The organism is Methanomicrobiales archaeon HGW-Methanomicrobiales-1, assembly GCA_002839675.1.
In the GTDB taxonomy this organism is placed as follows: Archaea; Halobacteriota; Methanomicrobia; order Methanomicrobiales; family Methanospirillaceae; genus Methanoregula.
The window spans coordinates 408,696-464,908 of sequence record PGYM01000001.1 but is presented as its reverse complement, the minus strand read 5'-3'; the positions used below and the strand labels follow the sequence as shown (position 1 = coordinate 464,908).

Here is a 56,213-nt window from a genome sequence, read left to right as displayed (position 1 = left end):
CGCCGGCTGCTGGGTAAACCTCTCCTGGAATGCCATTGATGAAAACACCATCAGCTGCACCGCGATAAACATCAACGGCCGCAAAATCGCCGAGAAGATGAATAATGACAATATGCTGAAGTACCGGCAGCTGACCGAGAACTCCCCCAATGGCATCCTGCTCATCCAGGAAGGGACCATCAAATTTTCAAACCCGTCATTTTCCGGCTTTTCCGGCTACGGCAGGAACGAACTTGCGGGAAAAACGCTTGATGAGCTGGTCGATCCCCGCGACCGGGACGAATTCATTGAATATGCAAAACACTGGTCAGAAAGCAAAAACATCCTCAAGGAAAAAGATATCCGGTTTGTTACCAAAACCGGTGAAGTGAAGGTCGGTGCGCTTACGGCAAACCCGATCCTTCATCTTAAAAAACCGGCAATAATGATTAATATTGTCGATATCTCGGAACGGCAGCGCCTGTCGGATAAAATCCGCGAGGATAACGAGCGGCGGCGCGGGATCATCATCACGGTGGCCCACGAGATGCGTACACCCCTCCAACCGATTCTCGGTTATCTCAATCTCCTGCTTTCCGATCCGCAGGGATTCGGGATTGTTGAGGATACCAAAAAAATCCTTGAACGCTGCCTTGTCAGTGTTGACCGGGAACGCCAGATCATCAACCAGATGCTCGAACTTTCAGTGCTGGAAAGCGGCAAGCTCCAGCTGAGCTATTCAACCTTCCCCTTAAAACCCCTCGTGCAAAGCATCCTGGACACCAGCGGATACCTCGCAAAAGCAGAAGTGACCATAGATATTCCCGATTCTGTTGCACTGATTGCTGACAAGGAACGCATCTGCAATGTGATCGACTCCCTGCTCTCCAATGCAGTGAGCTATTCCAAACCCCCGCGAAAGATCCATATTTTTTATAATTCAGAGAACGAAGACTCTCAACATCACATTTCCGTGCAGGATAACGGGATCGGGATCGAGCAAAGTGTGTTTGCATCGATCTTCGAACCCTTCCAGCTTGCTGATGCAGCAAAATTATCCCGCCGGTATGACAGGATCGGCCTGTCGTTATCCATCTCAAAAAAAGTTGTCCAGATGCACAGCGGGGATATTTCAGTAATAAGTGCAGTGAACAACGGCAGTACATTCACCATACACATCCCAAAGGAGATGAAAAATGCCTCATAGAATTATGCTTATTGAAGACGATCAGCCAATTCTGGAGATGATGGAGATCCTCCTGAAGCGAATCGGCTACGAACCCATCCTCGTACCTGAAGTGCTTGATGCGTTCAGGCAGATCAAACAGGAACCGCCTTCACTCATCCTGCTCGATATCATGATGACACCGATCAACGGGTGGGAGTTTTTAGAAAAACTCCGCGGGGAATATAACTTAAAAGAGATCCCGGTGCTGCTCTTCACCGCATCGCCTTCCATTGAAGAAAAAATTGCAGAACTCAAAGATCCCCGGCTGGGTGTGCTCCAGAAACCGGTCTCCATCATTGAACTCAAAGCAGGCATTGAGAAATTTTTAGGAAAATAATTTTTTTATCCCCAGATAACCACGGTTATCAGGAACACATCTCCCGCACGGTACCTGCCTGTTGCCATCATCGAATCCTTTATTCTCCGGTACCCTCCTACAATCAGGTATGACCGCAGGTTCATCGTCAACCCTCGATCCCGGGCAACTCCTGAAAATGCTCCTGGTACGGGAACATGCACGAGCGGACGCATGGCTCCGGAAAGACCGGCGGGCACTCGAAGCCCTCCTTGCCCCGGACTATATCGAGATTAACACCCGGGGAAGATTTGACCGGGCTGGTGTGCTTGAAACGCTTTTTCCATTGCTCACCATCAGGGTATTTGCCATCAGCGAACCCCGGCTCCAGCTAGGGCCGGATGCTGACCGTGCCGTTCTCACTTACCGGTGTTATGAGGAACTGGTTGTCGGGGAACAGGAAGTAAAAGGGATGTTCCGGGTAACGGCACAGTACCGGAAGCATAAAACGCAATGGCAACTGGCCCGGTGGGAGATCGCTGCGGAACAAAACGCGGGCTCATAATTCTTTTTTTAAGGAGGCGGGTTCAATGCCGAGAAGATCGGCAATCTCAAGGTAATAGGCAGCGAGCCCTTTCCACTCTCCCCAGCGGTCTGCAAAGTTCCGGGCATCAGCGGCAGACATCCGTTCACCGCGGTGATAATATTTTGCAATAATCCTTCGCGTCCCCACATCATCGGCCGTGAAGGCATCAAGCCGGTGGATTCCCCGCAGTATTGTCAGCTCCGCAGTCCACCGGCCGATACCCCGCACCGGGATCATTTCAGCAATGATCTGCTCCGTATCCGGATAGTTCCGGAATTTTTCTAAATCCAGCTCACCGTTGCTGATCGAAAGGGACAGGTCATGAAGGTACTCCGCTTTGCGGGTGGTCATGCCGCACGCCCGCAATAATTCAACGGGTACACCGGCAAGAATTTCCGGTGTGGGATAACAAAAGTAAATCCTGCCCGCATGATCCAGACGTGCGCCATACTCCCGGATAATCCGGTTCTGGATCGTGCGGGCAACGGTAAGCGAGATCTGCTGTTCGATGATTGAATCGATGAGCGCTTCAAAAACGGTTGGCGTTGTGGGACTCTTAAGCCCCCGCAATTTCCGGGTGAGGGGGGCCATGACCTCGTCGTGCTCCATTGCACGATAGAACAGCCGGAGGTCATCGGCGGTATTGAAAAGGGAGATGATCCGGTCCCGGGCAATGGTTATGATCTCCTGCGGAATTGCACGGTCAGAAAAAAGGGTACACCGCAGTGCAGGATTATCCGGGGTTCCTGCCGATTCCACTTCGAACAGGACAGGTATTTTTTCTATTTCCATGGCCTGGCGGAACTGGTTGTTCTCAAAAATGCGGATCTGCGGATCACCCTTTGAAAAAATCGCGGAACTGAGGGAGAAATCATAGGGAGGTCTTGGCGACAGGGAAAAACCGGGCATAATTTTTAGTTATCCTGTTGGATTCCGGATCGCCGGACATAATGGCGATTCGGTTAGTCATCGGTCATGCATGCACGGAAGAGTGGCGACATCTCTTCGATCTTTTCGTCGGATGCAAAAATGATCAGGGCGTCTCCTGCCCGGATCTTCTGGTTGTCATCGGGATCAAAGACCGTCACTTCCCCGTGCCGGAACCCGAAATCCGCAATGCCAAAACGTTTTTTGAGCTCCAGACCGGCCACCGTCTTCCCGTCTGAAAATGAACCGGGTTCAACCCGGATCGTATGAATCCGGAGCGAATGCAACATGGTGTCCATGCTGGATTTTGTCATGCCATTCTCCGGGTTCTTGATAAATTTCGCATACCCCCATTTCTGGAGACGGGAGACAATCTTCTGGATCTCCGCTTCGGGCAGGTGGTATTTCCTTAGTGCACGGGTAAAAATTTCCCGTGCTGCCTCAAATTCTTCGGATACGACCTCATCTGCACCGAGATCAAGGATCTCCTGCGTACGCCGAATGTGGCGTATCCGGGCAACGATATGAATGTGGGGGGAGAGTTGTCGTGCCAGGCGGACGATCCGGGGAATTGCATCCTCCTCCGAGACAACGACCACGAGCGCCCGGGCATTGTAGATGCCGGCATGCTCGAGGACTTCGCGCTGGGCGGCATCGCCGAATATGAAATGGGGGTGGCGCGATGTCTTCTCTTTCCGGATAATTTCCGGGTTCAGCTCGATCACCATGTAGGGAATGCCAGTGATCTCGGCTGCCCGTGCCACACTTTTTCCTGTGGCTCCATACCCGGCGATGATCATATGGCCGGAGAGGTTGCTGTCAGAAACATCCTCCGGTTCATGCTGCCCGGGATAGAGTGCACGCCGGGGTGCGATCCGGTAATAGAGGTCGACAACACGCGGGGAGGCATTCATGATAAACGGGGTCAGCGCCATGGTGATGATGGCACCTGCCAGGAAAAGCTGGTAGATTCCATCGGTGATAAGATGGGAATCAAGACCGGTCTTTGCAAGCACAAAGGAAAATTCCCCGATCTGGCAGAGGGCAAGCCCGGTAAAGATGCAGACCCGGGCGGGCATGCCAAGAACTGCGGCTGAAAACATACCCGTCAGGATCTTCACGAAAAATATGATGAGGACAATCAGGATAATCCAGTTGAGATCTGTCAAGACCGTACTGGTATTGAGGAGCATGCCGATAGAGAGGAAAAATATTGCTGCAAAAACATCCCGGAACGGAATGATATGGCTGAGCGCATCGATATTGTAATCAGATTCCCCGATAATAAGGCCCGCCACAAATGCCCCGAGCGTGACCGAGAGGCCGGCCTCGCTTGTCAGCCAGGCAATAACGATACAGGTGCCGGCGATGGAGATGAAAAACAGTTCGCGGTTTCTCTGGCGGGCAACCCGGAACAGGAACGCGGGGATGACCCATTTGGCAAGGATGATAATGATCAGCAGGAGCCCGGCAACTTTTCCGATCTGGAACGGGATGCCGTTCAGGTCGGGTCCGCTGCTTCCCACCAGCATCGGCGTGATGAGGATCATTGGTATGATGGCAAGGTCCTGGAAGATGAGGATGCCAAGCAGTGTCCGGCCCTGGAGCGTATCGACTTCCCTGCGTTCCTGCAGGATTTTCATGACAATGGCGGTACTGGAAAGGGATACAATGAACCCAAAGGCGAGGGCTTCGTTGAACGGGAGCTTGAAATACGAAGTGACAAGGGTGATTGCCACGATCGTTGTCGTTACCTGGAGTAACCCGCCGATGATGACCGTGCGCCACGAGTGGAGGAGTTTTTCAAACGAGAACTCAAGACCGATCGTGAAGAGTAAAAGGATGATCCCGACTTCGCCAAAGGTTTCGATGGCGGACTGGTCGGTGATGAGGCCCAAACCGAACGGACCCAGCAGCATGCCGATGATCAGGAAGGAGACGATACTCGGGAGCCGGAAATGGTTGCCGATATACAGGAGGATGATCGACACTGAGATGATGATAACTGCTGCAAGCATCAGGTACATACAATTCTCCGGAAAATTATTGTCAGTAAAGTAATAGTCTATCCGGATTGAAGATAATTTTGTTTTTTAAAAAAAAACAAAAGAAAGAGTGCCCCAGGCCTGATTTGAACAGGCGACAACTAGATCTTCAGTCTAGCGCTCTCCCAAGCTGAGCTACTAGGGCAGGAGTACAAATGTTGTCACTGGTAACTAATAAATGATCCGTTCACCTGCCCGTAAATGGGGGAGAAACGCTCATTTTTATACGAGGTGGTGACAGTATTAACAGATGTCACTCCCGAATGCAGGTGGAAGCGGAGAGAACAGCGGCCTTGCAAATGCCATAAAAAGCCGCACTGCACACGTCGTCCACCTCACCCATAATGATCTCGATGCCGTGGGAGCGGATGCAATTCACCGGATGAAGTTTGGCACCGATGGCGTGTTTACCATCTGGAGTTCGGTGGGAAAATTTGCCGGGCTCTTTGCACTTGTTGCTTCCTGCGAGGGAAAAGGCGACCTGCTCTCCATCTCGGATCTCGGGTATCACCGGGAAATTGAACTGATTGCCAAAAAAGCTACCGCAAACGGCTGGAACATTGAGTGGAGGGATCACCACCGGTGGCGGGATGACGAGATCAAAAAAACAGAGCGCACGGTTGCGCTGCTCCATATCGATACATCCGTATGCGGAACCGGCATCGTTGCCCGCGACATTGCTCCCGATAATCCGGTTGCCGCCGAGATTGCCCGGGTTGTCTGCGATTATGATCTCTGGAAGCATGAAGATCCCCGGTCTGCGGTGCTCGGGCAGGTGCTCCAGCGCAAGAAGAACCGCGACCATGTCCGCGACTGCCTTGTTGCCGGGATCTTTTCCGATGCCCTGATCGAGCAGGAGTACGCGGAGATCAAGGCCGAGATGGAGGCAATGATGCAGCGCAGCCTGAACCACGCGACATTCCTCGGAAAAAAATACCGGATTGCATTTGCGCCGCTCTATGGCTACCCGAGCGAGACCGCCCATTTCATCCGGGATGAAAGGAAGACCGATATCGAGGTGATCATAGGAAAGGATGGCAAGTTCTCGGTGCGCTCCGTCCCCCCGATCAGCCACATCATTGCCCGCGAATTTGGCGGGGGCGGGCACCCCAACGCTGCGGGAGGCTCGTTTAATTTTTCCGTGGTTGAACGGTTCACGTGGTGGCTGTTCAAGAAGAGCCGGCACTTCGACGAATTCGTGAAGGCGGCAGAAGCAAACTGACCCGTGCCGGATGATCGGGAATTCGGATTATTATCACTCCGGCCATCCAACGATTTTTTAACCTCCGTGATCGTACAACCGGTTACTATGAAAAAGTTCTACCTCATCATCGGCTGCCTCTGCATACTGGCATTTTCGGTAATGCCGGCGCAGGCATTCACGATGAAGTCCCTCACCATCACCCTTGCACCGGATGGCAATGCAGAGATCGATATGCAGTATGATCTCTCCTTAATCGAACAGAGCGCGGTTTTTTTCCGGATCACCGATCCGGCTGCTGAACTCAAGAAAGCATTCGAGACAAAGGCTGATCAACCGGTCACGGTAACAAAAGCAACCAGTTCCTCGGCGGTCGTGATTGTCCCCGCGTTTGCCTCAGTTACTACAAAGAATAACCAGACATGGATGAAAACTCCATCCTTATCATTTGAACGTGCACAAAAGATCCTGAACTCGTACTGGTTCGCGCCCCTCATCTCGCCGGACTTCTCACCCGCAACAACAACCGTAATTTTCCCCGACGGGTCCCGCGAAACCTGGCACAACCTGATCAGCATCCCTTCGGTCTCACACCCGATTGGCCAGAGCTGATCCGGATTTCTTTTTTTTTTAAGTTTTATCAGCGCGTATACACAGCGACATCAACAAGGTTTTTCCAGTACTCCGAGTCTTCATCCCGGCAGTAGCCCCCGACACTCACCTGATCCGGATCGAGATGGGTAAGCGCAAGCCGGATCGCTTCTGCATCCGCGTCCACTAAAAAGATCTTCCGCAGGTCATACTCGTCCGTGAGGGAAAAAACCGTTTCCAGCTGCTTCGGGTACACCGCGATCTGCCGCTGGTACTCCAGCAAAATCTCGAAGGCTTTCCGGTCCGCATACGGCTGGAAGAAAAAAACATTCTTCTGGACAAGCGCCGTGATCTCCATCTCATCTGCCTTATCGCAGATCAATACGTGCCCCGCAATACCGATATCCCGCATTGCCCGCGTGATCGTGCAGTAGGCCCGGGTGAGCGCATCGCTCCACTCCTCGTCATCGCAATAGTAACCATCAGTCAGCCCGAGCACGTGCGGCGCCGGCAGGGCACACCAGCAGTTGCGCTTCTGGACGACAATGCCCGCCGCATCCTCGATGATCGCTTCCGGATTCACGGTAACTTCATCGACTGCACGCCCGTTCGCTACACCCGGCAGCGATGCCCGGATCCGGTCGGCAACGAACTTTCCCCCGGCGCAGGGATGCCCGATCCCGGCCTCAAGTTGCGGGGCGAGCGACTGGTGCAGCTGGTACGTGGTAATGTCGGCCAGGGTGCCGCGGTGCTCCGCGATCCATGCTGAAAGCCGGGCAATATCCGGTATCCCGGGTTCGGCCCCGAATGCCCGCGTGGGGAGTTTGTGCAGTTTGGCCATGGTCATATCAGTTTACAATATTTATTTTGATCCCAATCTTGTGCTTTCTGGTTATTTACCAGGAATTTGTACCACTACTCTCATACAGGAGGTCATACGTATTTGTATTTGGTCCCGGCAGGATAACTGAGAGTTTTGACTTCATAGTTTTTTTAAACAGGGTTCCCGGTATATGCAATTAAAAAATTACTGATAATTACTCTTATCCGGTTCTGGCCGGCGATAGTGTAAACCCTGATTTCAGTATTTTCGTCAGATCCTGAGCATAGGTTGTATTACTGAGCCCGAAGGCATCCAGCACATCGTTAACAAAGGTGGTCATGGCATAAGCACTGGCATTTAACCAGTCAAGATAGTTGGTCATGGACTCTTTTGTTCCCAGCAATGCGGTCCCCTTTTCCGGTACGGTGATATTCAGGTTTTGGGTCTTTTTGAGCAGGTCGTCATAGTTTGGATCTTCCGCTCCGGCCGGCAGAACGATTGCGCTGATAAGGAGGATAAACAGCAGGAGAGGGAAAATTTTCAAAGGGGGATTCTCCGTTTCTTCGAGAGATTTACTCACATTAAGAGATAAACATTGCCAAGTATCCCGGGAATATTCCTCATAAATATCATCAAAAAGAGATCGCCATCACTCTAAAAATATCCGGAGAGATTTTGTTTTTAAGCCGTTTCTTTTGGGCTGATGAGAACATATCTTATTACGGTTCACCATCAAAAAATGTAGTCATGACATCGCCACCGCTGCTGGTCACGTGCGGGCTGCCGTACACAAACGGCCCCTGCCATCTCGGACACCTGCGAACGTACGTTCCCGCTGATGCGTACGTCCGCTATATGCGGCGGATGGGAGAGGAAGTTGTCTTCGTCTGCGGTTCGGACAATCACGGGACGCCGATCGTGGTCTCTGCTGAAGAGACCGGCATCACGCCGCGGGCCATGTCCGAACGCTACCACGCGCACTTCGACGAGACGTTCAAGCGGATGAACGTGATGTTCGATCACTTCGGCATGACCGACAATCCCGCAAACCACCACCGCACGCAGAGCATCGTTGCCGAGCTCGAGAAGAACGGGTACATCTACAAGCAGATCGTGCACCAGGCCTACTGCCCGAAATGCAAACGCTTCCTGCCGGACCGGTACGTGGAGGGCACCTGCCCCCACTGCGGGAAACCCGCCCGCGGGGATGAATGCGACCAGGGGTGCGGTAAGCATCTTGAGCCCGGCGAGATAAAAGACCCGCTCTGCAAAGTCTGCGGGACCAAGGCCGAGTTCCGCGACCAGGAACATTACTTCTTCAAACTCTCGGAGTTCAAGGATTTCTTACTCCCCTATCTCGACACCCTGCGGGGCACGAGCAATGCGAAGAACTACGCGATCGGCTGGATCAAAGACGAACTCCATGACTGGTGCATCACCCGCACGCTCGAATGGGGTGTGAAGTTTCCGGGCCGCGATGATCTCGTGGTCTATGTCTGGGTCGATGCCCCGATCAGCTATATCGCGTTTACCGAAGAGTGGGCCAAAAAGACCGGCAATGACTGGAAACGGTTCTGGTGCGGGGAGAACCGGGTCACGCATTTCATTGGCGGCGATATCATCTACCACCACTGCATCTTCTGGCCAGCGCTGCTGAAAGGCGCAGGCTACGGAGTCCCGCACGCGATTGTCGCGAGCGGCATGGTCAAGGTGGACGACCACAAGTTCTCGAAGTCCCGGGGCTATGTGGTCTGGACCAACGACGATTACCTGGACAAAGGACTGCCGGCCGATTACCTGCGCTACTACCTGCTCGCGTACACGAGCCATACCAAGGAACTGAACTTTTCGTGGAAAGTTTTTGCCGAGCGGATCAACAACGAGGTGGTCAACATTTTCGGCAACTTTGTGTACCGCACACTCTACTTTGCCCAGAAGGAATGGGAGGGCATCCCCGGCGGCACCGTTGACCCGGCGATCACGGCCGAGATCGGGAAGTGCCTTGCGACCGTGAACGGCTACATGCAGGAGTACGAGTTCAAGGGTGCGGTCGATTCGATCATGGCACTCGCAGCGTTTGGCAACTCCTATATCCAGACCAATGCGCCGTGGAAACTGATCAAGACCGACCGGGCAGCAGCCGCACAGGTGATCCGGAACTGCGTCCAGATAACAAAAGCCCTTGCGCTGCTCCTTGAACCCGTGATGCCGGCAACTGCCCAGAACTGCTGGAAACAACTCGGCTATTACGATCAGGTTGCAGACCACCCGATCAGCGACGCCACCCACCCGGTACCGGAAGGCTGCATCAACGCCCCGACCCCGCTCTTTGTGAAGATGGAAGAGGATCAGGTGAAAGAACTCGATGCACTGCTCCAGAAGCGGGTGGCAGAAGCGAACAAGAAGACAGAGAAGATACCCATGGTTACATTCGAGGAATTCCAGAAATTAGACATCAGGACCGGAAAAGTCCTGTCCGCAGAGCCGGTACCGAAATCGAACAAACTCTTCAAGTTGCAGGTCGATATCGGCAGCGAGACCCGGCAGATCGTTGCCGGCGTGCAGCAATTCTACAAGCCCGAGGAACTGGTGGGAAAGGATGTCGTTGTGGTCACCAACCTTGCGCCGGCAAAAATCTTTGGCGTGGAGAGCAATGGCATGGTACTTGCAGCGGGAGATGCCGCGTCACTGCTCGTGCCGTTCCGGCCGGTGGAGCCGGGCAGTAAGATCCGGTAATTTTTTTTTTTTGATTCCGTTCCTGTATTTTGATCCGGTTCCGGTAATTATCCGGCTGCGTCCCATCCGGACAACCATTCCGAAAATAAAATGACCGACAACCGGGCAGGCTGATTTCCTGATACGTTACGGAAGATTGCGGTAATGCGGGCAAAAGAGGAGATGGCACGCCACGGGAATTTCCGGCAGTTGTGGTGACAGTGAACGGTCGGTTCCCATGGCGAATGGAATTTTTTTTGGATTAAAGCGGGGGTGTGGCAGCCCGGTCGCGGTGGCGGTGGATGATGGTGGTTGTGCGCCAGTTTTCGCGGCAGCTGACCTCCCGCACCCAGCCTCCGACCGGTAATTGCTGAGGAGATGCGTGTTCATCGTTGCTGATCATGGCCCGTGCCCGGTTCAGGGCAGCGAGTATACCGTTTTTTGGGGTGTTGTTGTTCATGTTCATCACATCATAGATTTTATTGGATTGGAACGGGAGAAGGACCATGCTTTGGGAAAGGTACGGTGTGCACCGGCAGCCGGGGATTGCATGCCGGAGGAAGCAACGGTCCTGCTCTCATTTCTCTGGTGAGTTTCCCTGAGGGATTCAACCAGCACAACAAGGTTACCTGCACGACATATAAATTCGCAAAACTGCCGGTGGGTAATCCTGTAACCTGCGGGGTAGGCGCTTGAACCGGCGGCATCAGAAACGGTTTATGGGAAATAGAGGGACTGGAGCCCTTTTTCCCGGCCCGGGACTGGGGGAGACCTGTACTCCGCCCACCTTGCGTCTCCGTCGGAGACCTGCTCCACAAGCAAGAGCCCCGGTCTCCAAAATGACAGTAATTCATGAGAAAACGACACTATTGTTTTTGGAAAATCGCGTATTAGCCCCCGTTTGGCTGGATTATGGGGTTATCGGGCTCTAAAAAAACCGCTAATAGCATCAATTGGATGGCCGATCGTTTTTCTGATTAAGTGGAGTTGGGGGGAAATGAAAAGAACCCCTGTTTTGGGGGTGCCGGGATCCAGACCATTGCAACCTCCCCCATCACAAGGGCTGCTCCCCTGCACATCTCATCCGGGTCCAGAATGGCCCCGGATTGCATCATTTCCGGCACCCGGCCGGCCAGTTCTGAAGTTTTTCCGGCCAGTTCTTTTAAGGAAATCTTATTTTAAACCCGAATGCGGAAACGGAGCATTTTGCGAAGAGAGAAAACTGCCAGTCCTGTGCAGTTTGGATTGAGAAACTTCAGCCACCCTTGAGTGCATGAAACAGGAAAGGGAAACGGCCAAAAACCCCTGATCTCAGGAGGTTGATCCGGACCCTATCTTCATGCGAAATATCCCATGAGTTTTCGATCAAACAGGGGGTGATCTGATAGGAAATGGGACTCATTTTGGGCTTTGTTTGCACAATTTTAGGAAACGGGGGGTAATACGTGCCCGGATTAGGGGCGTTGTGAAGTCCTTATAGTGGGGGGTGGGGGGTGTTGATTTCAGGGGGGCAACGGGATTTTGTTGTGGAGGATCGTGTGGAAATTTTCTGGACGTGATTTGCTTGAAATTTTTTTTACCAGCTCGGCTCAAAATATTTCAATCACAGTCCGGTTGGAATTTTTTTCTCTTTTGAAATGCCCAACCAGCCGAATAAAAATCCCTACTCTCTCACCCTCCACTTCCCCTTCGGCACAATAATCCCGAACCGGACGCCATTTCCCGGCTCGCCATTCTCCGTGATCGTGATGGCAGTAAAGCCAAGAATCTCACGGACAAGGAACAGACCCATGCCGGTGCCTGTTCCGTACCTGAACTCAAAGATTTTCTGCTTCTGATCACAAGGTATGCCGACACCATTATCCGCGTATATGAGATGGAGGGACTTCTCAGAAATGTGGGCAGACAGCCGGATTGCTGTCAGCTGGCGACCACTGTGCCGGTGGGAATTTTCCAGGAGCTCATAAAAAACCCGGGGCAGGAGGGGATCGGTATACACTTCAAAATTGCCGGTTTCCGCACGGATATCTGTACGGGATACGGACATAAGCGCGATGGCGCTTTCGAACGCGGTGGCAGCGTTCTGCCATTTCGGTGACACAATTCCCAGATCCTGGAGCGTTCTCATAAACCCGATCTGGTTCCGGATCGATTCAACCGATCCGATGGTATTGTCGAAAAACGCCTGAATGGCATCTTCCGAAGTCTTGAGCTGCGCCCGCTCAAGGGAATTCATAATGACCGCAAGCTGATCGAGAATATCACCCCGGGTTATGCTGGAGATGAGATCCTGTTTCAGGAGAGCAGCTTCGCCGGTCAGGTCCTGTGCCATGCCAAGGATATAGCGGGGCTTCCCTGCAGAATCGGGTATGAGGACGGTCACAATATGGAAGAAACGTCCCCTGTTTTGTGCATCAGGGCCGTTTCTGTTCCGTGCGCACCTCCCGTTAATTATTGTCTCACGATCATGCGCTTCAATCTCCTTTGCCATGAATTCAGGGAACAGTTCACGGGCAGTCTTTCCGATAACATCAGAGATTTTTAGGCAATAGATCTCTTCGCTGGTCTTATTCCAGAAGATATATTTCCCGTCCGTAGCGTTCTTGACAAATACCGCTACCGGAAGCTGATTGATCATCTCCTGCTGGAATGTTTTCTCATCCTGGACCTCCATGATCCCGGTCTTTAATGAGAGGACCATCCGGTTGATACTCTGTTCCAGCACCTGGAATTCTTTGAGATTGGTCGGTGAGATCTTCCAGTCAAGGTCTCCGTCAGAAATCCGGTCCACGTCCCGGACAATGCCGGCGATCGGATCTGACAGGTGGCGCGAGAGAACAAACGCGGAACATATACCGACAATGAGAGCAAGAATTGCGATGAGCAGGTGGAACTGGGCATGTTCACCGGCATTTTTCATGAACAGGGTATCATCGTACGTGATCTCCACGATACGGCTCGGATCGGAACCGTATTGCTCGCTCTTCAGGTCAATGAAGAGATATTTTACCGTCTGCCCGGTCTCGGGTCTTGCGACTGATAGATCTCCCCGCTGCCGCGTGACCTGCTCCAGGGCGATCCGGGTGGAAGAATCCGGCTCAACGGAAGAGTTCCCCGCAAGATCTCCCCAGACATTGAAGATCCTGATTTGATCGATATACGGGTTGGCCGACGCGATCCGGTCAACCGCTTCCCTGTACTGGATTGCGGATCGCTCACCCGAAAATGCCGGCTTTGCAAGTCCCAGTTCAAGCACATACCGGTGATCGGGTGTGGGCATATAGGCAAATTTTCGCAGCTGCCCGCTGCCGCTCATTTCTTCTACAATATGATCGGGGAAAAATCCTTCAGAGTTCCTGATGGTTGTCAGGTAGGTAAAAAAATACGGGGTTTTTTTGAAATCCAGCCCGAGTTCCGGTGCATACGTGGTGAATTCGATCACGCCCGATTCATTGATGATGTAGATATCGAAGGGATCACCGAGGTCGTGCTTGATCTTCATGAGGTCCATACGCGACGGGATGCCATCCGTCCGCTGATATTCCAGGAGAACCGCATCAAATCCCCGGCGCATCTGATCGTTTAAGCTGGTGTCATACAGCGTGTAACTTTCATCGGTCAGCCGGATCGTGGCAATGATATCCTGTTCGGTCTGCCGCTGGAGGTGCTGGGAATTCCGGTCAAACATTTTTTTTGTATTGTTGTAATCATTCACGGAAACAAGCCCGACAACAATGACGATCAAAAAAACCATTGCAATGAGAAGATAAAGAGAGAAGGACCGGTTTCGCACGTTCAGAATACCTTTGCCATCCATTGTTGCCCCTCATCCACTTCTCATGATCCGGAAAAACCGGTTACGATTGTGAGTAAGATTGTTGGCAACGTAGGAAACGATAAATTTATGGATATTTTCGCAAAAAAACGAAGAATTATACATGTTTTTTTATTAAACGAGCCATAGGGTGAAGTGGTTTTTGTCAGCATTTCACGGAATTGCATGAAAAAATTCCCGAAAAGACCGGGAAGTTCATCTATGCGATAAGGACACTGCGTCCACCCTCCCGGGGTTTTCCAGCAGTATATGCATGGCGCTTAAAGCAACATCCATGCATCAAAAATTCTCCGGGACCGGCAAAACAAAGGGGCCGGAAACGGGCAACCTGAAGTACAGAAATACCGGAAAAAGAAATGAAAGTGAAAAAAAGGAAAAACCCTACTTCATTGCTTCGCGTATCGTTTCTTTCACTTGCTCATCCGTTTCCACTTCAAGGGCAGCAGCAAGCGCGGCATTGACATTCGTTCCGCCGATTGCACCGAGTGCCCGGGCAACCATCATCCGGACATAATTGTTCTCATCCTTGAGCAGGATGATCATCGGCTCGATTGCATCGGAATCCCCGAGTCCACGCAGCCCTTTTGCCGCCATATACCGGACATGTTCGCGGTTGTCCTTGAGTCCCTGGATCAGCGGCTGGACTGCTTTTTCATCGGCAATCTTTCCGAGCGCTTCTGCTGCACGGTACCGGGTCTCCCATTTGGGCTCCTTCATTGCTTCAGCAAGCGGCTCGACTGCTGCTTTTCCCAGGGTGGAGAGAGCGAGCATGGCCTGTTCACGCACGGATTTGTCGAAATCCGCAAGGGCATGGATCAGGGGTTCGATTGCCCGGGGGTTCTTTGCTTTTCCGAGCAGGTACGCGGCATACTGCCGGACATTGGGATCCGTGCTGTCGAGAAGGGTTTTTATCAGGCCTTCAAGATTCAGTTTTTCGATCTCCTCTGCTCCTTCGGGTTTATCGGGTACGTTAGGTTCCATAATTCACTCATTGTGTTATCGCCTGTTTTGTTATTTAAGAGCGATCCATCCGGGCGGGATTTTACAATGCCAGCATCCGGGCAGCGGTGATATCCAGTGACTGGGCAACCGACAGGATTTCCTGTGCAGTTGTCCGGGGCAGATCTTCTTTTACCAGCACCGAGCGATAGGCATCCCGAAGAGACTGGACTGTTGAACGGAACTGCAGGAGTGTTGCTCTCGCATCCTCCGGCTTCCCGTTATCCAGCTGGGCTGCTGCTGCTGCCAATTGGGCGGTCCCGGTCGAAACGAACTGTGCGGGTGCGCTGATACCCAGGCCCCGGCTTTTCAGCTCCGTATTGATCCTGCCGGCCCGGGTCATAACAGCGCTGCCCTGCTCAATGGTCTGCCGGAGGTTCGTATCCTGGGAGGCATCCAGCCGGATTAACCGGACTGCCTGGACAAATCCAAGGGACGCGTTGTGGATCTTTTTATGGGCCTGTTCGATCCCGGTATCGTCCCGGGAATTAAGAGCGGTTGCAAGTGCATTGCGCATGGTGCTGATCTCCGTAAGTTTCTCCTGTGCTGCGGTAATTTCATAATCATTACTCCGTAAAGCTGCCAGCAGTGTCTGAGCCTGCTCCGCCCGCAGGTCGAATGCTGCAAGCTCGGATGTTGTACGGGTCTGCCAGTACTGGTCTTCCAGCGATCGCACGCGGACACTTGCCGTTACGGCCGATTGCACAGACGGGGGAAGAACCGCGGGATTTCCGTGCAATGTTTTTATCCGGGCTGCCGATTCTTCGCGGAATGCCAGGGTAATCCGGCGGAAGTCCTGCTGGACTGTATCCAGTGCAGCATGGGTGTCTGCTGTTCCGAGAGCCGCCTGGGACTGCCGGAAATTTCCAAGAATTATCGCGAGGGTTGTTGTCGAACCATTTACCGATGCAATATACGCGATGGTGGCCTGCATGCCTGCTTCCTCTTTTGCAGCAAGCCAGGCGATATGTGCCTGCCGGACGCTGACCTGGTTTTCAAAAACCGGGAAGGTATCAATAGCGACCGTTGACGGGTCTAATGAGGAGGCCGCCGATGCATGGGCGGGCAGGGCAACAAGGGCAAGGAGCATCCAGCCGGCAACAAAAAGTATCACGGATTTTTTTGGAAACATGAACTTTCACCTTTCGTGGGAATGTGAGGGTCCATCTTTCACGATGAACTGACACCTGTACAGTCGGCAGTGAGTATATTAAATATATAAAATCCTGCCGGTAGATTTGCAGAACCTGAAGGTTAGCTGATCGTTACAATGCTACAGATCTGAAAAACAGACCGGCTTTGTTGACTACGAATAAAATCGAAGTCAACGCTTTACTTTTATATTTCGTACAACTATGCATTGGTATGAACTACAAAGTCATCGCACTCCTCATGGTGTGCATAGTTGCCGTTGCCTCTGCCGGGTGCATGGGCCTGTCTGCAGGCAGTGCCACCTCAGCGCAGGATTCTGTACAGAATTATGGCAGCGGTGTCCGTTCCGTGTCCGAGGAAAAAGTATACTGGGCGGGAAGTGCTGCCTCAGTACCAGTGCCCTCAAGTGCCTCTTCATCTGTCCTATTAGAAAGCGGCATCGACACAAAGATCATCAAGACTGCATCCGTGACCATGGAAGTCACGGACGTAACGGGCGCTATTGAAAGCCTGAAAACTATCGCATCCCAGAAAGGCGGGTTCATCAGCTCGACCAATGTCCAGAAAAATTCCAATGACCGGCTCTCCGGCTATGTGGTCCTCCGGATTCCCCAGGCGGAATTCGAAAATTCCCTTGCCGGCGTAAAAGCGATCGGTACCGTTAAATCGGCATCTACGCAGGGCGAGGATGTGACCGAGGAATACGTGGACCTCCAGGCCCAGAAGACCTCGTACCAGAACCAGCTTGCCCAGTACAATGCGATCATGAAGCAGAGTACCAAGGTGGAAGATATCATCAAGGTACAGGAACAGATTGACCGCGTCCAGACCGAACTGAACCGGCTCGAAGGGCGGCTCAAGTATCTCAACAGCCGGATCGATCTCTCGACCATCTCGGTCAGCCTGCAGGAGCCTGAACCGGTCGGCGGCGATACCGGGCATAACTTCGTCTCCACCATCAATGAAGGAATTGCCGGGTTCTTCGGTATGATTGACGCACTGATTATCCTCCTCTTCACCCTGCTTCCGGTCATTATCCTTGGAGGCATCGGGTACGCCATCTACCGCTGGAAAAAAGGCAATAAACCGGCACCGGTCCCGGCAGAACTGACTGAAAAGAAATAATTTTTTTTTTTTAAAATTTTTAATTTTTTTCGTATCCGGTTTTATTTGTTCTGCTGTTCCAGGAGCAAGCGGATCTTCTTGAGTTCATCGAGCATCAGCAGGTTGGCACTCATCGAGCCTGTTGCTGGCTGAACATTATTGGGTGACGGAGCCGGGGCGCTGTTGCCGGTACCATCATTCTGGACACCGGTCGCGGACTTCCGCACCAGGGAGCGGACCAGCTCGCGGAGTTCCTCGGCATGCTCGATGGCTTCGATGCGGATCTCAGGAACGGCCTGCCCGGAATAGCCGGCGGTCTGGATCGAGAGCGTGGATATATTGAGCCATCGCATGACCGGGCCCTGCTTGAGATCCAGGTTCGTGATCCGGTTATAGGGAACAATGCCGGTAGTGCGGAACCAGACACCCCGCTTCCACCGCATCTCGTCATCATGAAGCTCGTACCACATGCTCTCGTAATACAGCTTTACCCAGTAGGCAAAGATCGTAAATACCACGATAATTCCGATAAGGATAACCACAGCAGTCAGTACATCCGGTGAGCCCAGGAGTACCGGCAATACCGTGCAGGCAAGGATAAAGATTCCAAGGAGAATAAAATCCACAATAAACCAGGTGACAAATGCCGGGTCAGGCTTGAACGGGATACTCAGGGGAAAATGGGTTTCTGGAGCCATACGTACCTGTATGTATTTCCTGCAGTGAAAAAAACATATCGAAAAAAGGCAGGGAGATTATTTTACATCGGCTGAAAGGGTCACTTTGCCATATGCTGCACTCGAAGTCCCGTTCTTCAGCAGGCCGCCGTTCTTGTAAATTTCAACAATAAGGGGGTGTTTTGTCGAGCTGTCCAGCTTTTCAAAGGTTGCCTGTATCGGGCCGGTCGCATTCACGACCTCCAGGAACCGGTCCCCGGAAAGATCGGCCTTTTGCAGATCGGACGCCATGCCGTACGTTCCTTTCCAGCTCCCGATATAGTCAACATGAACATAGACACCGGTTGCCGGTGCAGCGGGTGCGGGAGTTGTTTCGCGGACCACGAACGTGCCGGAAGGTGACGGCGTAGACGACCCAATAGCCGCTGTGGTTACCGGGACTGGAGCACCGGACGGGGATGTTTCATTGCCGGTGCTACTATCACTGCTGATCATCGGGTAGACCACCACGCCAACAACTGCAATGATAACGAGGAGGATCACGATACCCAGCGCGATGAATACTTTTTTACCGGGCATACGCAGTGCACGCCGGGGTTTTTTCGGGGGCGGTGCTGCCCCGGGCATCGATGCCGGGTTGAGCGGAGAGGGAGTGCGCTCTTTTGGTGAGAACAGCCGGGCTATCAGGCCCTTTTTCGCACGTTTCTGCGGGGGCTGGATTGTCGCGGATGCGGGCCGGGGGGGTGTTGCAACGGGTTCCGGCGGATTATCATAGAGCGGGGAGTAAGCTCTCGGTGCGGTTCTCTGCACCGGGGGTTCAGGGGGAATAGATATCTGGTAATCCGCAGGCGCCTTGACCGGGGGGCGCTCCCGGGGAGGTTCGGCCGGCTGGCTTTCCCGTTCTGCCGGGCGCTGTACCGGTGCCCGGTAAGCCGGAACAGCGGGCTGCGGGGCCGGAGCAGTCGGCATTGTACTGCCGGGATGGATGATTGCAGACCCGCAGCGATTGCAGAACCCTGAACCTTCCGGTACCTTGGTGCCACACCGGGTACAGAATACCCCGAAGCCGGGTGCCGGCGGTGCAGGCTCTCTTGCCGGTACCGGGGCTTGTGAAGGTGCGTTCTCGATGATCCTTTTGACCGGGTGGATCATTTCCGTCTCATATTCCGGGAGAGAACGGGCAGCAGTGGGCCGGGGCGCAGCGGTCACGTTGATACGGGAAGACGGGTCAGGCCGGGTTCCTCGCCGGGCCTGATCGGTTGCTGGAGTTCCTTTGTTGATCACCTGTTCAAAGGAAGACGAGACATTCTCTTTTAAGGTATATACCCACTCGTCCCGCTCCTTGCTCCGGTTGCCGCCGGCAGTGCGGGCAAAGGTGAGAACCATCTGACGGGTCTCACCGGTTCTCGTGATCACCGCGACGGTGACTATCGGATCACGGATTGCATTCTCGCCGCCATCAATATCCTTGATCGTGACCAGCGGGATCTCTTTGGGAGGCAGGAGATTTTTTGCCCGGTCGAGAAGGAGAATCCGTTTGTTGGTGATAATTCCTTCAAACGGGATCGACTTGACATAGACCCCCTGCGTCCGGACAAGCACCGTCTCGTCGCTGCGCAGTTCTGGATCACCCATAATTTTCCTCCATACTTCAGTGTTCTTTGGAAATTGTCTGTATAGCCAGAAATAGATATTTATCAAATTTGTTTTTTGTCAGAGTGTTGGTTGACCGATCAGGTTCAGACACCGGCCTGATACCGGGTCAAAAAATTATTTTATGAATTCAACCGTATCCGACAGAGCTCCGTTCCGTGCAAGCACTTCCCTGAACTGTTTTGAGGCAACCATATGCTTTTTGATCTCGGATGAGATCGTAATCCCGCATTCCCGGGATTCGGGATCATCGGGAATACAGTCGCAGAGTTCCCCGGACAGTCCCTGGTCGAAAATGTACTTGATGATGTGGTTCTGGACAAAGGTCAGCTCGGTCATCATCTGCTGGCCGGGCATCCTGGCGCAGGCGAACGTGAACCGGATCACATCTTCGAGCGGGTGGGGAAATCCCTCGACCGAGAGTTTCAAAAAGCATTCAACTTCGAACCGTTCATTCTCCACTTTTTTTATCGCCGAGTGCTCAATGCTCATCATGAGCACACGTTCACCGGGGATAAGGTGGATATGACGATCCTTGTCAAGCATGGCAATGCTGGTTTTTGTCAAAACAACTCACCGTATGGTGATCTTTAAGCACTCCCCAATAAAGCGCTTGTGCTCAGCAGGGTGGAGCAATGAAAGTGCCGGCAAGATTTTAAATCCAACAGGTAATGGAGTACGATTATGAAATACAGGCTTATAGCAATCATGCTGGTTGTGCAGATGGCAATTATTTCTGCGGGTTGCCTCACACCGGCAGCTGCACCCGTCCCCCCGGCACCGCTGCCACCGGAAATCACCCTGACGCCGGAAAGCACCCGCGCCACCATCTCGGCCGGGGATATGGCGCTCCGGCTGGCGGATCTTCCCCCGGATTACCTGATCCGGGATCGAAGGGCGATCGCTTACAGCGAAGTGTCCCAGCTTGCCCGCGATCTTGGCTGGCAGCAGGGATATGCAGCAACATTCTACCGGATGAACCGGGAAAAAGATGATCTGACCGGTATCCGGCAGTCGATCAGCCTATACCCGCCCGAAAACATGGTCAAGGTGTATGCCATCGGAACAGAGGAATACCTTGCCGGTCAGGAGGGTATAACACGGTTTGAGATCCCGTTCCCTGCAACGGGTGACAAGAGCATCGCCTTCCGCGAAACCCGGGACGGGGATCTCCAGGATTTCGCGGTCTATACCGTGATGTTCAAAAAGAAGAATGTGTTTGAAACTATTACGATGGGTGGCACAACAACAGATTATGAGACGCTGAAAGATGTGGCCCGGAAAGCAGCAGAAAAGATCCGGTAATTCTTCCTCACCAAAATACCCTCTTTTGTTGTTTGCAATCAGGACATTCCAGACTTGGTTTTTTTTAAGTATCGCATCCTACTGAGCTGTGCGAGGGTGATTCTCTGGTCTTTACGTGCCGACAGTGCGGGGAATGTTGCATGTACCTGGGCGATTACATTGTGATCGAACAGCAGCTCGGGCCATTTACGTTTGCGGCAGAGTCGGTCTCTACCGGTACGCCTTTTATTGCCGAGATCGACGAGGACAAGCGGCACCTGTTCGCGGATCACACGTTTCCGGACCAGCACCCGTCCGCATGCCGGTTTCTCCGGCCGGATGGGGATCTCTGCCGCTGCACTATTCACCGGGACAGCCCGGTCCAGTGCAAATTCTATCGTTGCGTTGTCATGCGGGTACTTGATGCAAAGGGAAACCTGATGGGAACTGTGCGTGGTACGCTGGGGCTGCATACCGAAGATCCGGCTCTCCGGGCACTTGGTGAAGAAATTGTCCGGAAACGGCCGAAGGCTGACGCGGATGCCGAGCCGTGGATTGTGGCGTTCTTGACTTCCAAGGGGTACCGGGTGGAATAGCCGGCAGTTCACGAAAAAAATTATTTTCCTTGGGGGGTTGTGACAGCAACGGCATCAGACGCGGTTTCGTTATAGGGTGGGAGACGCGTATCGGCCGGGCCCTGGTAAATCCCGGATCCAAGCCACCAGGTGGAGTCGACACTCATTGCGTACCCGAGTTTCTTTTCCACGGCGTTCTTGTGGGTCGGGTTGATGTAATAATACGTGACAAACCCGGTGCCGTTGATGGCAGCCTGCCGGAGGTCCTGGATGAACAGGTTGCCTTCCGCATCTTTCTCATTGAGACGGTTGACGCCAATCTTTTCAGGGTTCACCGGGTGGGCAATGGTCGTGCCGTTCATATCGTACGCGTAGATATACAGGACACCGCGGAAGAATGATCCATTGGGGTTGGAGAATTCAGCCAGAGCTTTTTCCTTACCATTCTGCTTTGCATAAACAACGGCTTCCTCAACAAAAGCAACCATCTCTTCTTTTGTTGCCATAGGTGAAGCGGTAGCAGTCACTGTCGGGGATACCGGTTCCCCGGCGGTAACGGTTGTGGATGGAGCCGGGGGTTGTGCCGTTACCGTGGCCTTTTCCTGCGTACAACCGCCACAGATCAGGAGTGCGATGATGAAAAAACCCAAAATAACAACGGGGTGTTGATTCATTGTCATGCCAAATCCGTTGATGCGGAAAGAAGATAAAAACCACCGATATCATGCGATGAAGATCGGTCATATCCAACATCGCGTAACTACGATATCGCCATTTCAGGGATCTTGACCAGTATTTAATTGGTTACCCGTAAAATCTCATTTATGAAGATGCGGTATTTGCTTCCAATACTGCTGGTGATCATCGTTTGCATCATCACGGCAGGTTGCAGCCAGTCTCAGGGACAGAAAGAATCCGGTCAGGCACTTCCTGCCGCCCCCACGCCAAAAGTCTCGGCCGCTGGCACTACACCTGCCGAACTTACAACCCTTGTGAATCGCGCTGTCGCGTACGCCCGCGAGAACGGAAAGGAAAAGGCACTTGCTGCGTTCAATGATCCAAACGGACCGTTCGTGCAGGGCGAGGTCTATGTTTTCTCCGAGTCCTATGATGGCACGGCACTTGCCGAACCATTCCATCACGAGCTGGTGGGCACCAATATCCGCGACCTGACCGACCGCTATGGGGTCCCCATTGTCCGGAATCTTGCGGAGACTGCCCGGTACGGCACCGGGTATGTCAGTTACGATTATCCCAACCCGAAGAACAACAACCGCGTTGAACCGAAACTCTCGGTTGTCTCTGATGTTGACGGCACGTATTATGTCGGTGCCGGTACCTACGCGGGGTCCGGCATGGTCTACCCGTCTGCTGCCATCGGCCCGGCTACCCGGGCTTACACGGTAGCCGATCTCACGGCATTTGTGAAGCAGGCTGCGGCATATGCCCGCGCAAACGGGAAGGAGAAGGCAGTTGATGCGTTCAATGATCCGGCGGGGCAGTTTGCGGACGGGGAACTCTCGATTATGGCAGTTGATTTCAATGGCACGGTAATCGCAAGTTCCCTCTCGCCGGATATGGCAAAGAACCGGATTAACCTGATCAATTACCATGACCCGGACGGCGTCCCCACCATCCGGGAGATGCGGGATCTTGCCCGGCATGGCGGCGGGTTTTCGTACACGGTTGCAACAGTGACAAAAAACGGCAAGACTTTCTATGCACCCAAGATCGATTACGCAGAACCGGTGGACGATGAATACTGGATCTTCTCCGGCATCATCATTCCGGAGTACGAGCAGCTCCGGGCGGGAAACCTCAAAGGGATCGTTGTCCGGAACCATACCCGCACCGAGATGTACGACCTTGTCGACCGTGCGGTCACCTACGCGAAGGTGAACGGGAAGGAAAAGACTCTTGCAGAGATCAACAACCCGGCAGGGCAGTTTGTCAATACGGATCTCTTTGTCTGGGCGGAGACCTTTGACGGGACCATCCTCGCCGATCCCTTCTGGAAGGATGGAATCGGGAAGAACTTCCTGAACTACACGGACCCGTATGGATCAATGACCACGGTTGTCGGCATCAATGCCATCAGCAACGGGACCGGGTTCTCTCACGCGATGTTTCCGGACACCGTGGCCAACCACACCGCATCGGTACCGAAACTGGTGTACATGAAACCGGTGGATGATACGTGGTGGATCGGCAGCGGGATTTATGGCGTGCAGGTGAAGTGAAGGGATATCCACATTTTTTTGTTCTTTGCTGTTTATGGGGTAAGAGATTTCTAAAAAAATCTTTTAACATTTCTCCATCGTTATCTTCTTACCCGGTAGAACAGGATTATCGTGAGAATGACAGCCAGTATACTCGCCGCTATCGGCATTGGACTTTGCTTACCTGTCACTGGTCCTGTAACAGGTGGCGTGGACCGGGTTTCTGCCATCATATCAGGATCCCGGGGAAACCTGTTCCGGAATGTATCCCTTGCCGGTGAAATGTTCACGGATATCAGAAGATTTCCGGAACTTCTGTCAACCAGATCAACGGTCTGGATATCCCGGCAGTATGGGATAAAAAGATACAGATCGATATCAGATGTTTCCCCCATATCCCTGTACACCTTTTCGAGATCCGGATCTTCCATCTGCTCATGCAGTTCCAGCTCATCCCGGATACCATATTCATCGACCTGGTATCGCGGATCCCACACGTCAAAGGTAAAAAGAGAGGTCCCGTCAAGTGCCCGTAATATTGCGGTGAAATTTCCATTCTGGAGACCCAGGTTGGGAGGATGCCCATACTTTATTTCAACGGATTCAAGAGCAACGCCGTTTTTGTGAATGCCTAGTTCCAATGCAATGATTTTTGCATGATCCTCATCAGTGTCTGTAGTAACCGATCCCATGACCAGCAAAAGGATCAGAATAATTACTCCGAATACTGCGATATATCTCATAACTTCCACCGGTTTACATTCTCCAGCATGTACCGTATGTGAAGAGTAGAAGCATCCCCGAATTTTGCCCAGGAGGTTGGTGTCGCCATGATATCCGGGTCCGGGTCATAACGCCAGAAATCTTTCTGGCAGGATTCAGTTATTCCGTTTTTGGCCGGCTTGGCGATCTGCCTGCAGGTTGTGGATTCCCATTGGTTATTCTCCGAAGAAAGGCTACATTCCGACTGACTGCTCCATACATTGGGATCCGGATTGTTCTGCGTGTAATAGGTTTCCCCGCAATACGTGTCAATCAGGCCAAAGACGGAATGTCCGGCCTCGTGTATGAATAATGGCCCGGTAGTGGCCGGGGTCTTGAACCAGGACTTTACCCCGGGGCCTAAGCCGCTGGCACAGCCATCTGGCTCACAGGGTGGACCTCGGTAGGTACCCACATATTTCGGATAGATAATTATTGCCACATCGGTAAAGGGAGCATCATCCCAGAAATCCTCGGGGAGAGTTCCGGCACATCCATTGAATGCATCGGCAAAGTCACCGGGATCCGAGTAATAATAAAAATTGAAGCGGTTCTGGAAATTTTCCGGAAGTCCGACGGTTTTTGAGGTTTTCGTATCCAGGGTTAAGAAATTTTTCTCGATAATGTTGTTCACATCATTCCGGAAGTTTTCTTCATTCGAGGTATAGTAATCCGTTGGGATTTTTTGTTGTTTTGTACAATCGTACTGGGTGTTTGACGGGACAAAGACAATATCAATCCGCTCTTCCACGGGACCATAATCCCCAACGGGGATGACTTTTAACGGATGCAGGGGAATAACAGCCGACTGTTCCGCCGGAACCGTGACATCTTTGATATTTTCCATATACCCCCTTTTGATGACACGGATGGAATGTGATCCTCCAGATACCGGGGAAATAATAAGACTTCCATCATTTCCGGATGTCATCCCTTCGTAACCTCCATCAAGATATACCCGGGCCCCGGCAATTCCTGCTCCCGAATCAATATTCCTTACCAAAATCGTGAGGTCCGATGAATTTGCACTGCTCCCCAGGATTGGTACGGCCGGATTGTCGACAGGAATTGCGGTTACCGAAAGCACAAGGAGACCGTTTATCGTAAGAGCTAAAAGGAAAACGATGTACGAACCGTTAAAAAACCGGATATGAGATTTTTTTTCCTTGGTCGCTTTACTTGGATTTCCCATGATGGCTGACACCTTATGATCGGTACTAATGTCCGAGGATTTGGATCCAACAGGCTTTTTTATCGTACCGGTTCTGATTGATGACCCTGTATTTCTATTGATCTATATTAATATGATAGGGTTATCGATCAGTGGAATCGGAAGCCCGCGTATCTGCCTGACAACAATCCACCCTTCGACAATATCAGCAAGATTTTTCCGGCTCTTTTCCTGGATTTTTCCTGTTGCCCAGACACCGGGAAGATCTGCCACCTCGCCATAACAGGGTTCATCGTCATGATAATTTCGTAACGGGCATGGGCAAGTGCCGCTTCGGTATATTGTACGATCAGGGTCTTCAATCCGAATAATGATCAATTCACACGGACTAATTTTCTGTTCTCTGCCCGACACAAAAATACATTGTGCTGCTAAGTGCAGGAACTATTCACAGAAAAACAACAAAAAGAAAAATCGTAGCAACGCCCAGGTCGGAATTCGAATCCGAGTCGATTGCGTGACAGGCAATCATGATAGGCCACTACACTACCTGGGCACATTTGAACAGTAATCCCGCCTCCCAGATTCGAACCGGGGACATCGCGGTAGCCGCGCAGTTACCTATGACGGTAAACCAATCTACAGCCGCGCACTCTACCAAGCTGAGTTAAGGCGGGGCACTGCGCTATTAATGTAGGGAGATTTTAGTATTAAACATATCGCTTTCTTAACCCATTTTACGGCGAAATTGCCCCCAATATTTCAGGTTTTGAGGATTTCTTTAAATAATTCACGCCCCAATAAAAAAATATGACTACTCGCAAGGATTTTGCGGGGGATCGTCATCTTCTCCGATAGCTCGGCGAAGAAAGACGTGACCATATTCGACACTACGCTCCGGGACGGGGAACAAACTCCCGGCATTGCGTTCACTTTTGAACAAAAACTTCAGATCGCACGTCAGCTCTCTGACATCGGTGTTCACGCGATTGAGGCAGGATTTCCTGCATCGTCAAAAGCCGAGAAAGAGACGGTAAGCGCTATTAAAAAACTCGATCTTGAGGCCACCATCTGCGGACTCGCACGATCGGTTAAGGGAGATGTTGATGCCTGCCTTGACTGTAACGTTGACATGGTGCACGTGTTCATTCCGACATCGGATATCCAGCGGGAGAACACGATCAACAAGAGCCGGGAAGAAGTGCTTGCCATAACCGGCGAGATCATCGGGTACATCCGGGAACATACCGACAAGTGCATGTTCTCGGCCATGGATGCAACCCGGACGGACGGGGATTACCTGATCGAAGTCTTCCGGGTCGCGGCCGATGCCGGTGCAACCATCATCAATGTGCCGGACACCGTTGGCGTCATCTCACCCTCGGGTATGAAGACCCTCATCGCCCGGATACACCGGGAGGTCAACTGCCCGATTGACGTGCACTGCCACAATGATTTCGGCCTGGCCGTGGCTAACACCATTGCTGCGGTAGAGTCCGGGGCATCGCAGGTACAGGTCACCGTAAACGGGCTCGGCGAGCGGGCTGGCAATGCCGATCTTGCCCAGACCACGATGATCATGGAGGCGATCTACGGGATCAATACCGGCATCAAAAAGGAGCGGCTCGTGGAGACCTCGCGGCTCGTATCCCGGTTCAGCGGTTTTGCAATTCCCGCAACCCAGCCGGTGGTGGGCGAGAATGTCTTCTCCCATGAGAGCGGCATACACTCGCATGGCGTGATGAAAAATGCCGCCACGTTCGAACCCGGTATCATGACACCGGAGATGGTCGGGCACCGGCGCCGGCTGACCCTCGGGAAACATGTGGGCAGGCATGCGGTAAACCAGATGCTCTCCGAGGTCCATATCAGTCCGGACGATACCCAGCTGGATGCAATCATCGAGAAGGTCAAGGCGATCGCCAACAAGGGCAAACGGGTGACCGATGCCGATCTCTACGAGATCGCCCAGACCGTGATGGAACTCGAACTCGACTACAAGATGCTCGATTTAAAGGACATCGCGATCATGACAGGCAACCACATGATCCCGACCGCAAGCGTAAAGGCGATGGTAAATGGCAAGGAGCATGTCTTCTCGGCCGTAGGAAATGGCCCGGTGGATGCCGCATTAAAAGCGATCTTCGGGATCGTGCCGGCCCGGGTCGTGTTGAAGGAGTTCAACATCGAAGCGATCGCCGGGGGTTCGGACGCGATGTGCCACGTCACGATAGCTGTAGAAGACGAACAAGGGAAGATCTTCGATGCATCCGGCAGCGGGGATGATATCGTGCTCTCATCGGTCGAGGCGCTCGTAAACGCGATCAACCTGACCAGCCGGAAATAACCCATTAATCATTTAATTTTAATCATTTTTTGGGGATGCATACCGGATCTCTTTGAGGGTCTGCATGGCTTTATCATAGCCGTACAGGTCTGCCCGCATCGAGAGCCGGTCAATGATCTCATCCGTTGAAATGAGATAGCGCTTCCGTACCCGCCCATCACGGCAGGCCGTGTCAAGGAAATTATCGATCCGGTCACAGATCTTGACCAGCGTGGCTTCGGGAGGGGCATCGAGAATCCGGCCGATACTGTCGGAAAGCCGGGCTTCCTTGCCAAGAATCGTGTTCTTTTTTGTCAGGGAATCGACAATGGCCGCTATGTCCTGCTGTTCATCCTCCGGCAGGGGAAGTGCTGCAATAAACGAATCGGTAAGCGAGAGCCATTCCGGCGTACAATCCTCGTATACATCATGCAGCCAGGCAGCAACGATCGCCACGTGCGAACCGCCAAACATGCTTACGTATCCCGCTACCCGGGCCGGGTGGACGATGTACGGGGTTCTCCGGTCCTTCCGGAACTGCCCCTTATGCGCACGGGAGGCATGATCAGCCGCAGACTTGATGGAAAAAAACTGGTGAGCTGCAGAAGACATATCCATGCATGCTGTTTTGTGCCCTGATACAAAAAAACCTGCGGGAACACGGGTGATCCCATAAAGAAAAAAATGTAAAAAAAATGTGAAAAAAATGATGGTTGGTTATGCCGCTGACGGGGCACTCTTGCCTTCGAGTGCTGCCTTGATCTGGGCCTGCATCTGCTCGAACTTGCCGGCCAGCATCTTTTCCTGTTTTTCTAAGGATTTGATGCGGAGCTCGAGGGTCTCGACCTTTTCGGTCAGCTTTGCGTTCACGACATCTTTCTTCTTCTGCATCATGATCGTGCCAACACTCATGTACATGACTGCATCCTCAGCAGCATCGGTGATCTCTTCCTGGGCACGTTTGGCTTCGCGTACGGCCATCTCGTACTGGGCCTTCTGCTGGAGGATGTTCTGGAGCTGTTGCTGGATCTGCTGGAGCATGCCCAGCTGGTTCTGTACTTTGGGTGATATATTGTTCATGATCGATCTCCTTTAACAATTCTACCAGTAAAGGTATTGAGGATTGCGCCAGGCACAGCGGAATCGTTGCCTGCTTAACGATAGTTTTGAACACCAAACTGCATAAAGAATCGCATGTGATGCAAAAAATGGGAGCGGTTGTACAAACTATGCAGGAAAACGAGATCTGGTTTATTTCATGGCGATCTGCTGCATCTCATCGGCCACATTGACAAGGCGCAACGCCATATTGAGGGCTGCCCGGAGGGCCGGGATATCTTCAGCTTCAATCCTGAGCAGGAGAACGGTATCGCTTTCCAGCAGGCAGGACGTTTTTGAACGCGGGTTTACCTCATCGGTAAGTTCCGGTAAAAGAGCGGCATGAATGGAAACAGCATGATCCGTTGAAAACCGGAAAATTGCTTCGTGTTGCATACCAGGAATCCCTCTGTCCACTAGGGCAAAAAAGAAGATAAAGTATGGGGGTCCAGGCAGGTGCCTGGATACAGGGTGGTTTACCTGGCTTTCATTTCTTTGATAGCCGCGCCACGTTCCTTGAAAAGAATACGGTGTCCACAGTATGGGCACCGTACGTTGACATCGATCTCAACTTTCTGCTTGCACCGTGCACATTTGTAGGAACTTGCCATATACGATCCGTTTATTTAATCCTGTGTTCAGCAATGGTTCTTTCAATTGCCCGCTTGGCAATCTTCATAGCCGGCGTCTGCGGCACATAGGAACCACCGGCAAACTTGAACCCGCACTTGCGGCATTCCCAGATACCGGTTCCCCGGCGCTGGACAGACAGCATGTCACATTTCGGACAGGTGTGAAGTGCTTTTGAAACAGCTTCAATATCTGCTACTCGCTTACGTACAAATCTACCGTACCGGCAGCCAAAACGACCGGCACTTCTTGTCACTTTTCCTTTTGCTTTATGTGTGGAGCTTGCCATAATGGATATTCCCCGATCTGTCTTCTTGTATTTGTCGTCTGAATTAATATACTTGATTGAGGATCTTCACCTGACCCTCGCCTTTGGAGAGTTTATTGATGAGATCGTAAAAATCGCTCTGGATCCCGGCAGGGATACGTACCACGCAGACCCATGAACCATCCTTCTGCCACTCGTCCTTTTCCATAGTGCAGCCGGCTGCAATATCCCCATAGGCTTTCGCTGCATAATCTGCCGGAATCCTGATGGCGAGCCGGAGTTCCTCGAACCGGATCGGCAGAAGAGGGCGTAATGCTTTCACCGTCTCTTTGACCAGCTCGTCAAGATGCTTGAACGGATCGATATTGACGCGCGCTTCTTCCATTGCCATCTCGATCCGGTGCGGGGGGTGCGGGTGCCCGGTCTGCGGGTTGACCGCATTGCGCGCAATAAAATTAACCACCTGGCGGCGCTTCTCTTCAATCATGTGCTTGCGCTGGTCAGAGGTGAGATGAATCTCGCCTTTCTCTATGATACGCCGCGCGATCGTCTCGAAGTCCGTAGTATGGAAAACTTTTATGAGTGCCTCATCGGGAGCGCGGGTCGCCTTGGAGGTATTGCTGAACACATTGAGGGCTGCAACTACATCCTCGATCTCAATAGGCTGACCCTGCCGAACCAGTGCGGCCTTGTCGGGGTCAACGAGGATCTCGAAGCGCTCCCCGAAACTTTCGAGGCGCGCAACCGTGGACTTTTCGAGCGGTATCATGTCAGGTCAGGCTGATCACTGTTTGAATTGTCCCACATAGACGGCGACTTCTTCCCGGCTCATCTTCTTAAAGATGGGGATTTCGCGCCCGGTGACACCAATCTCAACAGTGTCCACATCGAACTTGCCTTCAGTTGCGGAGTGGAGTGCCTTTAAGCCCAGGAGGATTGCGTCCTTGATCTCGATTTCAGGTTTGTATTCTTCCTCAAAGACTTTCATGGCGGCCGGGCGGCCGATCCCGATGCCCGTTGCCTTGTACTCAAGCAGGGTGCCGGAGGGGTCGGTCTCGAACAGGCGACAGTCCCCGTCACTCACACCCGCAATGAGCAGGGCCGTACCATACGGGCGGATGCCACCGTACTGGGTGAGCGTCTGCATGTGATCGCAGAGTTTCTTGGAGAGCGCTTCGACATCGATAGGTTCATCGTAGGAGACGCGGTTGATCTGGCATTCGACCCGTGCCCGGTCGACCAGGGCCCGTGCATCCCCGACAAGACCGGAAGAAGCAACGCCGATGTGCTCATCGATCTTGAAGATCTTCTCGATCGATGACGCTTCAAGGAGCTTGGAGCTCACCCGCTTATCAACAATGAGGACAACGCCGTCCTTTGCCTTGATACCTACTGCCGTGGTTCCCCGCTTTACTGCTTCTCTGGCGTACTCTACCTGGTAGAGCCTGCCATCGGGGGAAAAAACGGTGATCGCCCGGTCATATCCTGTCTGATATTGTGGTTGCATTCAAATCCTCCAGATCATCTTTTGTTAAGAACAATCGGTTTGCATTTTTAAATCCCTTTTCAATCACATCAACCTTCTGACCGTTACACTGCACGATCAGGAAAGTCTTTTTTGCAAACGTGCACTCCGGCAGCACGGGTTCTTCTCCCGTACCATTGCCGGCAGGTGCTGGTCCTGCCTCCTTCTTGTGCGGCCCTTTCTTCCGGAAGCGGGAGCGCAGGCTCTCGATGGTGCCGGAAGCGGCGATAATATGCAGGCTGATGCGTACATCCCGGCACGCAGTGACAGTCGAGAGCGCAATCGCGAGCTCCCGTTCGGTTCCCCGCCGACACCGGACCACCACATAACCGGATTCGAGCGCAACAACCGCCGGGGTAATGATGGCGGTTGTTGCATCGCCCCAGAGCGATGTGGTTGCATCCGCAATCGCGTAATACAGGTCTTTCTGCTCAAGCGGGATCCCAACAGGTTCGATCCGTGCAAGAATATACCGGCGCTTCTCGCGCAGGGTGGGCGGCCGGACGCTCATGCGATCACCCGCACGCTCGGCTCAATAGGGGTCAGGACGGTCCCGACACCGGCAAGAGCACGTTCAACATCCGGTACATCCATGCCAATGAGACTACAGAGCCCTGCAACATCCCGGACATTCCGCATATCGAGAAGGGAACGGGCATGCGTTGACAGTGTGATCGGGAATTCGAAGCGCTGCTCCAGCACCATGATGTCCATGTACCGGTGGATCGCCCGCTGCCGTGCGACACTCCTTCCCATGATGATGGGGGAGAGGTCGATGTCGACTGCCACCCGGTTATCGGCTGCCATCTTTGCCGCCACGTGATCGAATGCGGTCTTGTCCGCGTTCTGGATGCCGCGAAGTATATGGACTCCTTTGACCCCGATAGCGGCCCGGTTGAAGCTGTTGTTTGAGGCATTGACCGAGATCACCCGGCCGGAATCCCTGTACCGTTTCACGGCCGAGATAACGTCCTTAACCGGGACATCGCGGATCATCAGTCCCGAACGCACCTCGACTCCCTCGTACGTGCCGGGTGGTGCGTCAGCGGCGACAATGCTGTCAAACCCGAGCGCTGCTGCCTGGAGCGCAAGCCTGCGGACCGATGCATCTCCCAGAGGGTACGGATATACAGCGGCATCGGTGATCTTCATGAAGATACCTTTGCGTAAAAAGAGGATAAGATTATTTGCCCTGGTTCGCGTTGGAACGGATGCTCGGCCGGCATTTTTCGGTTCCGATACCCTTGCACCTCATACCACGACCCTTGCGACCGGCTGAGGTCTTTCCGCGCTCTGCACGACCGCGGTGGGTGGCATTTGCCATCCATGCAAGGTTCTTGTCGGCACGGATCGAGGGGTGGTGACCGTCAACCATGATGACTTCGTAGTATTTGAGCTTCCCGTCCTGTCCTACCCAGTAGGAGTTCAGCACTTCCATGTTGGGGAATTTCTTAGACGCGCGCTCTTCTGCAATACGCTGGATGCTCTTTCCCATTGTCTTGCTGTTCTTGCCCATTGCTGCTGTGCGGCGTGCACGGACATACCTTGATGCCCTGCGGCCACCACGGCGGACCTGGACACGGCAGACGGCAATACCCTGCTTGGCCTTGTAGCCGAGGGTGCGGGCGCGGTCGATACGGGTCGGGCGCTCAACGCGGACAACGCTGCCTTCACGGCGCCATTCCTGCATGCGGTTCCAGAGGAGTTCTTTCACTCCACTCTTTGCGGGTACTTTCCATGCCTCCCTTACGAAGGCGTACATCGATTTTACCATGGTAATCACCTAAGGTTCGGCTCATTACTGAGCTACATTCCTTTTCATCGGGACGGATCCCGTATGCCTGTATAGATAGGGTGGACGGATATTAAAGCGCTGTGGCATCCGGGTCATACGGATTTTCATAAATTTTAGAAAAGGTATGAAATTCAATTCAAAGATTATATCTTAATCCCAATATTATCATTGCACATGCCAGATGAAGGGGTTACTGATTTTTGTACGAAATGTGGAACCCCCAATACGGTGAAAAACCAATTTTGTGGGAAATGCGGAGCATCACTTATCAAAACGGATAATGCCCCGACCATATCCCAATCACAAAAAAATACTATACCGGAAAATCCGGAAAAAACACGAAGAAATAATATGCTGATTGTTGGGGGAGCGATTTTAGTTTTATTGATTGTCGCACTTTACGCAAGTGGAATACTTGCACCAATAATGAATGTAAGTATTGCTGGAAAATATGTGAATGATGCTGATTCCAAGATTTATATAATTTTAAATTCCGATGGAACATACATTAATTACTTGGGGTATGGAAGTCCAGAAAAAGGAAAAAAATTTAGTGTCAACGGAAATACAGTGGAATTCTGCCCTAGTACCATTACTCTTTATGATGGAGATCATTGCATTCTTCCCTACCATTATAAAATTTCTAACAATCAATTGATTGGGTCTGAAGGAAGATCTTACACAAAAATATAGAAATTAATTTTTTCAGCCATTAGATGTCCGGAAGGGTACGTACCCCCCGTCCGGAATAAGAGAGGGGAGGGTCCCCCTATTTGCACAAAGGTAACCCTCCCGTCTAAAAAAAGGGGGGGAGGTGCCTGACCACTCCTTCATTTGAAAATATTTTGACCCCAACCCCCCCTATCAGCATAAAGGGGGACCCTACCCATCTTTGGCAAGACAGGGCCCTACCCCCCACCGGTTACTTCCCGAACCGCTTGTACCGCTTATGTGCTTCCTCGATTGTCATCACTTCGAGAATATTGACAATGCTCCCGGGCAGGACATCGAAGAATGCGGTGTAGGTATGGGCGATATGCATCCGGCAGTGACCGTTCTGCAACAACTCCACATCCGGGGCAGTATAAGGATCTTCAAGTTTCAGCAGATGCTGCTTGACAATCCTGCGATCCTTCTCCGGCAAACCGTTAACGTACTGCAGCGCCCGCTTGTCGATGTTTACTCTCACGGCGCATCTCTTTTTTCAGGCTCGCGTATTCGGGATCGCTGTCGAGCGGGACGAATTCTCCTTCCTCGGCAATCTTATCCAGATGTGCAATGAAATCATGACGCTTCCGGTCCTGCAACACCCGGCCGATCACATCACCATACCGTTCCCCCGGCTCCCTGATGGACATCAGGGTTTGTTTGGTATCCGTAGAAACGAGGACTTTCTCGGTAAGAGGTTCGGAGTTCTTAGCCATGGTTATATTCTCCTTTTTGGTCTGAATGTACCATTTGTCCTTTTTAGGAAATTAACCTGTGCTTCACACCATGATTCGTTACCACAGTCCATCACATAAAAATCGGGGTAAAGTGGTAATTGATGCATTGCTGGCCAGATGGAATTAAAAAAAAGAGAACTAGTCCCTGAACCGCCGCGGGGGAGCCCCTTCGGGGGCGGCGGCCTACATCGCAATAGGAGGGGGCATGGGGGTCTCAACCCCCATCATCGACTATTAAGAGAAGTCTCTAATTCCAGATATTAAAAGAAAATTTCACTTCCCCTTCTTCTTCTCAATCACCCGGATATCCTCAATCCGGGTGACCGGGTACTGCCCGTCCGCATCCTTCTCCGCAGACTTCACCATGTCCCATATGGTGAGCAAAGCGACAGACACCCCCGTCAGCGCCTCCATCTCAACCCCGGTCTTTCCGGTACATTTCACCCGCACACTGGCCTCAATGAACCCATCCCCGTCAGAGAAATCCACAGAAATCGCACTGATAGGAATGGAATGGCACATCGGGATCAGGTTCGGCGTGTTCTTCACCGCAAGCGTCGCTGCCACCCGGGCAGTAGCGAGCACATTGCCCTTGACAACTGTCCCCTCGCGAATTGCACCAAGCGTGACCGGCCGCAGGTAAATCTTGCCGGCTGCCACGGCTTCCCGCACCACATCGCCCTTGCCGCTGATATCCACCATCTGTGCCTTGTCGTCCTGAATATGGGTAAACTCGACCATGAACTCACTCTGCCTGTGTGCTATTTTTGAATAATTCCGCCGGGATCCGGTCCACGAGATCCGATGCCAGCATCCCGCCCCCGCGTTCCGCTGCCACCCGTTCGCCGGCCCTGCCGTTCACGTACGCGGCTATACAGGCAGCATCGAACGCGGGCAGGTGACAGAGCAGGGCACCGGCAATGCCTGCCAGCACATCGCCCGTTCCTCCCACCGTCATCGCAGGGTTGCCGGTCCGGTTGAACCGCACCTGCGTGCCATCCGTGATCACATCGATGTGGCCCTTGAGCAGCACCGTGCCCCTGATTCCTGCACTTCGGGCAATAGTCGCACGCCCGATCGTATCAGCGGGCAGGGTCTTGCCGGTTATCCGGGTAAATTCTCCGGCATGCGGAGTATAGATCGTCTCTCCCTTCGCAGCTGGCAGCGGGAGCCGGAGGGCTTCTGCATCAAAGACCGCACGTTTGCAGTGCGGGGCAATGGCCGTTACAACTGCGTGGCTCTCCGTTCCTAGCCCGTTGCCGCAGACCACCACATCCGCCCGCTCCGCAAGGGCGATAAGGCGTTCTATATGCTCCTCGCCAATCTTTTTTCCATCGAGCCGTTCGAAGATCAGGTCGGGCACCGGTTCAAAGACCGGCGACGCGATCCGGACGATATCGGCACCGGCCCGCAATGCCCCGAGACCGGCAAGATAGGGAGCCCCCTGGTACGGCCCGCCACCAATCACCAGCACTTCACCTCCGACTCCTTTGTGCGCCTTATCCTTACGGGGCTGAAGGAGTGTAAGATCACCGGGCCCCACAAAACACTCGGCTTCAATAGGAATGCCGATATCGATCACGGTTGAACCTGCAACCTTTGCCCGGTGGAAAGCGCAGATCCGATCTGCCCGCATGCCCGGCGTCGGCACATCAGCGGCGATAATCTTCGCGTGCGATGCATTCGCCAGATCAACGCAGGTCTTCAAGGGTTCCTGGAGTTCCCCGGATGCACCGATACCCAGCAGGGCATCGACAATCACATCAGCCTTGTCAAACAGGGAGCATAAAGCATCAAGATCGTCCCGGCAGGTGAACGGGTGCATGCCGACCCGGGAATGTTTCAGTGCGGCAAGCTGGTGCTCGCAGGCAGCGCTCCGCTTCCCATTATCAAGATAACAGACATCGGTATCGACCCCGTGCTGGAGGTGCCGGGCAGCAACCATCCCGTCCCCGCCATTGTTGCCTTTCCCGCAGAGCACGAGCACCCGGGCAGGCGAGGTGGCACGGACCATCTCCGCAAGCGCCCGACCGGCACTCTCCATCAGCTGGAGCTCCGTAACCCCGAGCGCAATGGCATTTTTATCCACCGCACGCATCCGGGCCGGGCTGGTGATGCCTTCCTCCGGATACCCATCGAACGTAAACGGCTTCATATTCCTGCTTTCCCGTACAATTCATGTGTAGGTAGTCCCTAATAATATGCAATGGGTTTTTGCGATGATGTGAAAGCAGCCGCAGAGCAGATCGCGGATGCGCCCGGGATTACCATCATCTCGCACATCGACGCTGACGGTATCTCGTGCGAGGCGATCCTCTCGCAGGCTATCTCACGACAGGGAATTAATGTCAAATCGGTGTTTGTCCGGCAACTCGAGCCGCTGACCATGCCGCAGGTGCCTTCGGACAACACGCTCAAGGTCTTTTCCGATCTTGGTGCAGGTCAGCAGAACCTGTTTCTCGAACGCGGTTTTACGGAAAAAGAGGTCCTCATCGTGGACCACCACGTGAGCCAGCCCTGCGAACGGGAGTATACGCAGGTGAACTGCCTGCCTTACGGCCATGAACGGATGAGCGCTGCCGGGGTTTCGTACCTGATCGCAAAGCAGCTGGACCCGGCCAACACCGATCTCGCCAAGCTCGCGATTGTGGGGAACGTTGGCGACATGATGGCCCGGGAAAAGTGCGGGCTTGTCGGCCCAGCGCGTGACATCATTGTCGAAGACGGGGTGCGCCACAAGAACGTTGAGGTGCGCAAAAAGGATCTCAACTGCTACGGCACCGCCACGCGCCCGGTGCACTTGTCGCTTGCCTACAATGACGATCCGTTCATCAAGGGTATCAGCAACAATCCCGAAGGCGCCCGCCAGTTCTTAAAGAAACTCGGCATTCAGCAACAGACGGAAAGCCGGCGCTGGTATGTCTGGGAAGAGATCTCGCAGGAGGAGAAACGGACGATCATCTCCGCTCTTGCCGAGCAGCTGATCGCAAACGGGGATACGTTGGACCGGCTCTTTGCCGAAACCTACGGGTTCCCGGATGAAACTCCCCGCACACCGCTGCGCAATGCACAGGAGTATGCCACCATGCTCAATGCCTGCGGGCGCTGGTCCAAGCCCCAGATCGGGGGGGCGATTCTTCGCGGGGATCGCGGCACTGCCTACCGCGAAGCCGAGCACATGCTGAAGAACCACCGGGCAATCATCCGCAACCTGCTGGAGTATATCATCGATACGGGAGTAAAAGAACTCGAAAATCTCCAGTATCTCCACGTGGGAGGGCGCTACCCGGATACGATTGTCGGTATCGGGGCCGGCATGGCGCTCTCGAAGCTCAACAGCAACATCCCCATCCTGGTCATGTGCGAGGTGCCCGAGGATACCAACCTCACGAAGGTGTCCATGCGGACTACCGAACGCGTGGTGGAACGGGGAGTCGATCTCCAGCAGGCGCTCAACTGTGCTTCGGCAGAGTACGGCGGCGGGGGCGGGGGCCATAAGATCGCGGCGGGCGCGTATATCCCGAAATCAGCAGAAGAGGAGTTTGTTATTCGTGTCAACAGGATACTCGGAGAACAGTTCGCTGCGGCGGGTTCAGGCAATCGCTGATCACCAGTTCGGCGGGCTGGCAGGAACGGGACTCTTTCCCGAAGGCTGCGAGTTCATCTACTCTACCACCGGGCGTATCCGGCAGATCGGGTTTGGCGGGGTGCGCCTTGCAACCGTCCGGGCATCGGACGGCAGGCTCACGCTGGGCATCGAAGGCGCAAAACGCCTCCAGGCCTGCCTGCCGGCCCCGGCCTACCGGGTAGTCATCAAGGATGATGTCGCAGAGTTCGTGGCAAAGGGTAAGAATGCGTTTGCAAAACACGTGGTCGCAGCCGACCCGGTAATCCGCGCGGGCGATGACGTCATGGTCGTTGCAAGCGAAGATCGCCTGATTGCCTGCGGCGCTGCGGTTGTTTCAGGCACAGAGATGCTTGCATTTAATTATGGAGTAGCCGTAAGAGTACGGCAGGGTAGTGAAAAAGATGCTTCCGGGAAATATCAATCCACGCCAGATGAAGGCGATGATGAAGAAGCTCGGCATGAATGTCGAGCCGATTGAAGACGTGCAGAGTATTATCATCAAGACACCAAAGGGCAACTACATCTTCGATTCAGCCGAAGTGTCTGCGATGACCATGCAGGGATCCACCACGTACCAGGTTACCGGGGATATCCGGTTCGAACCGGCAACAGCCGAGATCCCAAAAGAGGATATCACGATGGTGGCATCATCGGCAAACGTGTCTGAAGAGAGGGCTAAAGAAGCTCTCGTGGCGACCAAGGGCGATATCGCTGAAGCGATCATGCGCCTCTCCAGCTCATGATTGAGCCGGGCGATCGTGTTCTGCTCGCAGGCGAGGGCAGGGAATTCTGGGTCAAGGCTGGGCCGGGAAAACTCGGTACTGACAAGGGCCAGATCGAGCTCGAATCCATTGTCGGTAAATCCGGCGGGGATATCATTACCACCCATAGCGGTGCAGAGTTTACCATCCGCATCCCACGTCCAACCGATTTTTTCGCGTATGGCAAGCGGTCAGGCGCCCCGATGCTCCCGAAAGATATCGGGCTGGTCATTGCATATACCGGCATGAACCACAATGATGATGTGCTCGATGCCGGCACCGGCAGCGGGATTGCCGCGATCTACTTTGGCGGTGTGGCTAATACCGTAAAGACCTATGAGGTCCGGCCGGAGTTCTCCACGCTCGCGATGAAGAATATCACCGAGTCGAAACTCACCAATGTGGAAGCAGTTGCCGCAGATTTCCTTGCAGCAGAAGGGAGTTATGATGTGGTGCACCTCGATCTCCAGATCCAGCCCGAGCACGTGCGGCACGCGTTCACGCTGCTGCGTTCAGGCGGGTATCTCGCGTGTTACACCCCGTTCATAGAGCAGATGTCAATTGTGGTCGATGAAGCGACCCCGCTGTTCCGTGAGGTGCATACTCATGAGCTGATCGAGCGGGAGATGACGCGGTCCAAGCGGGGGACCCGGCCGTCCACCTCGGTGAGTCACTCGGGGTATGTGACGATCGCAAGGAAGTAATTCTCTTTTTTTTAGCGGAAACAAAAAATTAAGTTTATTCTGATAATTCTGGAAATATCGTCATTCTTCGGACACCTCTTTTTAAAATTGCGATAAATCTACGCGCAAAACGCCTCATCTGATTTTCCGCTTCTCATCACCTGTATGAAGCTATGAGCCTCCTTGATCCGGCATTCATCGCATTGTATGCAAGACACCCCTTTGATCATTCTGTACCCACGCGACCCCCCCTACAACAAAATCTCCCTGTTCACCCACATCAGCGACGTAACAATTCAATAATTTTGCACAAATTCCGGAAGGGGCATGGGGGGGTCGCGTGGGTACACGATCATTTTCAGGACCCGAACCGGAGGGTCCAATGGCCCGCTGATGCTCCGGAATAACGGAAAAATAACGAGAGAGACTACGGTTACATCAGGCAAAACCTGCAACTCCCGTGACCATGAGCAGCTTTGCATTTTGTACCCACGTGACCCCCCACTTCCGCCGTTTACCAGACCACCAAGAATTTATCGGTCCCGCTCATTCTCGTACGCAGGTATCCTGTAAGTAGGACGATTCCCACGGGGCAGGACCAAAAAGAGGGCAGGAGATATCCTTGACACATTTCCGTTCACAACCCGGATCCAAGAGCGCATCGCGAATACTGAAACACCCGTTCCCGGACAGTGCTGCATTCGCCGCAGTTGTCAAAGCGCTGCGAGTCGGAAACCCGCTTGGGTGCACGTCATACCGCGCCCAAAGGAGAAACTTCCAACCGGTCATGCCGGTGCGCGAACGGTACACGGCAAAGTTCGTGTATCTTGATACGAACGATAAACAGGTGGGCACCAGCTCGGAAGTGTACGACTCCCTTGAAGGCTATGAAACCGGCAGCGCATCCATGATCACGAACATGTCCAACATCGCCGCTCACCGCGGAAAGGTAAAGCACCTCAGGGAAGCCGATCTCTTCTCCGTTACGCTGAAATGCCATGACCCTTCGGGCGAACTCTATTTCGTAAGTCTTGCCCGCAACCGGATCACGGTCTCATCCTACACGGACGACGCGATCCGGAAAAAGGTGGAGGCGTGGGCAGACAGCGTGCCGGCACTGGCGTGAACCGGATATTAAAAGGATAGCAAAAAAATGAGATGCGGGGTCAGTCCACAATCGCGTGCCCGTTCTTATCGCCGCGGCCAATGCCTTTGTAAATAAAACCAAGTCGGATATAGACATCCGGATCAATCATATTGCGCCCGTCAATAATCACCGGGTGTTTCTTACGGGTGAGGTTTTTGAGATAGGGCGCATCCAGGCCTTTATACAGGTTGTGACCGGCAAAGATCACAATCGCATCAGCACCCTCAACTGCCTCCTCCACAAAGGAAACGATCGGCACACCGGGATAATCCGCTACATAGGGATCATGAACCGAAACAACCACACCTTCCTGCACAAGGAGATCGCGGTACGGTTCTGCGGGCGTATTCCGGGTATCATCCGAATTGGAAAGAAACGCCCAGCCGAGAAGGGCGACCTTTGCGCCTTTCAACGGGACTCCCGCACGCTGCAGGGCATCTTTCGTGAGCCGGAACATGTGGGTGGGCATGAAATCGTTGATATGCCGGGCCAGCACGTAGAGCGACGGCTCGTCTGCCGGATAATCCAGCGTTCCTTTCCCAAGCTGCTGGACCCCCCGTTCAAGATGGTAGGTGTCCTTGGTCAGGCAGTGCCCCCCGACACCGGCACCCGGCCAGAGCATCGCACGGGTGATGCCATCTCCTTTGAGGCTGTCGATACCGTTCCTTACATCGTAGACATTGATGCCCATTGCCTCGCAGTAGAGTGCCAGCTCGTTGATGGCAGCGATCTGGAGATCCCGGAACGTGTTCTCCGCGGTCTTGGTGACTTCCGCGGCGGTAGATGACATAGGGATCACTTTGCCAATGGTCAGAACCGGCGTGTACAGTTCCGTTGCTCTCCGTGTACTTGCCTCATCAATCCCGCCCACAATCCGGTCATGCTCCCGGATATTGCGCAGGAGTCGTCCCACCATCACCCGCTCGGGTGCATGGGCAAGGGCGAAATCCACACCGGCTTTGAGACCGGACTCCGCCTCAAGGAGCTCGCGGGCGATCCCGATGGTGGTACCGGGCGTGATCGTGGATTCCAGCACCACAAGCATCCCGGGCCGGAGGTAGCGGCCCACATTTTTTACTCCTTCCATCAGGGCAGAAAAATCCGGCAGCAGGTCTTCCTTGTTCAGAAACGGCGTCTGGATCGAGAGGGTAACTGCATCGCATTCCCCGATCTTTGAAAAGTCCGAGGTGCAGACAAACTTCTGTGCTGCGGTAACTTTCTGCAACAGCTCCTCAAGTCCCGGTTCTTCACCCTTCAGCGGGCTCTCGCCCCGGTTGAGCATCGCAATCTTGTAACCGGATGATGGGGAATCCCGCTGGAACCCGTACACCCGCTCGTACTGCGGCACATCGGCAAAGAGAGCGGCCGCAGGGATACCCACGTATCCCATGCCGAGGACTCCGATCCTCCTGATGGGACCGGCTTTTTTGAGGAGAACATCAAGCGTCATCGAGGTAATCCCGGCTATTTTGCAAGCCCTGCCTGTATCTCTTCACAGATGCGCAGGTTGTGGATTGCCTGTTCAGGAGTGATGGGGAAAGGACGACAGTGTTCCACGCAATCGATAAACGTGGCAAGCTCGCGTTTAAGCGGTTCGAGCTTGTTGACCATTACTTTCTCGATAATATTTTCCTGCACATACCGCTCCGCCTCGAACGTGTACTGCCCCGGCTTGCGGTAGATGGTCACTTCCTGGGTCATGAAGTCCCCTTCAATCGTGAACTCTTCTTCCTCGATATAGATCATCCGGATCTTCTTCGAGGACTTCCGGCTAGCCGAGAGCGCAACGGGGACATTGCCGCATTTCATCAGCACACTGCACACATCTGCAGTGCCGGCACTCGAGATCATGCAGGGGGCCTTAAAGAACAGCGTGAGAAGGATATCGATATCATGGATCATGAGATCCTCGACAACCGTACTTCCCGTGACACGGGCTGATGCGGGATTATGCCGCTTCATCTCCACGTACAGCGGTTTTTTTACGATCTTCCTTATCTCTTCGACAACCGGGTTGAACCGTTCGATATGGCCGACCCCGATCGTGATCCCTGCCGGTGCTTTCTTCATGAGTTGCGTGGCTTCCTCGGCAGTTGCACAGATCGGTTTTTCGATCAACACTGATTTTCTGGCAGAAAAGACCTGTTCGACCGTGGCCCGGTGGAACGGCGTAGGTACGCAGACACTGACTGCATCGACATGCGCCAGCAGCTCGGTGACCGAGGAGTACACGGTGGCCCCGTGCTTCTCTCCCATATCGCGGGCCCCGGCCGTGTTCGGGTCATAGACCCCGACAGAATCCACGCTTTTCATCTCTGAGTAGACCCTGACGTGGTTCTTTCCCATCGTCCCGACACCGATTACACCGACATCCATTACTTCACCTTATTGATCGTATCGCAGATATAGGCAATCTCTTTCTGGTCGAGCAGCGGGTGCACCGGCAGGCTCAGCACCGATGACGAGAGTGCGGTTGAGACCGGGCAGGGGTCCGGATAATTCGTCAGCCCGAAGACCGGCTGGCGGTGGATGGGTATGGGATAATGCACCGCAGAGCCGATCCCTTTGGACTTTAAGTAATCCATAAAAGAATCGCGCTTCATCGGGAACTCGTCCGTGAGACGGATGACGTACTGGTGGTAGACATGGTGCATACCCGGAGCGACATAGGGGGTGATGAGTCCTTTTACCGACAGGTTCGCATTGTAGAAATCCGCGTTCTTCCGCCGGCGGAGGTTGAACTTCTCCAGCTTCTTTAACTGGACAATACCCAGCGCTGCGGCCATATCCGTCATACGGTAATTATAACCAAGCCGGGTATGGACATATTTTTCACTCTGGCCATGGTTGATGATCAGGCGCAGGCGCTCGGCATAGGCCTTCTCGCTTGTCGTGACCATCCCCCCTTCACCGGTGATCATGTTTTTCGTTGCATAAAAGGAGAAGCAGCCGAAGTGCCCGAAACTCCCGACTTTACTGCCATTGCAGATTGCACCGTGTGCCTGGGCTGCATCTTCAATAAGCTTGAGGTTGTGCAGCTCGCATACTTTCTGCACGGCCGGCACATCGAACGGCTGGCCATAGAGATGAACACCGATTACCGCCCGGGTCCGCGGGGTTACCCGCTCTTCCAGCTGGGCGGTGTCAATCGTATAGGTCTGGTCACTGACATCGCAGAAGACCGGCTTTGCCCCGCACATCAGGACAGCCGTTGCTGTGGCGATAAACGAGAACGCGGGAACGATTACTTCGTCCCCGTGACCTATATCTGCCGCAAGAAGGGCTGCATGGAGGGCCGCGGTACCGTTGTTGATCGCTATACCATGCGTAGCGCCACAATAATCTGCAAATTTCGTTTCGAGTTCGGTAACTTTTTCGCCGGAAGCGAGCATGCCGGATTCGAGCACCGCTGTGACTGCCGAGATCTCTTCCTGACCGATTGCCGGTCGCGCAACAGGTATGTTGACCACGATTCACTCTCGCTTTTTTAAGGATAATCCGGATAAAAAATGCGTAAGCATCCAATAATATCATTCCTGTCTGTCAAAACAGAGAAGATCAATTCTGTGAAACATTTTCCTGCTTACTAAAAAATCCACCCTTCATCCCGGCCCCTGCGAAAGAAGAGCTAATTAGTAGAAGACGATCATATAATCGTAAGAACGAATAGTGGAGGGGTGGCAACGCGACATATCATTTCGATCGGGGATTTTGAAAGAAACGAGATCGACCGCCTGCTGGATCATGCACGGCAGATCGACAATAAAAAATATGATAAATATGCACTTAACGGCAAGATCCTTGCCGTCCTCTTCTTTGAACCCAGCACCCGGACACGGATGTCTTTCGAATCTGCCATTGCACGGCTGGGGGGAACTTCCCTTTCTGTCGGGAGTGTCGATGCCTGCTCCATGGCAAAAGGCGAGACACTTGCAGACACCATCCGGGTGGTAAGCGGGTATGCCGATGCAATTGTCATCCGGCATCCCAAGGAAGGGGCAGCGCGCCTTGCCGCAGAGTTTGCCACCGTACCGGTGATCAATGCGGGAGACGGTGCCGGCCAGCACCCTTCGCAGACGCTGCTCGACCTGTACACCATCCGCCAGTCAATGCCCATCGATAAGATCGATGTCGCGCTGGTCGGGGATCTCCGGTACGGGCGCACAGCACATTCGCTCGCATCCGCGCTCTCGCTCTATAATGCACGGCTGCACACCCTCTCCCCCACGGGGCTCGAACTCCCTGACACGCTCATCACGGAGCTTACCGAAAAGGGAGTGGAGATTGTGAATCACGATTCGATCGAGGAGATGGTTGGCCTGGTCGATGTACTCTACGTGACCCGGATCCAGCGCGAACGATTCCCCGACTCCGCCTCGTACTTCAATGTCGCATCCAGCTACCGGATCACCCCTGAGTTGCTGACCGGTGCAAAAGAACATCTTATCGTGCTCCACCCCCTTCCCCGGGTGAATGAGATTGACCCGCGGGTGGATGAGTCCCCGCATGCCCGGTACTTTGAACAATCCAGAAACGGGGTACCGGTGCGGATGGCGATGCTGATGGACGTGATGCAATGACCCACACCGAAGATGCAGATAATGAAGGGCTCCTTGTCCGGCGGATCAGGAACGGCACGGTGATCGATCACATCGATGGTGGTGAAGCACTCAACGTGGTAAAGATTCTCGGTATCACCGGAACTACGCAGGAAGCGCTCTCGATTGCCACCAATGTTCCAAGCCGGGACATGGAGAAAAAGGACATCGTCAAACTCACCAACCGTGAACTCTCAAAAGAAGAAGTTGATCGCATTGCCCTCATCTCTCCGCATGCGACCATCAATATTATCCGTAACTTCAAGGTCTGCGAGAAAAAGGGAGTTGAGATCCCAACCCTGATCCAGGGACTTGTCCGCTGCCCCAACCCGGGCTGCATCTCAAATACCCATGAACCGATCCAGAGCAAGTTCCATGTAAGGCCCACGGGACTTCACTGTTACTACTGTGACTGGGTAATAACAAAAGACCTGACCAGTTACATCATCTGATTTTTTCTTTTTTTATGCTTTTTAAGGGTGTAAGCAGCGGATGCGGCTGACAAACCCGGTTAAGGGGAAGACCTGAAGACGATATGAACTGAATCCGCCCTCTGTTGAAAGGGGGTAATTGAGAAGTGGGAATCCCATTATGGAGATGAGCGGGAACAAAAAAAGAGACTATCCATAAGCGCTTATCGCATCAGGTGACCGTGGATATCGATCTCGCCCCGGAAGATCCGGGTACTCGAGATCCAGCGACCGTCTTCTGCAAGTACGCAGCTGATCTGGTGGATATCGACTTTCTTCCTTCCTTTCTCCCGGCGGAGTTTGTTTATCTCCACGGCAACCGGGAGGGTCTCTTCCGATACGATAATCGCATCGAAATCAGCTTCGAGTGCGGAACCGAACCGGTCCTGCAGGGGTTCGACAACAAAGGGGGTAGAAAAATTCCTGCCAGCGATATACTGCTCGAGTTCGGATTTCCGGACCTCAAACGGACGGATAGGGTGGGTTTTCCGGCTCGCGAAACTGTCAGTGGTAAGCCCGATTACCACATGACCACCGGATCCGGCGATCTCGAATGACCGGGAAAGAAGGACTTTGTGCCCATCGTGAAGGGGATCGAATGTTCCCCCGACCATAACCTTCATGCTCTTTGATTCTTAATTTCTTATGTTATTATGCGTATGGATAAGGTCTCCGGCGTGCCGCTCTTTGCAGCGGGAAACGCAACGATCATCGGCGATGTCACGATCGGAAAACAGGTAGGCATCTGGTTTGGTGCGGTGATCCGTGCCGACAAGGACCGGATCATGATCGGGGACCGGTCCAATATCCAGGACAACTGCGTGGTGCATACCAGCAAGGGACACCCGGTCATGCTCGGGACCGATGTATCAGTCGGGCACGGCGCGATCCTGCACGGCTGCACGATCGGAAACCGCGTGCTGGTCGGCATGGGTGCGATTGTCTTAAACGGGGCAACGGTTGGCGATGGCTCGGTCATCGGAGCCGGTGCCGTGGTTACCGAGGGAAAGGTAATCCCCCCGGGTTCCGTGGTGGTCGGGGTTCCGGGAAAAATTGTCAAGGAAGCAGATGCCGCACAGCAGGAACAGATTCTCAAAAACGCCATGTCTTATATCGAACTGGCCGGGGAGTATGCCCACCATGAGTGATGTGGTAGTCATCGGTGCCGGTATCGCCGGCATACAGGCAGCGCTCGATATCGCAGGTCATGGCATCCATGTGCACCTTGTCGAACGCGAGCCCAGTATCGGCGGCCATATGGCCCAGCTCGACAAGACATTTCCGACAAACGACTGCTCGATGTGCATCCTCTCCCCCAAGATGGTGGACGTGGCCCGCCACCCGCTCATTACGATCCATACCTTTGCAGAAGTCGAAACTATCGAGGGGGAAGTCGGTAACTTCACGGTCACGATCCGGGAACACCCGCGATACGTGGATGCAGAACTCTGTACCGGCTGCGGGGACTGTATCGGGATCTGCCCGGTTGAAGTGTACAACCGGTTCGATGCCGGAGTCGGGGTAAGAAAAGCGATCTACAAGCCCCATGCCCAGGCAGTGCCGGATATCGTGGTCAAGGATGCGGAGCACTGTATCGAGTGCGGTCTCTGCTATGATGCCTGTGGGCCGGGTGCCATCTTGCACAAGGATGAAGGGAAACTCGTCACGATCCATGCAGCGAGCATCGTGATCACTACGGGGTATACGGTCTTTGATGCCCGGAACAAAAAGCAGTTCGGCCATCTCATCCTGCCGGATGTGATCACCAGCCTCGAACTGGAACGGATGATCAATGCCAGCGGCCCGACCGGCGGGAAGATCAAGCGGCTGAGCAACGGGGCTGTGCCAAAAAGTATTGTCTTCATCCAGTGTGTCGGCTCGCGGGACATGACCATCGACCGCCCCTACTGCTCGTGCATCTGCTGCATGCAGGCAATGAAGAACGCGATGCTGATCAAGGAGAAGCAACCGGATATCGATATCACCCTCTGTTACATGGATATCCGGGCCTATGGGAAAGGGTACGAGGAGTATTACGAACGGGCAAAAGCACTGGGAATCCGGTTCCTGCGGGGCATGCCTTCTGATATCCTTGCCGATCGCAAAGGGTTGATCATGCAGGTGGAAAACTCCGAAACCTCCGAAGTCCACGTTCTCCACCCGGAACTGGTAGTCCTCTCGATTGGCATCGGCCCGTCCGACAATGCTGCCGGGATTGCTGCGAAATGCGGCATTCCCCTTGAAACCACCGGGTTTTTCAAATCCGTGCATGATGCCATGGACACGGTAGCTACCCTGCGTCCCGGGATCTATGTTGCCGGTACGGCAACCGCCCCCCGGGATATCCCGGACAGTGTAGCCTCCGGCGGATCGGCGGCCATGCGGGCATATATCGATGCTGTCAGGACGCGGTCCGCTTGAACGAGACTGCCACCCTCTGGTGGGACGCAGGGAACCAGAGCATTCACTATATCGAACAGACACTCCTTCCCAATGAGTACGCCATTGTGGAATGCCGCAGCATCGAACGGCTTGCAACCGCGATCAAACGGCTGGAGATACGGGGAGCCCCCGCTCTTGGCGTTGCCGGGGCATACGGGGTTGCACTTGCTTCTGTGCTTGCTGACAAAAACGATATGACATCGTTCATGGCAGCAGTGAACCGGGATGCCAGCGTACTCCGGTCAACCCGCCCGACTGCAATCAACCTTGCGTGGGGTATTGACCGGGTGCTTGCGGCGATGTCCCCTGCCCGGGACTGCAATGAAGCCTGCGCCCGTGCCATTGCCGAAGCAGAAGAGATCGCCCGGGAAGATACTGCCTGCTGCCATGCAATCGGTGAACAGGGAGCCACTCTCCTGCCCGATACCTGCACGGTACTCACCCATTGCAATGCCGGGGCACTGGCATGCTCATCATGGGGTACAGCGCTGGGCGTGATCCGATCAGCAGTAAAGGCGGGAAAAAAGGTGAACGTGATCTCCTGCGAGACACGCCCGCTCCTGCAGGGTGCCCGGCTTACCGCATGGGAACTTGCCCGGGATGGCATTGATGTAACCACGATAACGGATTCCACCGCAGCCCATCTTATGCGAAAGGGCGCGATCGATGCCGTTGTTGTTGGCGCGGATCGCATCACCAGCGACGCGGTTTTCAACAAGATCGGAACGTACATGCATGCAGTCTGCGCACACCATCACGCCATACCATTCTACGTAGCCGCGCCCCTCTCGACATTTGATGCAAATAATACCGAAAAGGATGTGATCATCGAGGAGCGCGGGCGCGAAGAGGTCACTGTCATGGGTAACCGTACCTTTGTTCCGGATGGCGCACAGGTGAAGAACTATGCATTCGATGCGACACCGATGGAACTGGTCACCGCCGTGATAACCGAAAAGGGCGTGATGCGCCCGCCTATAGACATACGTAAACTCTTATCGCGTCGCAGCACTACATAATGCTAAAAAGGCACCATTTCTATGGACTTCGATTTCACGCCCTACAACCAGCTGATGTTTATCATCGGTGAACTCACGGTCATCATCATACTTGGGGCGCTGATCTCCGCGTTCATCCTTGCCCTGATATCACTCTACTCGATAAAGAAAGGGCACCTCTATTTTCCCCGGCTGATCAAGGCGGGCCTGGTCTTTTTCGAGGGATTGATGAAGGCGTTCTTCCGGTTTCTCGGCCTTGAAGACCGCGAGATGCTCACGTTTTTGATCAAGATCCATAATACCATGAACACAACAGAGTTCACTCGTATCCCGGTTACGGAACGGGCAATCTTCATGCCGCAATGCCTGCGGTCATCCCGCTGCCCGGCGCATCTCACGCCGGAAGGTCTCAAATGCCGTTCCTGCGGGCAGTGTTCCGTTGGTGAAGCCCGGGGGGTGCTTGAGAAGATGGGTTACCGGATATTCATTGTGCCGGGCTCGTCATTCATCAAGCGCATGGTAAAAAAATACCGCCCGAAGGCGATTCTTGGTGTCGGCTGCCTTTCAGAAGTCAAAGAGGGCATCGACATGGCCGACAAGATGGGACTCATCGTGATGGGTGTTGTTACTTTAAAAGAAGGGTGTGTGGAGACGATTGTAAACTGGCAGGATGTGTACGAAGTGGCAGTGCTCGGGGTGGATCCGGCTTTAATCCCCGAGGACATTCATATTCTTCCCGGTTAATTTCCCGCTTTTTATCTTGCCATGGACGATGATCGTGTCCTCGCTGGTCACATCCCCGACATGAACGCCGGTGCGCAGGATCACCTTGCCACCTGCCTGGATTGAATGGACGGCCGCATGATCGAGGATGGTCACATCCCCGTGCGCAACAATCGGGCCCTTGATACGGCACTGGCTCCCAATGATCGCATTCCAGCAGCTGACGTCGAGTGCTACACTGGAACGCGGACCAAGTTCAAGGGAGCCGGTGACCGTAAGCCGCCCCCAGAAATGCGTGTGGGGAGGGACGATAAAGTCCCCGTCTACCTTCACGTTCCCCTCAAAATACGTCCCTTTTTGTGCAAAAAAGGTATTTCCTTTCTGGAAAAGTGTCGGCATTGCTCTCAAGGTAATTGAGGAATGATCAGGGGATAAACCTGTTGCTTGGAAGATACTGCCGCCCGGACCGGGCCGGGTGACCGGTTACAGGAAGACTGCCGAGAGGGCAAAAACCAAAAGGGCAGCAAACATGCCGGCCTTGATGAACGTGGTTGATCGGGTTGCCCTGATACAGGCAGGAGCTGCGCAGCCCAGCGTCCGGATTACCGCAGCAAGGATGATGATATCAACAATGACAATGCCGGCGAGATACCACGCACCCCACCAGAGGAACGGCACAACACTTGCAACCACCGAAACAAGGGCAAATCCCACCGCAATGCGGGTTGTCAGCGGGACTCCTATACGGATAGGAAGGGTATCGGCCCCTCCCGCCATATCGCCCTCCACATCCTCGGCATCCTTTAAGATTTCCCGGACCATGGTTGCAAAGAACGTGATTGCCGCAAGCGGGACTACATGCACCAGCGTATCCCAACCGGCAAAGGCTCCACCGAACAGGAAGATGCTGGCAGCAAGATAAGCAACCGCTGCATTGCCAATCACCGGCATACCCTTGAGTTTTGCTGCATACAGGACAAGAATCACGGAATTGATTATCACGATGGCCAGACAGAGCATGGGGGTGAAAAGGGCAACGATGATACCCGCGACAAACAGCATAACGGCAAAATACCGTGCAGCTGACGGAGTTACGAGTCCGGAAGGGATGGGGCGTTCGGGGCGGTTGATCCGGTCGATATCAGTATCGAAATAATCATTGATCACATTACCGGCAGCAGTGATCAGGGTGACGATGACCAGCAGGAGAATCGTTGAGGGAACGATGGTTCCGGTGGCAACAAGGTATGCTATGATTGCAGTTACGCCGGATATTACCGCGTTTGCCGGGCGGGTGATAGTAAAAAATCCTGCAATGCTCATTTTATACCATATCTCCTTGTCAGGATAATAAAATGCACGAAAAGTCGGACAAAAACGGGCGAGGGGGGATTTGAACCCCCGGCATTCAGCTTAGGAGGCTGACGCTATGTCCGGGCTAAGCCACTCGCCCTGCTCATACCAATTGTGGAGGAATATGTATAAGGTTTGCGCGCTGCAACAGTTCTCCGCAATGGAGTTAATCGAGACAACGGAAGGAAAAACCCGGTTTTTTATCCCGGTCCAGGACAATACAACACAGTTTCCTCCCGGTTCAGCCCCGATCTTTTTTAACCGGAAGATGGAACTGAACCGCGATGTGACCGTCCTTTTGCTCTCGGTACTCAAACCCTCGGAATATCTTGATGCAATGGGAGCTACGGGCATTCGCGGGTTGCGGGTGTTGAACGAATGCGGTATCCCCGTTACCATCAATGATCGTGAGGCCGAAGCCATCGAACTGATCACGTACAATGCGTTCCGGGCGAACCTTCCGGTCGAGGTCGTGCAGCGGGATGCCAGTGCCCTGATGTCGGAACGATCGTTTGATGCCGTGGATCTCGATCCGTTCGGGACACCAGCGATGGTCGTGGATGCTGCGGTCCGGGGTACCCGCAGGTTTCTCTTTGTCACTGCCACTGATACCGCCCCCCTGTGCGGGGCGCACCTGAAAGCAGGAATACGGCGGTATTTCGCACGACCGCTGAACACGGAATACCACAGCGAAGTCGGCCTTCGTATCCTTCTCGGGTTTGTTGTACGGGAGACCGTCAAGTACGACCGGGGTGTTGAGCCAACCTTCTGTTATGCCCGCGAACATTTCGTCCGGCTCCACCTCCGGTTGATCCGGGGGGCTGGCGCCGCTGACAATACCCTCAAGCAGATCGGGTTCATCCTCCAGTGCCCGAAATGCCCGTACCGGGAGGAGCACCCGGGCATGATTCCCCCCACCGTATGCTGCCCGCACTGCGGTGTGCCCCTCAGTTTTATCGGCCCCCTGTGGCTTGGCAGTATCCGGAACACTGAGGTACTCCTCCAGATGAAGGAGCAACTGGATACCATGGAGCTCGGCACGAGAAAAGATATCGAAAAACTCATCAACACCAGTATCGAGGAACTCCCCACCTCATCGTTTTACGATTATCACCATATCGCAAAACAACTGAAAGTGTCCCCCCCGGACATCAACACGGTTCTCGAACGTATCCGTGCTGCGGGATTTGCTGCCTCACGGACGCATTTCTGCGGGTACGGGATCAAGACAGAAGCGCCGCTTGCGATCATCAGGACAGCGGTTCTGCCGGCTACGAAATAAAAACCGGATAATCAGAACGGAGTAAACAGGCCCCGGAGAGATCCCGGTTATCCTTTATTTTCTTTCACCCGGAATGAACCGGCGGGAATATGAATCTCAAACCGTGCACCCTTACCCGGCTTGCCGGTCTCGGCGATGGTAAAACCGGGGATCGCAAGGATTTCCTGGACTAAGAACAGCCCGTTGCCGGTTTTCATCCCCTTGCCCGGCAGGAAAAGGGATGGCCGGAGTGCGTCTGGAATCCCGGTTCCATTATCCTCGTACACAATGGTTGCTCCCCCATTCTCCCGGTGCCACCGCAGGGATATTTCTGTCACCGTTTTTCCATGGCGATGCGAATTATCGATCAGGTTCAAAAAGACTTTTGCAAACATCGGATCGGTGAAAAGTTCAAGATCCCTGCACCCGGGGTCCGCTTGTATCTGCAACCTGCCATCACTAAAAATGGAGCGGACGGATTGGAACATCTCATAAAGACCGGTCCACTTCGGGGATTGGGTACCGATATCCTTGTACTCCTTGGTAAAAGTGATCATTTTCTGGATTTTTTCTGTTGCACCGAGAAGGATCCGGACAATATCTCCCGACCGGAGCGCACTGTCTTCCGGCTCCATCAGGGTGAGGTAGCCGTTTAAGACGGTAAGCTGGTTGTTGATATCATGGCGGACAATGCTGTTTAACCGGTTCATCATCAGGTTGGTCTGCCGGGTGATTTTTTCAGCCTGTTTATCCGTGCTTATCTCCCCGATAAGACCGAACATGCCAACCTCATTCCGTCCGTCAAAAACAGACCGGGAAATGGCCATAGCGGGGTGAGCGATTCCCTCTTTTCCCACAACATGGAAACAGGAATAAGGGATTTTTTCCGGGTTTTCCTTCCCATACATTTCGCTGACACGATCTTTTTCCCGGGGCAGGACGAGCGCAGACAGCGGTTGGCCCATCATCTCATCCGGTAAAAAACCCAGCATCCCGGTACATCCGGAACTGACCGAGGTAATTTTTCCCTGGTCATCAAGAGTAAACACAACAGGATGGGAAAATTCAGCAGGTATGCAATCCGGATTCTCACAGGGGGGGTTTGTCATCGGGCACCGTTCCAGCAGGCAGTTTATGAGAGAGAGCGGGCGTTTTTGGGCCATTTGGGAAGAATTCCGGCGTCTCTTAGGGAGAGATGGATTCCGGGCACATTATATTTTTCCAAACGATGCCGGGAAAAAAGGGAGCAGCTGACCGGGGTATCCGGTATCAGCGCTCGACAATGATGGTGATCAGATCGCTGTCCACCAGCCGGTGGGAGAGACCTACCCGCTGGCCCGGGTGTTTGACCGATTTGCCCCAGACCCGGGCATAGCGGAACTTCTGGACAAATTCGCGGTGAAGCTTGGTACAGACATCCTCGATCGTGCTGCCTTCCCTGACAATGAGGGGCTCTTCGAGATCCGCTTCGCCGCCATGGGGTTTGAGATAGACCCGGAAGAACCCGAGACAATCATAGATGGCATCTTTCGTCTCTTCGAGGTGGTAACCGACATGGGCCGATATCATGAGCGGCTGGCTGCCGAAGCGTTCTGCAATATCGTGCTCGATCTCCAGGTACCGCTCCTTGTCCACGAGATCCACCTTGTTCACCGCAATGAACGCCGGAACATACACGCGGTTGCCCTGTATCGCATCGATAAGGTCATCCTGGGTGGCATTCCCGCGGATCAGGATATCGGCGTTCATCATCTTACTCTCGGCAAGGATGGACCGGACTTCTTCTATGTCGAGATCCAAGGTACCGACCGCATTGAGCCGGATACCGCCATGCGAGGATTTCTTGATGGTGATATCGGGTTTTGGCACATTGATCCGGATGCCGGCATCATAGAGTTCCTTGATGAGCACATCGAAATGCCGCTCATTGAAGACGTCCACGAGAATGACAATGATATCGGCGCCACGGACAACGGCAATCACTTCCTTGCCCCGGCCCTTACCCATTGCTGCACCGGCAATCAGGCCCGGGATATCGAGCAGCTGGATCTTTGCCCCTTTGTGTTCCAGCGCACCGGGTACCACCGTGAGCGTTGTGAATGCATACGCCGCAACTGCACTTTCCGTGCCGGTGAGTTTGTTGAGGAGCGTACTTTTACCGGTGGACGGGAACCCGACAAGGACTGCGGTGGCATCTCCGGACTTTTTGACCGAATACCCTTCGCCACCCCCGCCGGCTTTCATTGCGCGGCTTACCGCTTCGTCCCTGAGACGGGCGATCTTTGCCTTTATGCGTCCGATATGCTTGGAAGTAGCCTTGTTATAGGGCGTCTTGACCAGCTCATCCTCGAGCTCCTTAATCTGTTCTTCAAGACTACTCATTCCTATATTAATCGCCGCATGTCCGAGATATAGTTGTTGTGGAGAAAAGAGAGGGGTTGTTCTTTTCCATGGGATGCGAGCAGGAAAGTCGCGGGTAAAAAAAGGAACAAAAACTAACCGGATCAAAGATTCCCTAAAGGTACTGCGTCCATTTCACGGATTGCAGTATATGGATGAAGAAACGGGCCGGGTATATGAAGTAATAAACTATAAGTAAAAATATCGCCCAAGTTATTGAGCAATTACGCTGCTATAGTGTAGTCCGGCCAATCATGCGAGCCTCTCACGCTCGCGACTGGGGTTCGAATCCCCATAGCAGCATCCGGTTTTGACTGATCCTGAAATCCCGATAACTTCAGGTTATTTAAAAATAAAAGAGGCAATACATGACTGACAATGCAGAATTTGACATAATCCGGCGCAGGCACCATTACCGCTGCTGCATCTGCCGGCAGCCGGAGAAAGTTACCGGCACTCTTTTGCCGGTAAAGGGAAAAACGGCAGATGGAGAGACCATACTTCCTGCATGCCCGGAACACTATGCAAAATATATGCAGGGTTTTTTCACCGGAATTGAACTTAAAAAAGTAGGTATTTCCGATGAAGAGTACCGGAAGATCCTGGCAGAAAGTGCCGGCGAACGGGAAGCGGACAGCGAGCTGTCAGCAGCAGAAAAGACCACTCTTGCCAAAGAAGATACCATAAAAAAGATCCAGAAAGCCCAGAGAATGAAGATGCCAAAAGTGCACTCTGATTACAAAAAAGAGATCTGATCTTTTTTGTGGCCGGACATATCTTTTATCACACGTTTTTGTTAATAACCCGGTCGTTTTTTTCGGACCGTCAGGAAACCCGGGGT

61 protein-coding genes, 5 tRNA genes and 1 pseudogene (1 of these 67 only partly in view) are annotated in these 56,213 nt (G+C 53.4%); 26 read left to right on the top strand and 41 right to left on the bottom strand.

Features of this window, described 5'->3' with window-relative positions; all coding sequences use genetic code 11:
* From CVV30_02500 to CVV30_02490, 3 genes are all read left to right on the top strand, one after another.
* Positions 1-1,186, top strand: the 3' portion of a protein-coding gene (locus tag CVV30_02500; GenBank protein ID PKL70249.1) for a PAS domain-containing sensor histidine kinase. Its footprint begins 605 nt before the window's first position; only the last 1,186 of its 1,791 coding nucleotides appear in the window; its start codon lies off the left edge, out of view; the stop codon is at positions 1,184-1,186.
* Positions 1,176-1,544, top strand: coding sequence for a response regulator (locus CVV30_02495; GenBank protein PKL70248.1), 369 nt, complete (start codon positions 1,176-1,178; stop codon positions 1,542-1,544). The genes CVV30_02500 and CVV30_02495 overlap by 11 nt, the downstream gene beginning before the upstream one ends.
* A gap of 109 nt (positions 1,545-1,653) precedes the next feature.
* Positions 1,654-2,067: a hypothetical protein gene (locus tag CVV30_02490; protein ID PKL70247.1), complete on the top strand. Its 414-nt coding sequence runs from the start codon at positions 1,654-1,656 to the stop codon at positions 2,065-2,067.
* Here the strand turns inward: CVV30_02490 and CVV30_02485 are convergent.
* From CVV30_02485 to CVV30_02475, 3 genes are all read right to left on the bottom strand, one after another.
* Positions 2,062-2,997, bottom strand: coding sequence for a DNA-3-methyladenine glycosylase 2 family protein (locus CVV30_02485; protein ID PKL70246.1), 936 nt, complete (start codon positions 2,995-2,997; stop codon positions 2,062-2,064). The genes CVV30_02490 and CVV30_02485 overlap by 6 nt on opposite strands.
* A gap of 53 nt (positions 2,998-3,050) precedes the next feature.
* Positions 3,051-5,042, bottom strand: a complete 1,992-nt coding sequence (locus CVV30_02480) for a sodium:proton exchanger (protein ID PKL70245.1) — start codon at positions 5,040-5,042, stop codon at positions 3,051-3,053.
* Between the two features lie 89 nt (positions 5,043-5,131).
* Positions 5,132-5,205 (bottom strand) — tRNA-Phe (locus CVV30_02475).
* Positions 5,206-5,310: 105 nt separating this feature from the next.
* Here CVV30_02475 and CVV30_02470 point away from each other — a divergent pair.
* Together CVV30_02470 and CVV30_02465 are read left to right on the top strand one after the other, a co-directional pair.
* Positions 5,311-6,282, top strand: a complete 972-nt coding sequence (locus CVV30_02470; GenBank protein ID PKL70244.1) for a phosphoesterase — start codon at positions 5,311-5,313, stop codon at positions 6,280-6,282.
* A gap of 87 nt (positions 6,283-6,369) precedes the next feature.
* Positions 6,370-6,873 (top strand): hypothetical protein, encoded by a 504-nt coding sequence (locus CVV30_02465; protein PKL70243.1) that lies wholly within the window; start codon positions 6,370-6,372, stop codon positions 6,871-6,873.
* A 28-nt stretch (positions 6,874-6,901) separates the two neighbouring features.
* Here the strand turns inward: CVV30_02465 and CVV30_02460 are convergent, their stop codons facing one another.
* A complete protein-coding gene (locus CVV30_02460; GenBank protein ID PKL70242.1) occupies positions 6,902-7,693 on the bottom strand; it encodes a hypothetical protein in 792 nt (263 codons plus the stop codon).
* Positions 7,694-7,895: 202 nt separating this feature from the next.
* Entirely contained in the window at positions 7,896-8,255 is a 360-nt protein-coding gene (locus tag CVV30_02455) for a hypothetical protein (protein ID PKL70241.1), read from the bottom strand.
* Between the two features lie 167 nt (positions 8,256-8,422).
* Between CVV30_02455 and CVV30_02450 the strand changes: the two genes are divergently transcribed.
* Positions 8,423-10,411 carry a methionine--tRNA ligase gene (locus CVV30_02450; protein PKL70240.1) on the top strand — a complete coding sequence of 663 codons (1,989 nt, stop codon included), beginning with the start codon at positions 8,423-8,425 and terminating at the stop codon, positions 10,409-10,411.
* Between the two features lie 241 nt (positions 10,412-10,652).
* On the opposite strand, the gene CVV30_02445 is transcribed toward CVV30_02450, so the two are convergent.
* From CVV30_02445 to CVV30_02430, 4 genes are all read right to left on the bottom strand, one after another.
* Positions 10,653-10,898 carry a hypothetical protein gene (locus CVV30_02445; GenBank protein ID PKL70239.1) on the bottom strand — a complete coding sequence of 82 codons (246 nt, stop codon included), beginning with the start codon at positions 10,896-10,898 and terminating at the stop codon, positions 10,653-10,655.
* A 1,155-nt stretch (positions 10,899-12,053) separates the two neighbouring features.
* Entirely contained in the window at positions 12,054-14,207 is a 2,154-nt protein-coding gene (locus CVV30_02440; protein PKL70238.1) for a hypothetical protein, read from the bottom strand.
* Between the two features lie 399 nt (positions 14,208-14,606).
* Positions 14,607-15,206 carry a PBS lyase gene (locus tag CVV30_02435; protein PKL70237.1) on the bottom strand — a complete coding sequence of 200 codons (600 nt, stop codon included), beginning with the start codon at positions 15,204-15,206 and terminating at the stop codon, positions 14,607-14,609.
* Between the two features lie 61 nt (positions 15,207-15,267).
* The gene (locus CVV30_02430) at positions 15,268-16,356 is read right to left on the bottom strand and encodes a hypothetical protein (GenBank protein ID PKL70236.1); all 1,089 of its coding nucleotides are present in this window, start codon (positions 16,354-16,356) and stop codon (positions 15,268-15,270) included.
* Positions 16,357-16,589: 233 nt separating this feature from the next.
* Here CVV30_02430 and CVV30_02425 point away from each other — a divergent pair, with 233 nt between their 5' ends.
* Positions 16,590-17,501, top strand: coding sequence for a hypothetical protein (locus CVV30_02425; GenBank protein PKL70235.1), 912 nt, complete (start codon positions 16,590-16,592; stop codon positions 17,499-17,501).
* A gap of 41 nt (positions 17,502-17,542) precedes the next feature.
* Here the strand turns inward: CVV30_02425 and CVV30_02420 are convergent, their stop codons facing one another.
* The 3 genes from CVV30_02420 to CVV30_02410 form a co-directional block, all read right to left on the bottom strand.
* Entirely contained in the window at positions 17,543-18,178 is a 636-nt protein-coding gene (locus CVV30_02420) for a hypothetical protein (protein ID PKL70234.1), read from the bottom strand.
* Between the two features lie 57 nt (positions 18,179-18,235).
* A complete protein-coding gene (locus tag CVV30_02415) occupies positions 18,236-19,792 on the bottom strand; it encodes a hypothetical protein (GenBank protein PKL70233.1) in 1,557 nt (518 codons plus the stop codon).
* Between the two features lie 135 nt (positions 19,793-19,927).
* On the bottom strand, positions 19,928-20,377 hold the full coding sequence (locus tag CVV30_02410) for a hypothetical protein (protein PKL70232.1): 450 nt from the start codon (positions 20,375-20,377) through the stop codon (positions 19,928-19,930).
* Between the two features lie 117 nt (positions 20,378-20,494).
* On the opposite strand from CVV30_02410, the gene CVV30_02405 reads away from it, so the two are divergent.
* Entirely contained in the window at positions 20,495-21,115 is a 621-nt protein-coding gene (locus CVV30_02405) for a hypothetical protein (protein ID PKL70231.1), read from the top strand.
* Positions 21,116-21,219: 104 nt separating this feature from the next.
* The gene (locus tag CVV30_02400) at positions 21,220-21,690 is read left to right on the top strand and encodes a hypothetical protein (protein PKL70230.1); all 471 of its coding nucleotides are present in this window, start codon (positions 21,220-21,222) and stop codon (positions 21,688-21,690) included.
* Positions 21,691-21,710: 20 nt separating this feature from the next.
* Here CVV30_02400 and CVV30_02395 read toward each other — a convergent pair whose 3' ends face one another.
* A complete protein-coding gene (locus CVV30_02395; protein ID PKL70941.1) occupies positions 21,711-22,343 on the bottom strand; it encodes a histidine kinase in 633 nt (210 codons plus the stop codon).
* Between the two features lie 150 nt (positions 22,344-22,493).
* On the opposite strand from CVV30_02395, the gene CVV30_02390 reads away from it, so the two are divergent.
* Positions 22,494-23,909 carry a histidine kinase gene (locus CVV30_02390; protein ID PKL70229.1) on the top strand — a complete coding sequence of 472 codons (1,416 nt, stop codon included), beginning with the start codon at positions 22,494-22,496 and terminating at the stop codon, positions 23,907-23,909.
* A gap of 80 nt (positions 23,910-23,989) precedes the next feature.
* Here CVV30_02390 and CVV30_02385 read toward each other — a convergent pair whose 3' ends face one another.
* The 5 genes and pseudogenes from CVV30_02385 to CVV30_02365 form a co-directional block, all read right to left on the bottom strand.
* Positions 23,990-24,631: a hypothetical protein gene (locus CVV30_02385; protein ID PKL70228.1), complete on the bottom strand. Its 642-nt coding sequence runs from the start codon at positions 24,629-24,631 to the stop codon at positions 23,990-23,992.
* A complete protein-coding gene (locus CVV30_02380) occupies positions 24,628-25,842 on the bottom strand; it encodes a hypothetical protein (protein ID PKL70227.1) in 1,215 nt (404 codons plus the stop codon). Before CVV30_02380 ends, CVV30_02385 begins: the two co-directional genes overlap by 4 nt.
* A gap of 102 nt (positions 25,843-25,944) precedes the next feature.
* Positions 25,945-26,174, bottom strand: a pseudogene (locus CVV30_02375) (HicB family protein).
* Between the two features lie 130 nt (positions 26,175-26,304).
* Positions 26,305-26,377, bottom strand: a tRNA-Asp gene (locus CVV30_02370).
* A gap of 15 nt (positions 26,378-26,392) precedes the next feature.
* A tRNA-Tyr gene (locus CVV30_02365) sits at positions 26,393-26,498 on the bottom strand.
* Between the two features lie 152 nt (positions 26,499-26,650).
* Here CVV30_02365 and CVV30_02360 point away from each other — a divergent pair.
* Complete coding sequence (locus CVV30_02360; protein ID PKL70226.1) at positions 26,651-28,168, top strand: 2-isopropylmalate synthase; 1,518 nt, start codon at positions 26,651-26,653, stop codon at positions 28,166-28,168.
* An 18-nt stretch (positions 28,169-28,186) separates the two neighbouring features.
* Here CVV30_02360 and CVV30_02355 read toward each other — a convergent pair whose 3' ends face one another.
* The 10 genes from CVV30_02355 to CVV30_02310 all read right to left on the bottom strand — a co-directional run bounded on the left by CVV30_02355 (position 28,187) and on the right by CVV30_02310 (position 33,442).
* Complete coding sequence (locus tag CVV30_02355) at positions 28,187-28,765, bottom strand: hypothetical protein (protein ID PKL70225.1); 579 nt, start codon at positions 28,763-28,765, stop codon at positions 28,187-28,189.
* 99 nt (positions 28,766-28,864) lie between these two features.
* A complete protein-coding gene (locus CVV30_02350; GenBank protein PKL70224.1) occupies positions 28,865-29,227 on the bottom strand; it encodes a prefoldin subunit beta in 363 nt (120 codons plus the stop codon).
* 171 nt (positions 29,228-29,398) lie between these two features.
* Positions 29,399-29,641: a hypothetical protein gene (locus CVV30_02345; GenBank protein ID PKL70223.1), complete on the bottom strand. Its 243-nt coding sequence runs from the start codon at positions 29,639-29,641 to the stop codon at positions 29,399-29,401.
* Between the two features lie 80 nt (positions 29,642-29,721).
* A complete protein-coding gene (locus CVV30_02340) occupies positions 29,722-29,856 on the bottom strand; it encodes a DNA-directed RNA polymerase subunit P (protein PKL70222.1) in 135 nt (44 codons plus the stop codon).
* A gap of 11 nt (positions 29,857-29,867) precedes the next feature.
* Positions 29,868-30,164: a 50S ribosomal protein L37ae gene (locus CVV30_02335; GenBank protein ID PKL70221.1), complete on the bottom strand. Its 297-nt coding sequence runs from the start codon at positions 30,162-30,164 to the stop codon at positions 29,868-29,870.
* A 43-nt stretch (positions 30,165-30,207) separates the two neighbouring features.
* On the bottom strand, positions 30,208-30,912 hold the full coding sequence (locus CVV30_02330; protein ID PKL70220.1) for a ribosome assembly factor SBDS: 705 nt from the start codon (positions 30,910-30,912) through the stop codon (positions 30,208-30,210).
* 15 nt (positions 30,913-30,927) lie between these two features.
* Positions 30,928-31,650, bottom strand: coding sequence for a proteasome endopeptidase complex, archaeal, alpha subunit (psmA, locus tag CVV30_02325; protein ID PKL70219.1), 723 nt, complete (start codon positions 31,648-31,650; stop codon positions 30,928-30,930).
* On the bottom strand, positions 31,622-32,179 hold the full coding sequence (locus tag CVV30_02320; protein PKL70218.1) for a ribonuclease P: 558 nt from the start codon (positions 32,177-32,179) through the stop codon (positions 31,622-31,624). The genes psmA and CVV30_02320 overlap by 29 nt, the downstream gene beginning before the upstream one ends.
* Positions 32,176-32,820: a ribonuclease P gene (locus CVV30_02315; protein ID PKL70217.1), complete on the bottom strand. Its 645-nt coding sequence runs from the start codon at positions 32,818-32,820 to the stop codon at positions 32,176-32,178. The genes CVV30_02320 and CVV30_02315 overlap by 4 nt, the downstream gene beginning before the upstream one ends.
* A gap of 31 nt (positions 32,821-32,851) precedes the next feature.
* The gene (locus CVV30_02310) at positions 32,852-33,442 is read right to left on the bottom strand and encodes a 50S ribosomal protein L15e (protein ID PKL70940.1); all 591 of its coding nucleotides are present in this window, start codon (positions 33,440-33,442) and stop codon (positions 32,852-32,854) included.
* A gap of 372 nt (positions 33,443-33,814) precedes the next feature.
* Here CVV30_02310 and CVV30_02305 point away from each other — a divergent pair, with 372 nt between their 5' ends.
* On the top strand, positions 33,815-34,156 hold the full coding sequence (locus CVV30_02305; protein PKL70216.1) for a hypothetical protein: 342 nt from the start codon (positions 33,815-33,817) through the stop codon (positions 34,154-34,156).
* Positions 34,157-34,385: 229 nt separating this feature from the next.
* On the opposite strand, the gene CVV30_02300 is transcribed toward CVV30_02305, so the two are convergent.
* The 4 genes from CVV30_02300 to CVV30_02285 form a co-directional block, all read right to left on the bottom strand.
* Positions 34,386-34,607, bottom strand: coding sequence for a hypothetical protein (locus CVV30_02300; protein ID PKL70215.1), 222 nt, complete (start codon positions 34,605-34,607; stop codon positions 34,386-34,388).
* Between the two features lie 4 nt (positions 34,608-34,611).
* Entirely contained in the window at positions 34,612-34,887 is a 276-nt protein-coding gene (locus CVV30_02295; GenBank protein PKL70214.1) for a hypothetical protein, read from the bottom strand.
* A gap of 294 nt (positions 34,888-35,181) precedes the next feature.
* Entirely contained in the window at positions 35,182-35,649 is a 468-nt protein-coding gene (locus tag CVV30_02290) for a cyclic pyranopterin monophosphate synthase MoaC (GenBank protein PKL70213.1), read from the bottom strand.
* A 4-nt stretch (positions 35,650-35,653) separates the two neighbouring features.
* Complete coding sequence (locus CVV30_02285; protein ID PKL70212.1) at positions 35,654-37,063, bottom strand: bifunctional ADP-dependent NAD(P)H-hydrate dehydratase/NAD(P)H-hydrate epimerase; 1,410 nt, start codon at positions 37,061-37,063, stop codon at positions 35,654-35,656.
* Positions 37,064-37,114: 51 nt separating this feature from the next.
* Here CVV30_02285 and CVV30_02280 point away from each other — a divergent pair, with 51 nt between their 5' ends.
* The 5 genes from CVV30_02280 to CVV30_02260 all read left to right on the top strand — a co-directional run bounded on the left by CVV30_02280 (position 37,115) and on the right by CVV30_02260 (position 41,106).
* Positions 37,115-38,515: a phosphoesterase gene (locus CVV30_02280; protein ID PKL70211.1), complete on the top strand. Its 1,401-nt coding sequence runs from the start codon at positions 37,115-37,117 to the stop codon at positions 38,513-38,515.
* Positions 38,460-39,014, top strand: coding sequence for a pseudouridine synthase (locus tag CVV30_02275; protein PKL70210.1), 555 nt, complete (start codon positions 38,460-38,462; stop codon positions 39,012-39,014). The genes CVV30_02280 and CVV30_02275 overlap by 56 nt, the downstream gene beginning before the upstream one ends.
* Positions 38,938-39,279 carry a nascent polypeptide-associated complex protein gene (locus tag CVV30_02270; GenBank protein PKL70209.1) on the top strand — a complete coding sequence of 114 codons (342 nt, stop codon included), beginning with the start codon at positions 38,938-38,940 and terminating at the stop codon, positions 39,277-39,279. Before CVV30_02275 ends, CVV30_02270 begins: the two co-directional genes overlap by 77 nt.
* Complete coding sequence (locus CVV30_02265) at positions 39,276-40,001, top strand: protein-L-isoaspartate carboxylmethyltransferase (GenBank protein PKL70208.1); 726 nt, start codon at positions 39,276-39,278, stop codon at positions 39,999-40,001. The genes CVV30_02270 and CVV30_02265 overlap by 4 nt, the downstream gene beginning before the upstream one ends.
* Positions 40,002-40,602: 601 nt before the next feature.
* Positions 40,603-41,106, top strand: coding sequence for a hypothetical protein (locus CVV30_02260; GenBank protein ID PKL70207.1), 504 nt, complete (start codon positions 40,603-40,605; stop codon positions 41,104-41,106).
* Positions 41,107-41,146: 40 nt separating this feature from the next.
* Here the strand turns inward: CVV30_02260 and CVV30_02255 are convergent, their stop codons facing one another.
* The 3 genes from CVV30_02255 to CVV30_02245 are packed head-to-tail and all read right to left on the bottom strand — an operon-like array spanning position 41,147 to position 44,597.
* Positions 41,147-42,577: a nucleotide sugar dehydrogenase gene (locus tag CVV30_02255; protein ID PKL70206.1), complete on the bottom strand. Its 1,431-nt coding sequence runs from the start codon at positions 42,575-42,577 to the stop codon at positions 41,147-41,149.
* A gap of 14 nt (positions 42,578-42,591) precedes the next feature.
* A complete protein-coding gene (locus CVV30_02250; GenBank protein PKL70205.1) occupies positions 42,592-43,503 on the bottom strand; it encodes a gfo/Idh/MocA family oxidoreductase in 912 nt (303 codons plus the stop codon).
* On the bottom strand, positions 43,503-44,597 hold the full coding sequence (locus CVV30_02245) for an aminotransferase DegT (protein PKL70204.1): 1,095 nt from the start codon (positions 44,595-44,597) through the stop codon (positions 43,503-43,505). Before CVV30_02245 ends, CVV30_02250 begins: the two co-directional genes overlap by 1 nt.
* Positions 44,598-44,804: 207 nt before the next feature.
* Between CVV30_02245 and CVV30_02240 the strand changes: the two genes are divergently transcribed.
* On the top strand, positions 44,805-45,707 hold the full coding sequence (locus CVV30_02240; GenBank protein ID PKL70203.1) for an aspartate carbamoyltransferase: 903 nt from the start codon (positions 44,805-44,807) through the stop codon (positions 45,705-45,707).
* Positions 45,704-46,177 (top strand): aspartate carbamoyltransferase regulatory subunit, encoded by a 474-nt coding sequence (locus CVV30_02235; GenBank protein PKL70202.1) that lies wholly within the window; start codon positions 45,704-45,706, stop codon positions 46,175-46,177. Before CVV30_02240 ends, CVV30_02235 begins: the two co-directional genes overlap by 4 nt.
* 182 nt (positions 46,178-46,359) lie before the next feature.
* Here the strand turns inward: CVV30_02235 and CVV30_02230 are convergent, their stop codons facing one another.
* Positions 46,360-46,818, bottom strand: a complete 459-nt coding sequence (locus CVV30_02230; protein ID PKL70201.1) for a phosphopantetheine adenylyltransferase — start codon at positions 46,816-46,818, stop codon at positions 46,360-46,362.
* Positions 46,819-46,848: 30 nt separating this feature from the next.
* Between CVV30_02230 and CVV30_02225 the strand changes: the two genes are divergently transcribed.
* Genes CVV30_02225 through CVV30_02210 form a run of 4 tightly spaced genes read left to right on the top strand, consistent with a single transcriptional unit; the run spans position 46,849 to position 50,379 of the window.
* A complete protein-coding gene (locus CVV30_02225; GenBank protein PKL70200.1) occupies positions 46,849-47,343 on the top strand; it encodes a gamma carbonic anhydrase family protein in 495 nt (164 codons plus the stop codon).
* Entirely contained in the window at positions 47,336-48,616 is a 1,281-nt protein-coding gene (locus tag CVV30_02220) for a 4Fe-4S ferredoxin (protein ID PKL70199.1), read from the top strand. Before CVV30_02225 ends, CVV30_02220 begins: the two co-directional genes overlap by 8 nt.
* Entirely contained in the window at positions 48,613-49,656 is a 1,044-nt protein-coding gene (mtnA, locus tag CVV30_02215) for an S-methyl-5-thioribose-1-phosphate isomerase (protein PKL70198.1), read from the top strand. The genes CVV30_02220 and mtnA overlap by 4 nt, the downstream gene beginning before the upstream one ends.
* A gap of 21 nt (positions 49,657-49,677) precedes the next feature.
* The gene (locus tag CVV30_02210; GenBank protein PKL70197.1) at positions 49,678-50,379 is read left to right on the top strand and encodes a hypothetical protein; all 702 of its coding nucleotides are present in this window, start codon (positions 49,678-49,680) and stop codon (positions 50,377-50,379) included.
* Here the strand turns inward: CVV30_02210 and CVV30_02205 are convergent.
* The 3 genes from CVV30_02205 to CVV30_02195 all read right to left on the bottom strand — a co-directional run bounded on the left by CVV30_02205 (position 50,344) and on the right by CVV30_02195 (position 51,811).
* Positions 50,344-50,757 carry a cell shape determination protein CcmA gene (locus tag CVV30_02205; protein ID PKL70196.1) on the bottom strand — a complete coding sequence of 138 codons (414 nt, stop codon included), beginning with the start codon at positions 50,755-50,757 and terminating at the stop codon, positions 50,344-50,346. The genes CVV30_02210 and CVV30_02205 overlap by 36 nt on opposite strands.
* Positions 50,758-50,841: 84 nt before the next feature.
* Positions 50,842-51,681 carry a geranylgeranylglycerol-phosphate geranylgeranyltransferase gene (locus CVV30_02200; protein PKL70195.1) on the bottom strand — a complete coding sequence of 280 codons (840 nt, stop codon included), beginning with the start codon at positions 51,679-51,681 and terminating at the stop codon, positions 50,842-50,844.
* A gap of 55 nt (positions 51,682-51,736) precedes the next feature.
* Positions 51,737-51,811, bottom strand: a tRNA-Arg gene (locus CVV30_02195).
* 60 nt (positions 51,812-51,871) lie between these two features.
* Here CVV30_02195 and CVV30_02190 point away from each other — a divergent pair.
* Positions 51,872-52,993 carry a tRNA (guanine(10)-N(2))-dimethyltransferase gene (locus CVV30_02190; protein PKL70194.1) on the top strand — a complete coding sequence of 374 codons (1,122 nt, stop codon included), beginning with the start codon at positions 51,872-51,874 and terminating at the stop codon, positions 52,991-52,993.
* A 47-nt stretch (positions 52,994-53,040) separates the two neighbouring features.
* On the opposite strand, the gene CVV30_02185 is transcribed toward CVV30_02190, so the two are convergent.
* A complete protein-coding gene (locus CVV30_02185; protein PKL70193.1) occupies positions 53,041-54,135 on the bottom strand; it encodes a hypothetical protein in 1,095 nt (364 codons plus the stop codon).
* A gap of 106 nt (positions 54,136-54,241) precedes the next feature.
* Positions 54,242-55,354, bottom strand: a complete 1,113-nt coding sequence (locus tag CVV30_02180; protein ID PKL70192.1) for a GTP-binding protein — start codon at positions 55,352-55,354, stop codon at positions 54,242-54,244.
* A gap of 246 nt (positions 55,355-55,600) precedes the next feature.
* Between CVV30_02180 and CVV30_02175 the strand changes: the two genes are divergently transcribed.
* Positions 55,601-55,675: transfer RNA gene (locus CVV30_02175), tRNA-Glu, on the top strand.
* Between the two features lie 65 nt (positions 55,676-55,740).
* Positions 55,741-56,127 carry a hypothetical protein gene (locus CVV30_02170; GenBank protein ID PKL70191.1) on the top strand — a complete coding sequence of 129 codons (387 nt, stop codon included), beginning with the start codon at positions 55,741-55,743 and terminating at the stop codon, positions 56,125-56,127.
* Positions 56,128-56,213: the final 86 nt, after the last annotated feature.

Bases quoted from the DNA above. Each gene is read 5' to 3' on its own strand.
- CVV30_02440 (PKL70238.1), bottom strand. From the start codon at position 14,207: ATGGATGGCAAAGGTATTCTGAACGTGCGAAACCGGTCCTTCTCTCTT.
- CVV30_02310 (PKL70940.1), bottom strand. From the start codon at position 33,442: ATGGTAAAATCGATGTACGCCTTCGTAAGGGAGGCATGGAAAGTACCC.
- CVV30_02320 (PKL70218.1), bottom strand. From the start codon at position 32,179: ATGAGCGTCCGGCCGCCCACCCTGCGCGAGAAGCGCCGGTATATTCTT.
- CVV30_02420 (PKL70234.1), bottom strand. From the start codon at position 18,178: ATGGCTCCAGAAACCCATTTTCCCCTGAGTATCCCGTTCAAGCCTGAC.
- CVV30_02425 (PKL70235.1), top strand. From the start codon at position 16,590: ATGAACTACAAAGTCATCGCACTCCTCATGGTGTGCATAGTTGCCGTT.
- CVV30_02335 (PKL70221.1), bottom strand. From the start codon at position 30,164: ATGGCAAGCTCCACACATAAAGCAAAAGGAAAAGTGACAAGAAGTGCC.
- CVV30_02430 (PKL70236.1), bottom strand. From the start codon at position 16,356: ATGTTTCCAAAAAAATCCGTGATACTTTTTGTTGCCGGCTGGATGCTC.
- CVV30_02185 (PKL70193.1), bottom strand. From the start codon at position 54,135: ATGGCCCAAAAACGCCCGCTCTCTCTCATAAACTGCCTGCTGGAACGG.
- CVV30_02465 (PKL70243.1), top strand. From the start codon at position 6,370: ATGAAAAAGTTCTACCTCATCATCGGCTGCCTCTGCATACTGGCATTT.
- CVV30_02435 (PKL70237.1), bottom strand. From the start codon at position 15,206: ATGGAACCTAACGTACCCGATAAACCCGAAGGAGCAGAGGAGATCGAA.
- CVV30_02190 (PKL70194.1), top strand. From the start codon at position 51,872: ATGGAGTTAATCGAGACAACGGAAGGAAAAACCCGGTTTTTTATCCCG.
- CVV30_02345 (PKL70223.1), bottom strand. From the start codon at position 29,641: ATGCAACACGAAGCAATTTTCCGGTTTTCAACGGATCATGCTGTTTCC.
- CVV30_02330 (PKL70220.1), bottom strand. From the start codon at position 30,912: ATGATACCGCTCGAAAAGTCCACGGTTGCGCGCCTCGAAAGTTTCGGG.
- CVV30_02340 (PKL70222.1), bottom strand. From the start codon at position 29,856: ATGGCAAGTTCCTACAAATGTGCACGGTGCAAGCAGAAAGTTGAGATC.
- CVV30_02295 (PKL70214.1), bottom strand. From the start codon at position 34,887: ATGGCTAAGAACTCCGAACCTCTTACCGAGAAAGTCCTCGTTTCTACG.
- CVV30_02445 (PKL70239.1), bottom strand. From the start codon at position 10,898: ATGGTCCTTCTCCCGTTCCAATCCAATAAAATCTATGATGTGATGAAC.
- CVV30_02305 (PKL70216.1), top strand. From the start codon at position 33,815: ATGCTGATTGTTGGGGGAGCGATTTTAGTTTTATTGATTGTCGCACTT.
- CVV30_02265 (PKL70208.1), top strand. From the start codon at position 39,276: ATGATTGAGCCGGGCGATCGTGTTCTGCTCGCAGGCGAGGGCAGGGAA.
- CVV30_02390 (PKL70229.1), top strand. From the start codon at position 22,494: ATGAAGATGCGGTATTTGCTTCCAATACTGCTGGTGATCATCGTTTGC.
- CVV30_02290 (PKL70213.1), bottom strand. From the start codon at position 35,649: ATGGTCGAGTTTACCCATATTCAGGACGACAAGGCACAGATGGTGGAT.
- CVV30_02485 (PKL70246.1), bottom strand. From the start codon at position 2,997: ATGCCCGGTTTTTCCCTGTCGCCAAGACCTCCCTATGATTTCTCCCTC.
- CVV30_02230 (PKL70201.1), bottom strand. From the start codon at position 46,818: ATGAAGGTTATGGTCGGGGGAACATTCGATCCCCTTCACGATGGGCAC.
- CVV30_02450 (PKL70240.1), top strand. From the start codon at position 8,423: ATGACATCGCCACCGCTGCTGGTCACGTGCGGGCTGCCGTACACAAAC.
- CVV30_02270 (PKL70209.1), top strand. From the start codon at position 38,938: ATGCTTCCGGGAAATATCAATCCACGCCAGATGAAGGCGATGATGAAG.
- CVV30_02180 (PKL70192.1), bottom strand. From the start codon at position 55,354: ATGAGTAGTCTTGAAGAACAGATTAAGGAGCTCGAGGATGAGCTGGTC.
- CVV30_02415 (PKL70233.1), bottom strand. From the start codon at position 19,792: ATGGGTGATCCAGAACTGCGCAGCGACGAGACGGTGCTTGTCCGGACG.
- CVV30_02170 (PKL70191.1), top strand. From the start codon at position 55,741: ATGACTGACAATGCAGAATTTGACATAATCCGGCGCAGGCACCATTAC.
- CVV30_02210 (PKL70197.1), top strand. From the start codon at position 49,678: ATGGACTTCGATTTCACGCCCTACAACCAGCTGATGTTTATCATCGGT.
- CVV30_02280 (PKL70211.1), top strand. From the start codon at position 37,115: ATGGGTTTTTGCGATGATGTGAAAGCAGCCGCAGAGCAGATCGCGGAT.
- CVV30_02205 (PKL70196.1), bottom strand. From the start codon at position 50,757: ATGCCGACACTTTTCCAGAAAGGAAATACCTTTTTTGCACAAAAAGGG.
- CVV30_02225 (PKL70200.1), top strand. From the start codon at position 46,849: ATGCGTATGGATAAGGTCTCCGGCGTGCCGCTCTTTGCAGCGGGAAAC.
- CVV30_02220 (PKL70199.1), top strand. From the start codon at position 47,336: ATGAGTGATGTGGTAGTCATCGGTGCCGGTATCGCCGGCATACAGGCA.
- CVV30_02255 (PKL70206.1), bottom strand. From the start codon at position 42,577: ATGACGCTTGATGTTCTCCTCAAAAAAGCCGGTCCCATCAGGAGGATC.
- CVV30_02385 (PKL70228.1), bottom strand. From the start codon at position 24,631: ATGAGATATATCGCAGTATTCGGAGTAATTATTCTGATCCTTTTGCTG.
- CVV30_02495 (PKL70248.1), top strand. From the start codon at position 1,176: ATGCCTCATAGAATTATGCTTATTGAAGACGATCAGCCAATTCTGGAG.
- CVV30_02395 (PKL70941.1), bottom strand. From the start codon at position 22,343: ATGAATCAACACCCCGTTGTTATTTTGGGTTTTTTCATCATCGCACTC.
- CVV30_02355 (PKL70225.1), bottom strand. From the start codon at position 28,765: ATGGATATGTCTTCTGCAGCTCACCAGTTTTTTTCCATCAAGTCTGCG.
- CVV30_02350 (PKL70224.1), bottom strand. From the start codon at position 29,227: ATGAACAATATATCACCCAAAGTACAGAACCAGCTGGGCATGCTCCAG.
- CVV30_02200 (PKL70195.1), bottom strand. From the start codon at position 51,681: ATGAGCATTGCAGGATTTTTTACTATCACCCGCCCGGCAAACGCGGTA.
- CVV30_02480 (PKL70245.1), bottom strand. From the start codon at position 5,042: ATGTACCTGATGCTTGCAGCAGTTATCATCATCTCAGTGTCGATCATC.
- psmA (PKL70219.1), bottom strand. From the start codon at position 31,650: ATGCAACCACAATATCAGACAGGATATGACCGGGCGATCACCGTTTTT.
- CVV30_02315 (PKL70217.1), bottom strand. From the start codon at position 32,820: ATGAAGATCACCGATGCCGCTGTATATCCGTACCCTCTGGGAGATGCA.
- CVV30_02380 (PKL70227.1), bottom strand. From the start codon at position 25,842: ATGGGAAATCCAAGTAAAGCGACCAAGGAAAAAAAATCTCATATCCGG.
- CVV30_02490 (PKL70247.1), top strand. From the start codon at position 1,654: ATGACCGCAGGTTCATCGTCAACCCTCGATCCCGGGCAACTCCTGAAA.
- CVV30_02285 (PKL70212.1), bottom strand. From the start codon at position 37,063: ATGAAGCCGTTTACGTTCGATGGGTATCCGGAGGAAGGCATCACCAGC.
- CVV30_02235 (PKL70202.1), top strand. From the start codon at position 45,704: ATGACCCACACCGAAGATGCAGATAATGAAGGGCTCCTTGTCCGGCGG.
- CVV30_02470 (PKL70244.1), top strand. From the start codon at position 5,311: ATGTCACTCCCGAATGCAGGTGGAAGCGGAGAGAACAGCGGCCTTGCA.
- CVV30_02250 (PKL70205.1), bottom strand. From the start codon at position 43,503: ATGGATGTCGGTGTAATCGGTGTCGGGACGATGGGAAAGAACCACGTC.
- CVV30_02405 (PKL70231.1), top strand. From the start codon at position 20,495: ATGAAATACAGGCTTATAGCAATCATGCTGGTTGTGCAGATGGCAATT.
- CVV30_02460 (PKL70242.1), bottom strand. From the start codon at position 7,693: ATGGCCAAACTGCACAAACTCCCCACGCGGGCATTCGGGGCCGAACCC.